General features: G+C 68.3%; 46 protein-coding genes and 1 riboswitch (2 of these 47 only partly in view). Of the genes, 29 read left to right on the top strand and 17 right to left on the bottom strand.

Features of this window, described 5'->3' with window-relative positions; genetic code table 11:
- Together metB and metX are read right to left on the bottom strand one after the other, a co-directional pair.
- A protein-coding gene (gene metB / locus ACQGNW_RS07845; protein ID WP_426662742.1) for a cystathionine gamma-synthase crosses the window boundary here: on the bottom strand, window positions 1–139 show its beginning. 1,073 nt of this gene lie to the left of the window's left edge; only the first 139 of its 1,212 coding nucleotides appear in the window; it begins with the start codon at window positions 137–139; the stop codon falls past the left edge of the window.
- A gap of 30 nt (window positions 140–169) precedes the next feature.
- Complete coding sequence (gene metX / locus ACQGNW_RS07840) at window positions 170–1,192, bottom strand: homoserine O-succinyltransferase MetX (protein WP_426662577.1); 1,023 nt, start codon at window positions 1,190–1,192, stop codon at window positions 170–172.
- A 79-nt stretch (window positions 1,193–1,271) separates the two neighbouring features.
- Window positions 1,272–1,384: riboswitch (SAM riboswitch) on the bottom strand.
- A 141-nt stretch (window positions 1,385–1,525) separates the two neighbouring features.
- Here metX and ACQGNW_RS07835 point away from each other — a divergent pair.
- The 12 genes from ACQGNW_RS07835 (at window position 1,526) to ACQGNW_RS07780 (ending at window position 15,601) form a co-directional block, all read left to right on the top strand.
- A complete protein-coding gene (locus ACQGNW_RS07835; RefSeq protein WP_426662576.1) occupies window positions 1,526–2,161 on the top strand; it encodes a peroxiredoxin in 636 nt (211 codons plus the stop codon).
- A gap of 124 nt (window positions 2,162–2,285) precedes the next feature.
- Window positions 2,286–3,359 carry a cysteine synthase A gene (locus tag ACQGNW_RS07830; protein ID WP_426662575.1) on the top strand — a complete coding sequence of 358 codons (1,074 nt, stop codon included), beginning with the start codon at window positions 2,286–2,288 and terminating at the stop codon, window positions 3,357–3,359.
- 64 nt (window positions 3,360–3,423) lie between these two features.
- Entirely contained in the window at window positions 3,424–4,143 is a 720-nt protein-coding gene (locus tag ACQGNW_RS07825; RefSeq protein ID WP_426662574.1) for a 2OG-Fe dioxygenase family protein, read from the top strand.
- Window positions 4,144–4,180: 37 nt separating this feature from the next.
- Window positions 4,181–4,999, top strand: coding sequence for a creatininase family protein (locus ACQGNW_RS07820; protein WP_426662573.1), 819 nt, complete (start codon window positions 4,181–4,183; stop codon window positions 4,997–4,999).
- A 47-nt stretch (window positions 5,000–5,046) separates the two neighbouring features.
- Window positions 5,047–6,216, top strand: coding sequence for a YncE family protein (locus ACQGNW_RS07815; RefSeq protein ID WP_426662572.1), 1,170 nt, complete (start codon window positions 5,047–5,049; stop codon window positions 6,214–6,216).
- Between the two features lie 26 nt (window positions 6,217–6,242).
- Complete coding sequence (locus ACQGNW_RS07810) at window positions 6,243–6,755, top strand: SRPBCC family protein (RefSeq protein ID WP_426662571.1); 513 nt, start codon at window positions 6,243–6,245, stop codon at window positions 6,753–6,755.
- 69 nt (window positions 6,756–6,824) lie between these two features.
- Complete coding sequence (locus ACQGNW_RS07805; protein WP_426662570.1) at window positions 6,825–8,426, top strand: peptide chain release factor 3; 1,602 nt, start codon at window positions 6,825–6,827, stop codon at window positions 8,424–8,426.
- An 84-nt stretch (window positions 8,427–8,510) separates the two neighbouring features.
- Complete coding sequence (locus tag ACQGNW_RS07800; RefSeq protein ID WP_426662569.1) at window positions 8,511–9,410, top strand: CPBP family intramembrane glutamic endopeptidase; 900 nt, start codon at window positions 8,511–8,513, stop codon at window positions 9,408–9,410.
- Between the two features lie 120 nt (window positions 9,411–9,530).
- Entirely contained in the window at window positions 9,531–13,163 is a 3,633-nt protein-coding gene (locus ACQGNW_RS07795; protein ID WP_426662568.1) for a response regulator, read from the top strand.
- A 7-nt stretch (window positions 13,164–13,170) separates the two neighbouring features.
- On the top strand, window positions 13,171–14,031 hold the full coding sequence (locus ACQGNW_RS07790; protein WP_426662567.1) for a CheR family methyltransferase: 861 nt from the start codon (window positions 13,171–13,173) through the stop codon (window positions 14,029–14,031).
- The gene (locus ACQGNW_RS07785; protein ID WP_426662566.1) at window positions 14,028–14,597 is read left to right on the top strand and encodes a chemotaxis protein CheB; all 570 of its coding nucleotides are present in this window, start codon (window positions 14,028–14,030) and stop codon (window positions 14,595–14,597) included. Before ACQGNW_RS07790 ends, ACQGNW_RS07785 begins: the two co-directional genes overlap by 4 nt.
- Entirely contained in the window at window positions 14,594–15,601 is a 1,008-nt protein-coding gene (locus ACQGNW_RS07780) for a diguanylate cyclase domain-containing protein (protein ID WP_426662565.1), read from the top strand. The genes ACQGNW_RS07785 and ACQGNW_RS07780 overlap by 4 nt, the downstream gene beginning before the upstream one ends.
- 4 nt (window positions 15,602–15,605) lie before the next feature.
- Here the strand turns inward: ACQGNW_RS07780 and ACQGNW_RS07775 are convergent, their stop codons facing one another.
- The 3 genes from ACQGNW_RS07775 to ACQGNW_RS07765 all read right to left on the bottom strand — a co-directional run bounded on the left by ACQGNW_RS07775 (window position 15,606) and on the right by ACQGNW_RS07765 (window position 19,509).
- A complete protein-coding gene (locus tag ACQGNW_RS07775; protein ID WP_426662564.1) occupies window positions 15,606–16,076 on the bottom strand; it encodes a hotdog fold domain-containing protein in 471 nt (156 codons plus the stop codon).
- A gap of 72 nt (window positions 16,077–16,148) precedes the next feature.
- Window positions 16,149–18,623: an acyl-CoA dehydrogenase gene (locus ACQGNW_RS07770; RefSeq protein WP_426662563.1), complete on the bottom strand. Its 2,475-nt coding sequence runs from the start codon at window positions 18,621–18,623 to the stop codon at window positions 16,149–16,151.
- Window positions 18,624–18,642: 19 nt separating this feature from the next.
- Window positions 18,643–19,509, bottom strand: a complete 867-nt coding sequence (locus ACQGNW_RS07765; RefSeq protein ID WP_426662562.1) for an alpha/beta fold hydrolase — start codon at window positions 19,507–19,509, stop codon at window positions 18,643–18,645.
- Window positions 19,510–19,654: 145 nt separating this feature from the next.
- On the opposite strand from ACQGNW_RS07765, the gene ACQGNW_RS07760 reads away from it, so the two are divergent.
- The 5 genes from ACQGNW_RS07760 to ACQGNW_RS07740 all read left to right on the top strand — a co-directional run bounded on the left by ACQGNW_RS07760 (window position 19,655) and on the right by ACQGNW_RS07740 (window position 24,227).
- Window positions 19,655–20,233 carry a TetR/AcrR family transcriptional regulator gene (locus tag ACQGNW_RS07760; protein WP_426662561.1) on the top strand — a complete coding sequence of 193 codons (579 nt, stop codon included), beginning with the start codon at window positions 19,655–19,657 and terminating at the stop codon, window positions 20,231–20,233.
- 210 nt (window positions 20,234–20,443) lie between these two features.
- Window positions 20,444–22,216, top strand: a complete 1,773-nt coding sequence (locus ACQGNW_RS07755) for a phosphoenolpyruvate carboxykinase (GTP) (RefSeq protein ID WP_426662560.1) — start codon at window positions 20,444–20,446, stop codon at window positions 22,214–22,216.
- Window positions 22,217–22,326: 110 nt separating this feature from the next.
- A complete protein-coding gene (locus tag ACQGNW_RS07750) occupies window positions 22,327–22,875 on the top strand; it encodes an RNA polymerase sigma factor (protein ID WP_426662741.1) in 549 nt (182 codons plus the stop codon).
- Window positions 22,872–23,306: a hypothetical protein gene (locus ACQGNW_RS07745; protein WP_426662559.1), complete on the top strand. Its 435-nt coding sequence runs from the start codon at window positions 22,872–22,874 to the stop codon at window positions 23,304–23,306. The genes ACQGNW_RS07750 and ACQGNW_RS07745 overlap by 4 nt, the downstream gene beginning before the upstream one ends.
- 18 nt (window positions 23,307–23,324) lie before the next feature.
- Window positions 23,325–24,227, top strand: a complete 903-nt coding sequence (locus ACQGNW_RS07740) for a DUF4097 family beta strand repeat-containing protein (protein WP_426662558.1) — start codon at window positions 23,325–23,327, stop codon at window positions 24,225–24,227.
- A gap of 289 nt (window positions 24,228–24,516) precedes the next feature.
- On the opposite strand, the gene ACQGNW_RS07735 is transcribed toward ACQGNW_RS07740, so the two are convergent.
- Window positions 24,517–27,570 (bottom strand): TonB-dependent receptor, encoded by a 3,054-nt coding sequence (locus ACQGNW_RS07735; RefSeq protein WP_426662557.1) that lies wholly within the window; start codon window positions 27,568–27,570, stop codon window positions 24,517–24,519.
- Between the two features lie 261 nt (window positions 27,571–27,831).
- Here ACQGNW_RS07735 and ACQGNW_RS07730 point away from each other — a divergent pair, with 261 nt between their 5' ends.
- Complete coding sequence (locus tag ACQGNW_RS07730) at window positions 27,832–29,580, top strand: tetratricopeptide repeat-containing sulfotransferase family protein (protein WP_426662556.1); 1,749 nt, start codon at window positions 27,832–27,834, stop codon at window positions 29,578–29,580.
- Window positions 29,581–29,620: 40 nt separating this feature from the next.
- Here the strand turns inward: ACQGNW_RS07730 and ACQGNW_RS07725 are convergent, their stop codons facing one another.
- Entirely contained in the window at window positions 29,621–30,532 is a 912-nt protein-coding gene (locus ACQGNW_RS07725) for a hypothetical protein (protein ID WP_426662555.1), read from the bottom strand.
- A 234-nt stretch (window positions 30,533–30,766) separates the two neighbouring features.
- Between ACQGNW_RS07725 and ACQGNW_RS07720 the strand changes: the two genes are divergently transcribed.
- A complete protein-coding gene (locus tag ACQGNW_RS07720; RefSeq protein ID WP_426662554.1) occupies window positions 30,767–33,661 on the top strand; it encodes a bifunctional diguanylate cyclase/phosphodiesterase in 2,895 nt (964 codons plus the stop codon).
- A 100-nt stretch (window positions 33,662–33,761) separates the two neighbouring features.
- Here the strand turns inward: ACQGNW_RS07720 and hslO are convergent, their stop codons facing one another.
- Window positions 33,762–34,661 (bottom strand): Hsp33 family molecular chaperone HslO, encoded by a 900-nt coding sequence (gene hslO, locus ACQGNW_RS07715; RefSeq protein WP_426662553.1) that lies wholly within the window; start codon window positions 34,659–34,661, stop codon window positions 33,762–33,764.
- A 99-nt stretch (window positions 34,662–34,760) separates the two neighbouring features.
- Between hslO and mtgA the strand changes: the two genes are divergently transcribed.
- Both mtgA and ACQGNW_RS07705 read left to right on the top strand, forming a co-directional pair.
- Window positions 34,761–35,471: a monofunctional biosynthetic peptidoglycan transglycosylase gene (gene mtgA / locus ACQGNW_RS07710; RefSeq protein WP_426662552.1), complete on the top strand. Its 711-nt coding sequence runs from the start codon at window positions 34,761–34,763 to the stop codon at window positions 35,469–35,471.
- 220 nt (window positions 35,472–35,691) lie between these two features.
- Window positions 35,692–36,120, top strand: coding sequence for a CBS domain-containing protein (locus ACQGNW_RS07705; RefSeq protein WP_426662551.1), 429 nt, complete (start codon window positions 35,692–35,694; stop codon window positions 36,118–36,120).
- A gap of 4 nt (window positions 36,121–36,124) precedes the next feature.
- Here the strand turns inward: ACQGNW_RS07705 and ACQGNW_RS07700 are convergent, their stop codons facing one another.
- Window positions 36,125–37,438 carry an NTP/NDP exchange transporter gene (locus ACQGNW_RS07700; RefSeq protein WP_426662550.1) on the bottom strand — a complete coding sequence of 438 codons (1,314 nt, stop codon included), beginning with the start codon at window positions 37,436–37,438 and terminating at the stop codon, window positions 36,125–36,127.
- Between the two features lie 233 nt (window positions 37,439–37,671).
- On the opposite strand from ACQGNW_RS07700, the gene ACQGNW_RS07695 reads away from it, so the two are divergent.
- Window positions 37,672–38,970: a serine hydrolase domain-containing protein gene (locus ACQGNW_RS07695; RefSeq protein WP_426662549.1), complete on the top strand. Its 1,299-nt coding sequence runs from the start codon at window positions 37,672–37,674 to the stop codon at window positions 38,968–38,970.
- A 157-nt stretch (window positions 38,971–39,127) separates the two neighbouring features.
- On the opposite strand, the gene ACQGNW_RS07690 is transcribed toward ACQGNW_RS07695, so the two are convergent.
- The 8 genes from ACQGNW_RS07690 to ACQGNW_RS07655 form a co-directional block, all read right to left on the bottom strand.
- Window positions 39,128–40,141: an energy transducer TonB gene (locus ACQGNW_RS07690; protein WP_426662548.1), complete on the bottom strand. Its 1,014-nt coding sequence runs from the start codon at window positions 40,139–40,141 to the stop codon at window positions 39,128–39,130.
- A gap of 389 nt (window positions 40,142–40,530) precedes the next feature.
- Window positions 40,531–41,058, bottom strand: coding sequence for a met regulon transcriptional regulator MetJ (gene metJ / locus ACQGNW_RS07685; protein WP_426662547.1), 528 nt, complete (start codon window positions 41,056–41,058; stop codon window positions 40,531–40,533).
- A gap of 626 nt (window positions 41,059–41,684) precedes the next feature.
- Window positions 41,685–42,080 (bottom strand): glycine cleavage system protein GcvH, encoded by a 396-nt coding sequence (gene gcvH / locus ACQGNW_RS07680; RefSeq protein WP_426662546.1) that lies wholly within the window; start codon window positions 42,078–42,080, stop codon window positions 41,685–41,687.
- 157 nt (window positions 42,081–42,237) lie between these two features.
- Complete coding sequence (gene gcvT / locus ACQGNW_RS07675; RefSeq protein ID WP_426662544.1) at window positions 42,238–43,338, bottom strand: glycine cleavage system aminomethyltransferase GcvT; 1,101 nt, start codon at window positions 43,336–43,338, stop codon at window positions 42,238–42,240.
- Window positions 43,339–43,412: 74 nt separating this feature from the next.
- Complete coding sequence (locus ACQGNW_RS07670) at window positions 43,413–44,051, bottom strand: alpha-ketoglutarate-dependent dioxygenase AlkB family protein (protein WP_426662543.1); 639 nt, start codon at window positions 44,049–44,051, stop codon at window positions 43,413–43,415.
- Window positions 44,035–45,918, bottom strand: a complete 1,884-nt coding sequence (gene cysC / locus ACQGNW_RS07665) for an adenylyl-sulfate kinase (protein WP_426662542.1) — start codon at window positions 45,916–45,918, stop codon at window positions 44,035–44,037. Before cysC ends, ACQGNW_RS07670 begins: the two co-directional genes overlap by 17 nt.
- Window positions 45,918–46,835, bottom strand: coding sequence for a sulfate adenylyltransferase subunit CysD (gene cysD / locus ACQGNW_RS07660; protein ID WP_426662541.1), 918 nt, complete (start codon window positions 46,833–46,835; stop codon window positions 45,918–45,920). The genes cysC and cysD overlap by 1 nt, the downstream gene beginning before the upstream one ends.
- A 141-nt stretch (window positions 46,836–46,976) precedes the next feature.
- Entirely contained in the window at window positions 46,977–48,374 is a 1,398-nt protein-coding gene (locus ACQGNW_RS07655) for an amidase (RefSeq protein ID WP_426662540.1), read from the bottom strand.
- Window positions 48,375–48,866: 492 nt separating this feature from the next.
- Between ACQGNW_RS07655 and ACQGNW_RS07650 the strand changes: the two genes are divergently transcribed.
- The 7 genes from ACQGNW_RS07650 to ACQGNW_RS07620 all read left to right on the top strand — a co-directional run.
- Window positions 48,867–50,477 (top strand): electron transfer flavoprotein-ubiquinone oxidoreductase, encoded by a 1,611-nt coding sequence (locus ACQGNW_RS07650; protein ID WP_426662539.1) that lies wholly within the window; start codon window positions 48,867–48,869, stop codon window positions 50,475–50,477.
- Between the two features lie 49 nt (window positions 50,478–50,526).
- Entirely contained in the window at window positions 50,527–52,620 is a 2,094-nt protein-coding gene (locus tag ACQGNW_RS07645) for a glycosyltransferase (protein ID WP_426662740.1), read from the top strand.
- A 127-nt stretch (window positions 52,621–52,747) separates the two neighbouring features.
- On the top strand, window positions 52,748–53,494 hold the full coding sequence (locus ACQGNW_RS07640; protein WP_426662538.1) for an electron transfer flavoprotein subunit beta/FixA family protein: 747 nt from the start codon (window positions 52,748–52,750) through the stop codon (window positions 53,492–53,494).
- 109 nt (window positions 53,495–53,603) lie between these two features.
- Window positions 53,604–54,545 (top strand): electron transfer flavoprotein subunit alpha/FixB family protein, encoded by a 942-nt coding sequence (locus ACQGNW_RS07635; RefSeq protein ID WP_426662537.1) that lies wholly within the window; start codon window positions 53,604–53,606, stop codon window positions 54,543–54,545.
- Between the two features lie 15 nt (window positions 54,546–54,560).
- On the top strand, window positions 54,561–55,910 hold the full coding sequence (locus ACQGNW_RS07630; protein ID WP_426662536.1) for a phosphohexomutase domain-containing protein: 1,350 nt from the start codon (window positions 54,561–54,563) through the stop codon (window positions 55,908–55,910).
- 26 nt (window positions 55,911–55,936) lie between these two features.
- On the top strand, window positions 55,937–56,725 hold the full coding sequence (locus tag ACQGNW_RS07625; RefSeq protein ID WP_426662535.1) for a hypothetical protein: 789 nt from the start codon (window positions 55,937–55,939) through the stop codon (window positions 56,723–56,725).
- Window positions 56,726–57,102: 377 nt separating this feature from the next.
- Window positions 57,103–57,406, top strand: the 5' portion of a protein-coding gene (locus tag ACQGNW_RS07620; RefSeq protein WP_426662534.1) for an NAD-dependent epimerase/dehydratase family protein. The gene runs 449 nt beyond the window's last position; the window shows 304 of its 753 coding nt (coding positions 1–304); the start codon lies at window positions 57,103–57,105; its stop codon lies off the right edge, out of view.

Here is a 57,406-nt window from a genome sequence, read left to right as displayed (position 1 = left end):
AACCCTCGAAGCTGTAGTTGGTCGAGAGATGCAGCGGCGGCACCACCGCGCCATGCTGGGTGTCGCTCTCGATGCCAGCGCGCACCGCGCGGGTCCAGGGGGCCGTGTTCTCGCTCATGGGGTTCTCCCGAAATCCGATGTGTCGCGGTGAATGTCGTTGTGGTGATGCTCAGCGCAGGGCTTCGCGCAGCAGCGGCGCGAGCTGTTCCGGTTCCTTGAGGAAGGCGTCGTGGCCGTAGGGCGACTCCACCACCTCCAGCGTGGCCGGGCCGCGCAGGCGGCGCTGCAGCTCGCAGAGGTCGGCCAGAGGCACCAGGCGATCCGAGGGAAAACCGATCAGGGTGGTCGGCAACGGCACCTGTTCGGGCGCCACGTCGTGCAGGTCGATGGATTCGGACAGCGCGAGGAAGCGCTCGGCGTCGAAGCGCTCCACGAAGCGGCGGCCCTGGTGTTCCAGATAGTCCTCGACCGGAAAGTGGAAGCGGTCGCCGCGCCACTCCGGTTCGCCGGCGAAGCGGCGGCCGAACTCGGCGCTGCCGCGGTAGGTGGTCATCGCCAGCTGGCGGGCCAGCGCCAGCGCCTCGTCCAGCTGCCCGCTCTGCCGGCCCAGCCGCACGATGCCGCGCTGCACGCTGCGCTGCGCGGTGGACAGCGGATGCGCGCGGTGCGCCCCGCACAGCAGCACCAGCCGCTCCGCCCGTTGCGGATGCCGCGCGGCGAAGGCCAGCGCCACCATCGCGCCGTAGGAAGAACCCACGAAGGCATGCGCCCGGGCGATGCCCAACGCATCCAGCAGCGCGGCCAGCGCATCGGCCTGGTCTTCGCTGGAAATGGTGGTGGCGCCGAGTTCGGCCGGGGTGAGCCAGTCGATCGCCAGCACGCGGAAACCGCCGAGGTCGATCGCCGCACCCTCGGCCACCAGTTCCTGCCACCAGCCCGGCTCCGCATCGGCCGGCGCGGTGACGTCGCGGTTCGCCGAGATGCCGCCCTGCACGATCACGGTGGGTGCGTCCGGCGCGCCGCGCCACAGGTAGCGCACGTCGACCTCGCGCGGGCTGCTGCCGTACTTCGGGATGAGGGTGAGCCGCCGCGCGCTGCGCTGCTCGCCGAGCCCGACGCGCGTGCGCAGCGCGGTCGGAAAATCGACCACCTCGGCGGTACAGACGGCGCGGGTTTCGGGCAGCTGGCTCATGCGTCTCTCCGTTCGGCATCGCCTGCGGATGCCGGAGAGGAGCCCCGCGCACTACGGCACGAGTGCCGCCTGCGCAAGCCGCCCATCTGCCGGGGCGCCGAGGCGCCGCCGCAGGAGTTGGCACCGTCGCGGAACATTCCGCAGGTTGCCCCGGCTTCAAAGGGCCTGTCCCTCAGCCGGTCTCGATGAGTGCGGGAAATATTGCCGGTGCCCCGCCAGCCTGTCAATAGACGTCTAAACGTCTGGACGTGCATATGCATATTCGTGATATGTATTTGCCGCCCCTGCAGGGCCCGGCGCAGGCTGGGCGAACCGTTCGCAAAGGAGCACCCGATGAGCCTGCAGCTTGGCGACACCGCCCCCGATTTCACCCTCGACTCCACCGCCGGCGCGGTGCGCTTCCACGACTACGCCGGTTCGCACTGGGTGGTGTTCTTCTCGCATCCGAAGGACTACACCCCGGTGTGCACCACCGAGCTGGGCGCGTTCGCCAGCCGCAAGGCGGAGTTCGATGCGCGCAACACGAAGCTGATCGGCCTGTCGGTGGATTCGGTGGCCGATCATCGGGGCTGGGCGAAGGACGTGGCCGACGTGGGCGGGGCGGAGATCAACTATCCGCTGCTGGCCGACCCGGACCTCGAGGTGGCGAAGCTCTACGGCATGTTCCACCCCAAGGCCGACCCCAAGGTCACCGTGCGCTCGGTATTCGTGATCGACCCGCAGAAGAAGGTGCGGCTGATCCTCACCTATCCGCCGAGCGCCGGCCGCAACGTCGACGAGGTGCTGCGCGTGCTGGACTCGCTGCAGCTCACCGACGGCCGCAAACTCACCACACCGGTGGACTGGCAGCCCGGCGACGACGTGATCATCGCGCCGTCGGTGTCCGACGAGGATGCGCGCAAGCTGTATCCCGACGGCTGGCGCACGCTGAAGCCCTACCTGCGCTTCGTGCCTGCGCCGGCGGCGTGAACGCCCACTCCGCGGGAGCGCACCTGGACGCGAATGCCATCGGCCTCGGCCGAACCCCAAGGCATCGCGTACCGGATGCGCTCCTGCGGCCGGCATGTCCCGATCCGCGAATGAGTTCCCGACCATGAGCATCCGAGCCGATCTTTCCGCCAGCGTGGGCCGCACCCCGCTGATCCGCCTGCGCCACGCCAGCGAGCTCACCGGCTGCGAGATCCTGGCCAAGGCGGAACTGCTCAACCCCGGCGGCTCGATCAAGGACCGCACCGCACTGGGCCTGGTGCTGGACGCGGAACGGCGCGGCGGACTCCCGCCGGGCGCCACCATTGTGGAAGGCACGGCGGGCAACACCGGCATCGGCCTCGCGCTGGTCGGCGCCAGCCGCGGCTACCGCACGGTGATCTTCATGCCGGAGACGCAGAGCGCGGAGAAGATCGCCGCGCTGCGCGTCACCGGCGCCGAGGTGCGGCTGGTGCCCGTCGTGCCCTACAAGGACCCCAACCACTACGCCCACCACGCGCGCCGCCACGCCGAGGCGCTGAATGCCGCGCACCCGGGCAGCGCGTGGTTCGCCGACCAGTTCGACAACACCGCGAACCGCGACTGGCACGCCGCCACCACCGGGGTGGAGATCTGGGAGCAGACCGGCGGCCAGGTGGACGGCTTCGTCTGCGCCGCCGGCACCGGCGGCACGCTCGCCGGCGTGGGCCACGCGCTGAAGGCGCGCAAGCCGCAGGTGCGCATCGCGCTGGCCGATCCGGCGGGCTCCGCGCTGGCCAGCTACGTGCGCACCGGCGAGCTGGCCGCCAGCGGCAACTCGATCAGCGAGGGCATCGGCTCCAGCCGCGTCACCGCAAACTTCGACGGCGCGCCGATCGACCTCGCCTGGTCGATCCCCGACGAGGAGTCCGTGCCGTTGCTGCACCGCCTGCTGCGCGAGGAAGGCTGGTGCGTGGGCGGCTCCAGCGGCGTGAACATCGCCGGCGCGATCCGCCTCGCCCGCGCGCTCGGTCCCGGCCGCACCATCGTCACCGTGCTCGCCGACGCTGGCACGCGCTACCAGGCCAAACTGTTCAATCCCGCCTTCCTGCGTGAGAAGCGGATCCCCGTGCCTGCATGGCTGGAGCAGGCGTTTCCGCCCGAAAGCCCCGCAAGGCTGCAGGCGGGCATCGCACATCGCGCGTTCGCCAAGGCGCTCTGACCCGCCCGCGCGCCGCCCTCGGCAGGCCAGTGCCGCTTCATGCGCTTCCTGCTAGCGTGCGCGCATGAACGTCCCCACCTCCCTCGAACTGCGCGACGCCCTGCGTCGCGACGGCTTCGCCTTCGTCACCGCCGAGGCCATGCGCGGCCTGCTCGACGCCGCCACGCTGGCCGACTGGCCCGCGTTCGCCGCGAGCTGGAACGAACTCGGCGACGACGCCTACCTCGCCGCGCGCGGCCGTCGTCGCCGGCGGCGGCATGCGGTGTTCGCCGCCGACGCCACCGGCACGATCCGCCGCGAACCGCACCAGCCGCATTACCAGAGCGTGGCCTACAACGCCCTGCAGGGCGGCATCGAGCGCTGGTTCGAGCCGGTCGAGCCGGCGATTGCCGAAGGCGCCAGCCTGCGACGCATCCTCGCGTTCTGCCGCGAGAGCTTCGGCGCACTGGCGCCGCAGGTGCGGCAATGGCGCATCGAGGTGCACCAGTTCCGCATCGAGGCGCGCGCCGGCGAAGCCGGCGAACCCACGCCCGAAGGCGTGCACCGCGACGGCGTGGACTACGTGCTGGTGCTGCTGGTCGAACGCGAGAACATCGAGCGCGGCACCACCACCATCCACGCACCCGACGGCCGCGAGCTGGGTCACTTCACGCTCGCGCGCGCGTTCGACGCCGCCCTGGTCGACGACCGTCGCGTGTTCCACGGCGTCACCCCGGTGGTGCCGAAGGAGCCGTCGCGGCCCGCGCACCGCGACGTGCTGGTGGTGACGTTCAAGGCGGCCTGAAGCCGCCCGCCGTCCTCCCTGCCTCCAAGGAATCCCCATGCCCTCCCGGCTGCTGAAACCCGCCTTCGCGCTCGCCGCGCTGCTTGCCGCCGCACCGGCCGGCCTCGCGCAGACACCCGCCACCGTGCAGCTGCAGGACCTCACCTGGACCGAGCTGCGCGCGCAGCTCCACGCAGGCAGGACCACCGTGATCATCCCCATCGGCGGCACCGAGCAGAGCGGCCCGTACATCGCGGTGGGCAAGCACAACCGGCGTGCCACGGTGCTGGCCGAACGCATCGCCGAGAAGCTGGGCAACGCGCTGGTCGCGCCAACCGTCGCCTACGTTCCCGAAGGCGGCTACGCGCCGCCGACCTCGCACATGCGCTTCCCGGGCACCATCACCATCCCCGACGCCACGTTCGAGCAGCTGCTGGCGTCGGCCGCGAACAGCTTCGCCGTGCACGGCTTCCGCAACATCGTCTTCCTCGGTGACCACGGCGGCTACCAGAAGGACCTGCAGCGCGTGGTGGCCCGGCTCAACCGGCAATGGGCCGGCGGGCCGGCGCGCGCCTTCGCGCCGGCCGAATACTACGAGGCGAGTTCCGCCGGCTACGCGAAGATCCTGCACGCGCACGGCATCCGCGACGACGAGATCGGCACCCACGCCGGGCTGGCCGACACCTCGCTGCAGCTGGCCGTGGCGCCGCAGATGGTGCGGCTGGAGCGCCTGCGCCAGGCCCCGAAGCCCGGCGCGGCGGACGGCGTGTACGGCGGCGACCCGCGCCGTTCCAGCGCGGCGCTGGGCCAGCTCGGCGTCGATGCGATCGTGTCGCGCACCGTCGCGGCGATCCGCCGCGACACGGCTGGGCGATAATGCGCCGCCCGCGTTTCCGTACATCCCCCCACATCCAGCGAACCGTCATGTCCCCAGCATCCCTCCGCCTGCCGCGCCTGGCCCTGCTCGCAGGCGCCGCCCTGGCCGGCCTCTGCGCCGCCCCGCTCGCCGCCGCGTCGTCGGTCCGCACCGTCCCCGGCATGCCGCCGGTGGTGAATCCCGCCAACCTGTACAGCGAGGCCGGCGCCGGCCATCTCGCCGCCGCCGTAGCCGGCGACCCGGCGCGCATCTACGTGCCGAACCTGCGCGGCGACAGCGTCTCCGTGATCGACCCGGCCACCTACAAGGTGGTCGACACGTTCAAGGTGGGGCAAAGCCCGCAGCACGTCGTGCCCTCGTGGGACCTGAGGACCCTGTGGGTCACCAACAACGCCGAAGGCCACACCGACGGCAGTCTCACCCCGATCGACCCGAGGACCGGCAAGCCGGGGGCCGCGATCGCGGTGGACGATCCGTACAACATGTATTTCACCCCCGACGGCAGGCAGGCCATCGTGGTGGCGGAGACGCATGCGCGGCTGGATTTCCGCGACCCGCACACGATGGCGCTGGAATCCAGCCTCCAGGTACCCGGCTGCAAGGGCATCAACCACGCCGACTTCTCCATCGACGGCCGCTACGCGATCTTCACCTGCGAGTTCGACGGCCGGCTGGCGAAGATCGACATGGTCCACCGCAAGGTGCTGGGCTACCTGCAGCTGGACAGGCACGGCATGCCGCAGGACATCCGCGTCTCGCCCGACGGCAAGGTGTTCTACGTCGCCGACATGATGGCCGACGGCGTGTTCCTGGTCGACGGCGCCAGCTTCGCCAGGGTCGGCTTCATCCGGACCGGCGTCGGCACCCACGGCCTGTACCCGAGCCGCGACGCCACGAAGCTCTACGTCGCCAACCGCGGCTCGAACAAGATCCACGGCCCGCGCCACGGCAAGGGCAGCGTGTCGGTGATCGACTTCGCCACCCGCAAGGTGGTGGCCAACTGGCCGATCCCCGGCGGCGGCAGCCCGGACATGGGCAACGTCAGCGCGGACGGCAGGACGCTGTGGCTCTCCGGCCGCTTCGACGACGTGGTCTACGCCATCGACACCGCCACCGGCAAGGTGCGCAAGATCAGGGTCGGCGCCGAGCCGCACGGCCTGGCGGTGTGGCCGCAGCCGGGCCGCTATTCGCTGGGCCATACCGGCATCATGCGCTGACCGCCCCGCTCCGACAAAGCCGCGTCATGTCCCGGACGTTCGAACAACGCGTGCTTATCCGTGCAGGCGTCGCCGATACCTGGGAAATCCTGACCCGGATCGATGCCATGAGGGCATGGATGGGCGGGGACGATTTCAGCGTAGAGATCGAAACTTCCTGGGTGCCAGGCAGCTCGTTCACGGTCAGCGGCTTCCACCACGCGCCGTTCGAGAACACCGGGGAGGTACTGGAATTTGTTCCACCGGAGCGGCTTGCCTACACGCACCGGAGCTCGCTGTCGCGATTGCCTGACCACCCGGACAGCTACACCACGCTCCGTTTCAGCCTGCAAAGCGCGGGCGGGTGGACATCGCTCGTCCTGTGGGCAAGCGGTTTCCCGACCGAATCGGTTTTCCGGCACCTGCATTTCTACTGGAACGGCACCCTGGATGTGCTGAAACGGCATGTGGAACGGTCCCAGACCGGCCGCGGTGCTCCGGGCCCAGACCTTCCGCCCCCTCCCCGTTGCCCCGGCGGCAGCCGGGATGATGCGGCCTGACCCGCCGGCGACCCGAGCAACCCGGGCTACAATGACGGGTTCGATCATCGATTACTCCTGCATACGTCCATGTCCACCCACCTCGCCGAAACCAGCCGCCGCCGCACCTTTGCCATCGTCAGCCACCCCGACGCGGGCAAGACCACGCTGACGGAAAAGCTGCTGCTGTTCGGCGGCGCGATCCAGATGGCCGGCAGCGTGAAGGGCCGCAAGGCCGCGCGCCACGCGACCTCCGACTGGATGGCGCTGGAAAAGGAGCGCGGCATCTCGGTGACGTCCTCGGTGATGCAGTTCCCGTACGAGGGCAAGATCGTCAACCTGCTCGACACCCCGGGCCACGCGGACTTCTCCGAGGACACCTACCGCGTGCTGACCGCGGTGGACTCGGCGCTGATGGTGATCGACTGCGCCAAGGGCGTGGAGGAGCGCACGATCAAGCTGATGGAGGTGTGCCGCCTGCGCGACACGCCAATCATGACCTTCATCAACAAGCTCGACCGCGAAGGCCGCTCGCCGATCGAACTGCTGGACGAGGTCGAATCGGTGCTGGGCATCGCCTGCACGCCGGTGACCTGGCCGATCGGCATGGGCAAGCGCCTCAAGGGCGTGTATCACCTGCTGCTGGACGAGGTGCACGTCTTTGAGCCGGGCAAGAACTTCACCCGCCAGGACTCGACCATCTTCAAGGGACTGGACGCACCCGGACTCGAGGCGGCGGTGGGCGCAGAGATGCTCGCCGAGCTGCGCGAGGAACTGGAGCTGGTGCAGGGCGCCTCCAACCCGTTCGACCTGGAGCAGTACCTGGCCGGCAAGCTGACGCCGGTGTTCTTCGGCTCGGCGGTGAACAACTTCGGCGTGCAGCTGCTCTTGGACTTCTTCGTCGAGCATGCGCCCTCGCCGCGCCCGCGCGCCACCACCACGCGCGAAGTGCAGCCGGAGGAGGAGAAGCTCACCGGCTTCGTGTTCAAGATCCAGGCGAACATGGACCCGGCCCATCGCGACCGCGTGGCCTTCATGCGCGTCTGCTCGGGCACCTATACCGCTGGCATGAAGATGCTGCAGACGCGCACCGGCAAGGAGGTGCGCATCGCCAACGCGCTCACCTTCATGGCCTCCGACCGCGAGATCGTGGAGACCGCCTACCCCGGCGACGTGATCGGCCTGCACAACCACGGCACGATCTCCATCGGCGACACCTTCAGCGAAGGCGAACCGATCCACTTCACCGGCATCCCGAACTTCGCGCCGGAGCTGTTCCGTCGCGCGCGCCTGCGCGATCCGCTGAAGATGAAGGCGCTGCAGAAGGGCCTGGCGCAGTTGTCCGAGGAGGGCGCCACGCAGTTCTTCCGCCCGCTGATGTCGAACGACCTGATCCTGGGCGCGGTGGGCGTGCTGCAGTTCGACGTGGTGGCCTACCGCCTCAAGGACGAATACGGCGTGGACGCCGCGTTCGAGCCGGTGACCGTGGCCACCGCGCGCTGGGTGCACTGCGACGACGAGAAGAAGCTCGCCGAGTTCCGCGAGAAGAACGCGATGAACCTCGCCATCGACGCCGCCGGCGAGCTGGTCTACTTGGCGCCGTCGCGGGTCAACCTGCAGCTGGCGCAGGAGCGCTCGCCGGCGGTGCGCTTCTCCGCCACGCGCGAGCATGCGACGTCCGTGGAGGTGTAAGCCGGCGGCGCGTGGCGGAAGTCACGCAGACGCGATGCCGCGCGCCCGCTAGGCTTGGCGGCACTTCACCAGGGGATTGCACGCATGAATGGCACGCTGTCGCTCGCCTACGCCACGCCGGCCACGGCACCGCCATGGAAACGTTGGCTGGTGTGCTCGCCGCTGGCGCGCATCGCGATCTTCATCGTGCTGTTCATGGCGTTGAACCGGTCGAGCTCGGCGCTCGTCCACCTGCTCATGCACGGCATGGCCAAGACGCCGCTGGGCTCGTCGCTGGCCTACCTCGTGGCCGTGCTGCTGCCGGCGATCGTCACCTACCTGTTCCTGGTTCGCGTCGTCGAAGGCCGCAAGCCGGAAGAACTGGCGCCGCGACGCTGGCGCGATGCGCTTGGCGGCGTGCTGGCGGGCAGCCTGCTGTTCAGCATCGTGGTGGGCGTGCTCTGGCTGCTGGGCAGCTATCACGTCACCGGCTTCAATCCCCACGCCGACTGGCTCCCGGCCCTGCTCGTCGCCGGCATCGGCGCCGGCATCGCCGAGGAAATCGTGTTCCGCGGCGTGCTGTTCCGCGTTGCCGAGGAAGGCCTGGGCACCTGGGCGGCGCTGCTGCTCTCGGCGCTGTTCTTCGGCTTCGCCCATGCCAAGAATCCCGGCGCCACCGCGTGGAGTTCGTCGGCTATCGCGATCGAGGCCGGGCTGCTGTTCGGCCTGCTCTTCCACGTCACCCGTTCGCTGCCGGTCTGCATGGGCCTGCACGCGGCCTGGAACTTCTGCCAGGGCACGGTCTACGGCATCCCGGTCTCGGGTCTGAAGGCCGATGGCTGGCTGGTGTCCACCCGCACCGGCCCGGACTGGCTCAGCGGCGGTACGTTCGGCGCCGAGGCCTCGGTGGTGGCGCTGGCGCTGTGCACGCTGTGCTCGGCGGCCCTGCTGGCGCTGGCCGTGCGGCGGCGCTCGCTGGTGCCCCCGGGCTGGCGGCGACGCTGACGCCCGCGGCGCCCGGCTATGGCCGGGCGCGCGCAGCGGTTACCCTGTTGCGCATCAGCGGCCCCGCACACGACAGGGACGTGCGGCGACCGGTCCTTCGACACGCCCGGCGACACGACCATGTCCGCGACGATCCGCACGATGCCACGCAAGTACCCCTGGCTGGCGAACCAGCCGATCCAGCGCAAGATCCTGCTGGCGATCGCGCTGCTGCTCGGCATGTCGCTGACCGCCAATCTGCTCATGCTGTACTCGCTGCGGCAGCAGGAGGCGGCCAGGCACTGGTACATGCATACCTACGCGGTACTGCAGCAGGTCGACGAAGTACGCCATGCGGCCAGGGCCGCCCAGGTCGGCATCCGCGGCTACCTGCTGAACCAGCACGGCGATCAGCTGGCGACGTACACCGCCAGCGCGCAGGAGCTCGATGAACACGCGCGCCGGCTGCGCGCGCTGACCGCCGACAACCCGCTGCAGCAGGTGCGCATCGACCAGCTCGGCAACCTGGTGGCGCAATGGCGCCAGGAAGTGGATGCGGAAGTGGTGGCGCCATCCGCGCATCTGGGCACACTGGACCCGTCGCAGCAGGAGGCGGAACGGCGTCGCATCCAGTCCAGCTACATGGAACGCCGTTCCGTCCGCGCCGCCGACATCCTCGCCCTGCTCGACCGGATGAGCGCCACCGAGCAGGAGCTGCTGTCCGACCGGACCTCGCGCATGGACAGCCTGATGACGCGCATCCGCGTGGTCGATGCGGCATTCGCACTGCTCATGCTGCTGCTGGGCTTCCTGGTGATTTCGCTGTGCTACCGCCTGGTTACCCGGCCACTGCGGCGCATCACCGACCAGATGAACCGGCTTGCGGCACACGACCACGACGTCGAGATCCGCCAAGTGGAGCGTCGCGACGAGATCGGCGAGATCGCCCGCGCGCTGCAGGTGTTCAAGGAGATGGCGATCGAGGCGCACGACAACGCCCGCCTGAAGGGCCAGGTCGCGGCGATCTCGCGGCAGCTGCAGGAAGCCACCACCCATCGCGCGTTCGGCGAGCGCCTGACCGGCGAGCTGATGCCCTTGCTCAAGGCCGGCGTCGGCATGCTTTACCTGTACGACGAACCCAGCGGGCGGCTCGACCTGATCGGCAGCTACGGCCTGCGACTGGGCGCCGATCCCGCCGTGCACTACCTGCCGGGCGAAGGCCTGGTCGGCCAGTGCGCGCTGAGCCGCCAACCGATCGAGCTGGACCAGCTGCCGGACGACTACCTGCGCATCGACTCCGGCAGCGGCAGTGCGCTGCCGCGCCACCTGCTGGTCCTGCCCCTGCTGCTGCGCGACCGCCTGATCGGCGTGCTGGAGGTCGCCGGCTTCGAGGCCCCGACGGCGCTGCACCGGGAACTGCTGGACCAGCTGCTGCCGAAGGTGGCCCTGTCGCTGGACAACCTCAGCCGCGCCGTGCGCACCCAGGACCTGCTCGAACAGACCCAGGAGCAGGCCGACCAGCTGCGCGTCAGCAGCATCACCATGCGCCAGCAGCAGGAAGCCCTGCGCGAGTCGCACGACAAGCTGCAGGCGAAGACCCTGGAGCTGGAGGAACAGTCGCAGCGCCTGCTGGTTTCCGAGGAGGAGCTGCGCGTGCAGGCGGAGGAGCTGCAGTCCTCGAACGAGGAGCTGCGCCTGCAGAGCGAGACCCTGCACGAGCAGAAGCAGGCGCTCGAGGCGCTGCAGGCGGAAACCGCGGAGAAGGCGCGCGAACTGGCGCGCGCCAGCCAGTACAAGAGCGAGTTCCTCGCCAACATGTCGCACGAGCTGCGCACGCCGCTGAACAGCCTGCTGATCCTCTCGCGCAGCCTGGCCGAGAATGCGGGCGGCCGCCTGGACACCGAGGAAGTCGAGTCGGCGAAGATCATCCACGACGCGGGCAGCAGCCTGCTGCGGCTGATCAACGACATCCTCGACCTGTCCAAGATCGAGGCCGGCAAGATGGAGCTGGCGCTGGACGACTACGCGCTGGCGGACCTCGCCCGCAGCCTGCGCCGCAACTTCGACCACGTGGCCCGCGACAAGCGGCTGGACTTCGCCGTGCAGCTGGCCGAGGGACTGCCTGCGCGCATCCACACCGACCCCGGCAAGCTCGAACAGATCGTCAACAACCTGCTGGCGAACGCGTTCAAGTTCACCGCCTCCGGCTCCGTGCAGGTGCGCATCGACCGCCCGGCCGCCGACCTGCCGATGCGCGCGTCGCTGGCGGGTCAGCCGCTCGTGGCGATCAGCGTGGCCGACACCGGCATCGGCATCCCCACCGACAAGCAGGAAAAGGTGTTCGCCGCGTTCGAACAGGTCGACTCCAGCACCAGCCGGCACTACGGCGGCACCGGCCTGGGTCTCAGCATCTCGCGGCGCATGGCCGGGCTGCTCGGCGGCGACATCGTGCTGCGCAGCGAAAGCGGCCGCGGCAGCGAGTTCACCCTGCTGCTGCCCGAGCGCAGCGTGGCCGCCGCGCCGGCGGTCGCTCCGGAAACCTCGCCGGCAACATCCGCGCGGCCGCTGCCGAACCCGGCGCTGCTGCCGGGCAGCCTGCCCGACGACCGCGACCGCATCGCCCCCGGCGACGCGCCGATCCTGGTCGTCGAGGACGACCCCGCGTTCGCGCGCATCCTCGCCGACATGGTGCGCCAGAAGGGTCATCCCATGCTGCTCGCTACCGACGGCGAAAGCGGGCTGGAGCTGGCGCGCCGCTACCGCCCGCTGGGCATCCTGCTCGACGTGATGCTGCCGGGCATCGACGGCTGGACCGTAGCCGAACGGCTGCAGGCCGATCCGGCCACGCGCGCCATCCCGGTGCATTTCCTCTCCGCCGCCGACGATGTGGCGCACGGTCGCGAACTCGGCGCGGTGGGGTTCCTCACCAAGCCGGTCAGCCGCGAGCAGATCAACGCGGCGGTGGATCGCCTGCTGCACGCGGCCCGTGGCCGCACCCGCCGCCTGCTGGTGGTGGACGACGATGCCGCCGAGCGCAGTGCGCTGCGCAGCCTGCTGCGCCAGGACCGCGTCGAGATCGACGAGGCGGACTCCGCCGAGCAGGCGCTGGAACGGATCGCACAGGACGCCTACGACTGCATCGTGCTGGACCTCGGCCTGCCCGGCCTGTCTGGCATGGAGCTGCTGGAGCGCCTCGCCGCCGGCGGCAGCGTGCCGCCGGTGGTGATCTACTCCGGCCGCGACCTCAGCCGCGAGGAAAGCCTGCGCATCCGCCAGTACACCGACAGCATCGTGATCAAGGGCGCACGCTCGCCGGACCGGCTGCTGGACGAGGTAAGCCTGTTCCTGCACCGCATCCACCAGCAGCCGTCCGCCAGCGCGGCCGACGTCGCCGACGGGCTGCAGGGCCACCAGCTGCTGCTGGTGGACGACGACATGCGCAACCTGTTCGCGCTGTCGAAGGTGATGCGCGGCTGGGGCCTCAAGGTCAGCATGGCGCAGGATGCGCCGAGGGCGCTGCGCATGCTGGACGAGGACGCCGCGCTGGAACTGGTGCTGATGGACATCATGATGCCGGGCATGGACGGCTACGAGGCGATCCGGCAGATCCGCGCCCAGCCGCGCTTCGCGCAGCTGCCGATCATCGCGCTCACCGCCAAGGCGATGCGCGGCGACCGCGAGCAGTGCCTCGCCGCCGGCGCGAACGACTACCTTTCCAAGCCGGTCGACCTCGACAAGCTCAACTCGATGATCCGCGTCTGGCTGCGACGCTGAGGCGGCCATGGAGCGGGCGCCCGACGACATCGAACTGGAAGGCATCGAACTGGACCTGTTCGTCGAGGCGATGCGGCGACGCCACGGCTACGACTTCGGCCGCTACGCGCCGGCCTCGCTGCTGCGCCGCGTGCGCCAGCTGGCGGCGGACCTCGGCGGCGGCGCGATCAGCGCGCTCACCCATCGCCTGCTGCACGAGCCGGAGCTGCTGCCGCAACTGCTGGAAGGGCTGTCGGTGCCGGCCTCGGACATGTTCCGCGACCCGTCCGTATTCCGCGCGCTGCGCGAACAGGTGCTGCCGCTGCTCGCCTCGTACCCGCAAATCACCATCTGGCAGGCGGGCTGCGCACACGGCGAGGAGGTGTACTCGCTGGCGATCCTGCTGGAGGAGGCCGGGTTGTACGAGCGCAGCCAGATCTTCGCCACCGACCTCAGCACGCGCGCGCTGGAGCAGGCGCGCGAAGGCATCTACCCCCTGCGTTCGGCGCAGCAATGGTCGCGCAACTACCTGGCGGCCGGCGGCAGCCACTCGCTGGCCGGCTACTGCAGCGCGCGCTACGGCCTGCTCAAGCTCGACCGGCGACTGCGCCGCAACGTCACCTTCGCCCAGCACAACCTGGCGGCCGACGGAGTGTTCTGCGAGGCACAGCTGGTGCTGTGCCGCAACGTGCTGATCTATTTCGCCAACCCGCTGCAACAGCACTGCCTCGCGCTGTTCCGCGACTCGCTGGTGCGCGGCGGCTTCCTCTGCCTGGGACTGCGCGAGCGCCCGGATGCCGGCGAGGCGGCGGCCGACTTCGCGCCCGTCGACGCCAACCTGCGGATCTACCGGCGCATCGGTGCGGCGGCGACGGTGCTGCGGCCATGAAACGCCCGGCCGCGATCGTGCTGGGCTGTTCGGCCGGCGGCCCCGAGGCGTTGAAGGTGGTGCTGGGCGGCCTCGATCCACGCCTGCCGCAGGTGGTACTGGCGTGCTGCCACACCGGCTCCGAGACGGCGGAGCTGCTGTGCGAGCTGCTGGCGCGCGCCTCGCGACTGCCGGTGATCGAGGCGGCCGAGCGCGAACCGGCACGCGGCGGCGTGGTGCAGGTGGCTCCCGCCGGTTACCACCTGCTGGTGGAGCGCGACCTGCGCTTCACGCTGTCGGTAGACCCGCGCGTCAACATGTCGCGCCCCTCGATTGACGTGCTGTTCGCGTCCGCAGCCGCAGCATGGCGCCAGGCCCTGGTCGGCGTGGTGCTCAGCGGCGCGAACGCCGACGGCGCCGAGGGCCTGCGCGAGTTGCGCCGGCTGGGCGGCTGCGCCATCGTGCAGTCGCCGGACAGCGCGCTGGCGCCTGCGATGCCGCAGGCGGCGATCGACCGCGCCGGCGCCGACCACTGCGTACCGCTGGATGCGATCGCCCCCCTGCTCAACCAGCTGTGCCTGCCATGAACGACACGCGTCCGAAGCTCCTGATCGTCGACGACACCCGCGCGAACCTCGTCGCGATGCGCCGCCTGCTCGGCGACTGCGGCGCCGAACTGGTCGAGGCGACCAGCGGCAACGACGCGCTGGCGCTGTGCCTGGAACACGCGTTCGCGCTGATCCTGCTCGACGTGAACATGCCCGACATGGACGGCTTCGAGGTGGCCACCCTGCTCGGCGAGAGCGAGCATCTGCGCGACACGCCGATCATCTTCGTCACCGCCGCCTATGCCGACGACCTGAACCGCCTGAAGGGCTACCGCTCCGGTGCGGTGGACTACATCGCCAAGCCGGTCAACGACGTCATCCTGCGCTCGAAGGTGCGCGTGTTCCTCGACCTCTACAACGCGCGCATGCAGTTGCAGCAGGCGCTGGGCGACCTCTCCGAGCGCAACCGCCAGCTGCAGGAGGAGATCGCGGTGCGCCAGCGCGTCGAGGCCCAGGTGCGCCACCAGGCCACCCACGACATGCTGACCGGCCTGCCGAACCGCGCGCTGTTCCACGAGCGTCTGCGCGACGCCATCGCCCAACCCGCGGCACATGGCCATGGCTTTGCGCTGGCCATGCTCGACATCGACGGCTTCAAGGCGGTCAACGACACCCACGGCCACCCCGTCGGCGACACCCTGCTCAAGGCCATCGCCGACCGGCTGCGCGGGCGCGTGCGCGCCGGCGACACGGTGGCGCGGCTGGGCGGCGATGAATTCGCACTGCTCCTGGAGGACGCCACGGAGCTGCCGCTGCTGCTCGAACGCTGCCAGCAGCTGTGCGACACGCTGGCACTACCCTACCCGTTGTCCGGCCCGTCCGGCGAGGTGGTGGCCCAGGTCAGCGCCAGCATCGGCATCGCAGTGTGGCGACCGGACACCGCATCGGACGAGGCGCTGATCCAGGCCGCTGACCGCGCCCTCTACCAGGCCAAGCGGGCCGGCAAGAACCGCTGCATGCTGGAGATGGCGGCCGCGGCGTGAGCGCTCACGACTTGCGCAGCGGCGACAGCCACATCTCGATGCGCGCGCGGAACACCTCGGTGCCGTTGTCGTCGCGCACATCGACCGTCACCGGCCAAGCATAGCCGTCCGCGGACCCGGTCGCGGCGCGCTCCGGCGTGGCCCGCGCATGCATGCGGCCCTTCGCCTTGGCGAGGTATTCGACCGCCATGCCCTTCGGGATCCAGCGCATGCCGGCGGGAATCGTGGCGTCGGTCATCATGCCCGCGCAGAGTTCCGCGAGGTTGCACAGCGCGATCGCGTGCACCGTGCCGATGTGGTTGTGCACGCGGCGGCGGTCGCGGATCGCGATCTCGCAGCGCCCTGGTTCCAGCGCCACGAAGCGTGGCGCGATGGTGGCGAAATACGGTGCCCTGAGGCAGATCAGCCGGCCGTAGAGCCAGCGCCCGGCGGTCGACCCGGAAAGGCGATGCCACAGTTTCAGCGCGTTGCTCATGTTGCGCTCCCCGACAGGCGAACGAGGCGACAGGCACCCCGTTCACTCATGGCCCGTGGCCGTGGGCGCGGCTTACGCCGCGTCCGCAAGCTGCTTGCGGCGCTCGTCCGCGCGCGTCACCGCCGCACGCAGCTCGGCCGGATCGAAATCGTCCACCGAGATGAACTCGAACGCCGCTTCGTGCACGCGCCTGAGCAGGTCGTGCTCGGCCTGGCTGATCACGCCGGCCGCGAGCGCCTCGGCCAGCTGGCCATCGTAGTCGTGCGCCTTGAACTGGCCGGCCTTCAGCCCCTTCAGGAACTTCCGCTCCACCGGCTCGGCGGCGATCACGTCGGGCAGCAGCGCGTTCATGCGGCCCACCGTGTTGTTGGCCGTGGGGGTGAGGTAAACCCATTCGGTGAGGCGTGCGCGCGCCTCGTTCGGCGCGGTGAGCAGCGCAGCCACGCGACGGCCCAGGCGATCGGACGGCGGCACCTCGCGGCGGCCCAGCGGAAACACCAGCGCGCGCAGCAGCCAGGCCACCGGGCGCACCGGGAAGTTGCGGATCGCGCCGTCCAGCGCGTTCTGGGTCAGCCACATGCACTCGTGGAAGCCCCAGGCCAGGAACGGGCGGTCGGCCTCCGGCCGGCCGGTGTCCTCGTAGCGCTTGAGCATGCTGCTGGCGATGTAGAGGTAGCTCAGCACGTCGCCGAGGCGGGCGGAGAGCTTCTCCTTGAACTTCAGCTTGCCGCCCAGCACGCCCATGAAGGTGTCCGCGCACAGCGCCAGCGCGGCGGAGTAGCGGTTGAGCTTGCGGTAGTAGCGGCGCGTGTAGGCATCGCCCGCGGCCTCGCCCATGCGGCCGCCGGACAGGCCCATCGCGAAGCTGCGCACCGCGTTGGAGAGGCCGAAGCCGAGGTGGCCGAACAGCGCGTCGTCGAAGCTGCGCAGGCGCTCGCCGTAGTCGGCGATGGACAGCGCCTGCATTTCCTTCAGCACGTAGGGGTGGCAGCGGATCGCGCCCTGGCCGAAGATCATCAGGCTGCGCGTCATGATGTTCGCGCCTTCCACCGTGATCGCGATCGGCACGCTGGACCAGCCGCGCCCGGCATAGTTCTTCGGGCCCAGCTGCACCGCCTTGCCGCCGTGTACATCCATGGTGTCGCCGGCCACCACGCGTGCCCATTCGGTGGCGTGGTACTTGGCGATCGCCGAGGGCACCGCCGGCTTCTCGCCGCGATCCACCGCCGCTGCGGTGGCACGCGCCAGTGCGGTGGTGGCGTAAGTGAGGCCGCCGATGCGGCCCAGTGCCTCTTCCACGCCTTCGAAGCGGGCGATGGCCAGGCCGAACTGCTTGCGCATGCGCGCGTATGCGCCAGTGGCCGCGGCCGAACCGCGCATCGCGCCGGTGGCGTTGGAGGGCAGCGAGATCGCGCGGCCCACCGACAGGCATTCCACCAGCATGCGCCAGCCGTGGCCGGCCATGTGCGGACCGCCGATCAGCGTGCTGAGCGGTGCGAACACGTCCTTGCCGCGGATCGGTCCGTTCTGGAACGGGATGTTCAGCGGCAGATGGCGGCGACCGATCTCGAGCCCCGGCGTGGAGCGCGGCAGCAGCGCCAGCGTGATGCCGAGATCGTCCTTGTCGCCCAGCAGGTGCTCGGGGTCGTACATGCGAAAGGCCAGGCCGACCACGGTGGCGATCGGCGCCAGCGTGATGTAGCGCTTGTCGAAGGTGAGCTTCACGCCCAGCGTCTCGACGCCATCCACCATCTGCTTGCAGACGATGCCGTAATCGGGAATCGAGGTGGCGTCGGAGCCGGCATAGGGGCCGGTGAGCGCGAAGCAGGGAATCTCCTCGCCCACCGCCAGGCGCGGCAGGTAATGATTCTTCTGCTCGTCCGAGCCGTAGTGCAGCAGCAGCTCTGCCGGGCCAAGCGAGTTCGGCACCGCCACCGTGGACGCCACCGTGGCCGACATCGTCGACAGTTTCTGCAGCACCGCCGAATGCGCCAGCGCGGAGAACTGCAGGCCGCCGTACTGCTTCGGGATGATCATGCCGAAGAAGCGGTTCCTCTTGATGAAGTCCCAGATCTCCGGCGGCAGGTCGGCCAGCTCGTGGGTGATCTGCCAGTCGTCGATCATCGCGCAGAGCTCCTCCACCGGGCCGTCGAGGAAGGCCTGCTCCTCCACGCTCAGCTCGGGCCTGGGTTGCTTCAGCAGCTCGTGCCAGTCCGGCTTGCCGGAGAACAGTTCGCCCTCGAAGCCCACCGTGCCGGCCTCCAGCGCGGTCTGCTCGGTTTCCGACAGCTTTGGCGTAACCCTGGCGAACATCTTCAGCAGCGGCGCGGTGATCTGCCTGCGACGGAAGCCGTCCATCAGCAGCGGCACCGCGATACCCAGTTCGACGATCAGCAGGATGATCGTCGTCCAGTACGCGCCGGCGAGCAGGCCCACGACCAGCGTGGCCGCGGGCGCGGCGATCGCGAAGCTGCGCAGGCTGCTGCGGTGGTAGGCGCAGGCGCCGCTCGCGATGAGCGCCGCCAGCAGGGTCAGTATCACGGCCATCTCGACATCCTCGTTGCGGTCATGCCTGTTGCGATCGGGCGGTGCGCGCGCCCGAAGCGGGCGCACCGTCCAGTGACTGGATGAAACTTGCGATCTCGCGGGTGAACGCGTCGTTGGCGTCGCCGGCGACCATGTGCGTGGCCCCGGCCACGGCCACGTGCCGTGCGTGCGGCACCAGTTGCAGGAATTCGGCGACGGTGGCGTGCGAGACCACGTCGCTGTGTTCGCCCGAGAGCAGCAGCACCGGCACGTCCACCTGCACGGCGGCGGCGAACAGGCGCGGCTGATAGCGCTCGCTCTCGGCGACCAGGTCGCCGGCCAGCAGCGCCGGATCCCAGTGCCAGCGCAGGCGGCCGTCGGCGCCTTCGCGCAGCAGCGGTCGCAGCTGTTCCTCGCTCTTGCGGCCGGAACGATGCGGCAGGTAGGCGGCGATCTGCTCGGCGGCCTCGGCGTAACCGCCGAAGCCGTCCGGATGCGCCTGCATGAAGGCAAGGATGCGCTCCACGCCACGGGTCTCCCAGCGCGGCGTGATGTCCACCAGCACCAGCGCGCGGAACGGCGGCGGCCGCGTCTCGCCCGCTGCCGCCAGACCGAGCAGACCGCCCATCGAGGCGCCTACCAGGACTGGCGGCTTGGGTAGGCTGCGGGCCAGGTCGAGCAGATCGTCGGCAAATTGCTGCATGTGGTAGTCGCCGCCCGGCAGGCGCCCGCTCTCGCCGTGGCCGCGCGCGTCGTAACTGACGCAACGGCAACCCTGCGCCGCCAGCGCGGCCACCGTGCCTCCCCAGGCGCCGCGGGTCTGGCCGAACCCGTGGGCGAACAGCAGGGTCGACGTACCGGAAACGCCGCGCGTCTCCACGGCCAGGCGCAGGCCGTCGCCGGTCATGACGGACTCGGTTCGGCTGGCGGGCATCGATGGCGCAAGGTCATCCATACGGGTGAGTATGGATTGCCCGATCCAGCGTCGTCAACCCGGCCAGGCCGGCACCGCCGTGGATTACAAAGCCGGACGCAACCGCTACCATACGGTCATGGATTCCAGCCCCAAACCGGAACGCACCCGCCTCACCGCGGAAGATTGGGAAGTTGCCGCGCTGCAGCTGATCGCCGACCAGGGCGTGGGCGCGCTGGCCGTCGAGGCGCTGGCCCGCCAGCTGGGCGTCACCAAGGGCAGCTTCTACTGGCACTTCCGCACCCGCGAGGCGCTGCTGCAGGCCGCGCTGGAGCGCTGGGAGCAGTACGGCGAACGCGAGGTGCTGGGCCAGATCGAGCAGATCGCCGATCCGCGCCAGCGCCTGCCCGAACTGTTCCGCCGCGTGGCGCACGAGTTGCAGCCGCACCGCGTCTACGCTGCGCTGCTGAAGGCACTGGATCATCCGCTGGTGGTGCCGGTGATGGCCCGCGTGTCGCAGCGGCGCACCGAGTTCCTCAATACCGCCTACCGCGAGGCCGGCCTGCCGCCACGCGAGGCGCTGAACCGCGCGCGGCTCACCTACGCCGCCTACGTCGGCTTCCTGCAACTGAACTTCACCCTGGGCCTGCCGCGCATCAACCACGAGGAATTCGACGCCTACGTGGAACACATGATCGCCACCCTGATCCCGGCCTGACCCGCTTCCGCAAGAGCCTGCGGAACGGTGCCGCGGCGCCGTTTCCGCAGCCGCCCTCCCTCGACAGCCTTCCATCGCCATCGCCATCGCCATCGTCGGCGCGATGTCATGCGTCGCTCCCGGCGATTTTTGCTGCATGCGTCCTTGCAATGCCAGTATCCGCAAACTACGGTTCCTTCACTTTTTTTTCTCAAGACCAGTGAGGACACGATGGCAAGCACGTTGGAAGCGCTCGAACGCTGGGTCAGCGAGGTGGCGGCGCTGACCCGCCCTGCGAAGATCCACTGGTGCGACGGCTCGGAAGCCGAATACCGCGCCCTGGTGCAGCAGATGCTGGCCGACGGCACCCTGATCGAGCTGAACCAGCGGACCCATCCCGGCTGCTACCTGCACCGTTCGCATCCCTCCGATGTGGCGCGCGTGGAACACCTCACCCTGGTCTGCCATCCGGATCGCGAGGACACCGGTCCGAACAACCACTGGATGGATCCCGCCGAGGCGCACGCGAAGATGGACGCGCTGTTCGACGGCTGCATGGAAGGCCGCACCATGTACGTGATCCCGTACTGCATGGGCCCGATCGATTCGCCGCTGTCGCGCTGCGGCGTGGAGATCACCGACAGCCCGTACGTGGTCGCCAACATGCGCATCATGACCCGCATGGGCCGGGCCGCGCAGGAGCGCATCGAGCGCGAAGGCAAGTTCGTGAAAGGCCTGCACTCCACCGGCGAGCTCGATCCCGAACGCCGCTTCATCATGCACTTCCCGGCCGAGCGCACGATCAAGTCCTACGGCTCCGGCTACGGCGGCAACGCGCTGCTCGGCAAGAAGTGCCACGCGCTGCGCATCGCCTCCAACCAGGCCCGCGACGAGGGCTGGCTGGCCGAGCACATGCTGATCGTGGGCATCGAAAACCCCGCGGGCGAGACGCACTACATCGCCGCCGCCTTCCCCTCGGCCTGTGGCAAGACCAACCTCGCCATGCTGATCCCGCCGGAGGGCTACCGCCAGGACGGCTGGAGGGTGTGGACGGTAGGCGACGACATCTGCTGGATGCGTCCCGGCGCGGACGGCCGCCTGTACGCGATCAATCCCGAGGCGGGCTTCTTCGGCGTGGCGCCGGGCACCAGCGACAGCAGCAACCCGAACGCGCTGAAGACCATCGCGCGCGACACCATCTTTACCAACGTCGCGGTCACCGCCGACAACCAGCCGTGGTGGGAAGGCCTGTCCGGCACGCCGGTCACCGACTGGCAGGGCCGTCCGTACAACCCGGCCAACGGCCCCGCCGCACACCCGAACTCGCGCTTCACGGTGAGTGCGAAACAATGCCCGACCTGGTCCCCGATGTCGGAAGACGCGCAAGGCGTGCCGATCAGCGCGATCGTCTTCGGCGGCCGCCGCCCTTCGCTGCTGCCACTGGTGATGGAGGCGCGCGACTGGGCACACGGCGTGCTGATGGGTGCCGCGATGGGCTCGGAAACCACCGCCGCCGCCGCCGGCGCGGTCGGCGTGCTGCGCCGCGACCCGATGGCGATGAAGCCGTTCGCCGGTTATCACTACGGCGACTACTTCGCGCACTGGCTGTCGTTCGACCGGCCCGGCGCAAAGCTGCCGAAGATCTTCCACGTCAACTGGTTCCGCAAGGGCAAGGACGGCAAGTTCCTGTGGCCGGGCTACGGCGAGAACCTGCGCGTGCTGGAATGGATGATTGCCCGCGTGGAACGCAAGGTTCGTGGCGCAGTGACGCCGGTCGGCACCCTGCCCGCCGCCGGCGAACTGCGGCTCGACGGCCTCGCCGTCGACCCCGCCACGCTTGACGAGCTGCTGGCCGTCGACCACGCCGCGTGGCGGGCCGAGCTTGCCGCCATCGGCGACTACCTCGGCGGCTTCTCCCCGCGCCTGCCCGCGGCCCTGCGCGCGGAACAGCAGCGCGTGGCCGACGCACTCGAGGCAGCGCCGCGCAAGATGGCAACGGCCTGAGCGCATCGCATCGTCGCGGATCGACACCCCGCGACGATGCAAACCCTAGCGCTCCGCGCGGCATCGAAGCTGGCAAGATGATCGCCGCCTGTCCAGCCACCGACCGCACGATGCCGCCAGCTCCCGCTGCCGCCGACAACGACGCCGACGACGCCCGCGCCGCGGCGATCGGCGATCGCCAGGCGTTCCAGCGGCTGTACCGCCGGCATGTCGAGCGCATCCATGGTGCGGTATGCAGGCTGGCCGGCTACGATCATGCGCGCGCCGAGGACCTCACCCAGGAAGCCTTCGTGCGCGCCTGGCAGAAGCTGCCGGGCTTCCGCCACGAAAGCGCGTTCGGCACCTGGCTGTACCGGCTGGCGATCAACCTGGCACTGATGGAGATCCGTGCCCGTCGCGCCGACCCGGTCGGCTTCGTCGACGAGGAACAGCTGCCGGAGCCCGGCGAGACGCCGTTCTGCGCCGCCGAACGCGAGGAACTCGAGCGCGCGATCGGCAAGCTGCCGCCGCGGGCGCGTGCGGTGCTGGTGCTGCACGACGTCGAAGGCTGGCGGCACGAGGAAATCGGCGACGAACTCGACATGGCCGTCGGCACCTCCAAAGCGCAATTGCACCGCGCGCGGCGACTGCTGCGCCGGGCCTTGGGAGAAAGCTCATGAACGAATTCGAATGGCGCCGGCAGATGCGCGACCTGCGCCGGCCGATCGCGCCGGGGCGTGACCTGTGGAGCGCGATCGACGCGGCGCTGGTGGAGCGCGACGACAGCGCGACGGCGGCGCAGTCCGCGCGCCGGGCAACACGGCAGCCGTGGCTGGCCGCTGCCGCGCTGGCCGGCGCATTCCTGCTGGCCGGCGGCGTCGGCCTGCGCCTGCACCGCAGCACCGCCGTTGCGCCGGCATCGGCGAACGCTGCTCCCTGGAATCCGTCCGACCCGCGCCTCAGTGGCGCGGCGATCGAACTCGATGCGGCACAGCTCGAACTGCAGCAGGCGATGCTGCAGTCGCCCCATTCGTCCTCGCTGCAGCGACTGCTGGCGCACACCGTGCAGCAACAGACCCAACTGCGCCATCTCGACCACGAGGCCGGCTGACCGACGCCAGGAACGACCATGAAGATCCCACGCTATGCCCCACTGTTGCTGTGCCTGTGCGTCGGCCGGGCCCTGGCCGACACGCCGATCGACCTGCAGCACGCCGCCACGCCGACTGCGCACATCAGCATCAGCAATGTCGCGGGCGAGGTGCGCGTCACCGCCTGGGATCGCCCGGCGGTGCAGGTGGGCGGACAGCTCGGCGACGGCGCGAAGCCGCTGGCGATCACCGGCAGCGACGGCGACCTCTCGATCAAGGTGCAGGCCCGGGGCGGCGGCGGCTGGTTCGACTGGGGCAGCGACACCCGCATGGGGCCGACCATGCTGGATCTGCACGTGCCGCGCGGCGCCACGCTGGACGTGCACGTGGTCAGCGCGCCGCTGGTGATCGACGGCCTGGACGGCGGCGACATCACCGTCAACACGGTGAGCGGCCGCGCACGCATCAACGCGCGCACGCCCTCGCTCAGCGTCGACAGCGTCAGCGGCAACATCGAGCTGGCCGGGCATGCCGCGCAGGCCAACCTGCAGACCGTGAGCGGCGACATCCTCGCTCCGGTGCTGGGCGACCGCGCCAAGCTGCAGACCATCTCCGGCCATATCCAGGCCAGCGGCGGCCCGTGGCGCCAGTTCACGCTGAGCACGGTGTCGGGCGACGTGCAGCTCGCCGGCGGCCTCGCGCCGGGCGGCAAGCTGAGCGTCGACAGCATGAGCGGCAACGTGCAGCTGCAGCTCCCCCCCGGCACTTCCGCCGCCGTGCACGCGAGCAGCTTCAGCGGCGACCTGCGCAGCGACTTCGGCACCGCGCAGAAGTCCGAGCACGGCCCCGGCAGCAAGCTCGATGCGACGCTGGGTACCGGCAAGGGCTCGATCAACGTCGAAACCTTCAGCGGCGACCTGCGTATCCGCACGTCGAACTGAGCCCCGGGACGAGGTTCGGCGGTTGCCGCAGGAGCGGCATGACCAGCCGTTTTCCCGATTCGCGCGAAGCCGCCCCCCGGCGATGTCCAGAGCCTCCCTGCGGCCTGCTGCGCCTGGAATCTGATCGGCTTGCCGGACCTGCGGCGGCCGTGCACGGCTCTGCATGGAAAACCTGCAAGGGTCGCCGATGATCGAGTCGCGCGACAACCTCGAACCTCATCCGCACGCACCCGAAAAAAAGCCACCGGTCTTGCGACCGGTGGCTGGGTTGCATCAATGACGCGGCCTATCAGTAGTCGTAGGTCACCGACAGGCGCACGGTGCGCGGCGGCGTGGTGTACAGCGGCTGCCCGTAGTAGTTGTTGGTGTACAGCGTACCGGCTGGGCCGGCGTTCTTGTCGAACCCCGACTGATACGACGGGTCGACCTGCTGGACGTGCTGCTGGTTCAACGCGTTGAAGACATCCAGGTTGAAGCCCAGCTTGTTGTCCGCAAACGCCGGACGGTAATGCACGCCCAGGTTCAGCAACTCCGTCCACGGCGTGTGGCCGATCGAACCCGGCGTCACGCGCTTGCCATTGCACCAGTGGTAGTTGCCGGTGCCGGAGTTGTTGTAGCCGGTCGGGTCGTTGGCGCCGCCTGGCTCATACCCGTCGGGACCCTGGGTGTACGGACCGTAGTAGCCCAGGCACTCCTTCGGCATGCCGGACTGCACCAGCAGGGTGGCCGACAGCAGCCATTCCGGCGCGATCTGGTAGTCGCCGCGGAAGCGGATCTGGTGCTTGCGGACGTTGGAGAACTCGCCGTACTGGCCGTCCATCAGCTGCCAGCTGTCCCAGTCTTCCGTCTTGGAAACGTCGTCCTGGCCGAAATCGGAACGCACCTGGCCTTCCGTGTTGCCGAAGCCGCGGGTGAAGGTGTAATCCACGCGACCATACCACTTGCCGTCGAACGGATGCTCCAGGTACAGATTCAGCGAGCCGTACTTGCGCACGGCACCGCGGCTGAAGCCCCAGTCCTGCAGGGTCATCGGCACGATGACCTTGCTGCTGCCGTCGTCGGAGATCACCAGCATGTTGTTGGTCTTGCCGGGGTTGAACAGGCGGCAATACGAGGCGCCATACAGCGAATTGCTGTAGAGGCCCGGATCGAGGCCCATCTTGGTCATCTTGGTTGCAATCTGGCCCGGCGAGCACTCGTCGTCGATCGCAGCCTTCAGGTCGCGCCACATGGCCTTGGCACCGTATACCCAGTTGTCACCCAGCTTCTTGTCGAAGCCGACGATGAACTCGTCCACGTACTCCGGCTTCAGGTTGCGCGCGGCGACCTGCATCGGATCCTTGGCCGCACCGTTTTCGCCGTCAGGCGAGTGCCATGCCGTGCAGTCATGCGGATCCAGCGGGACACCGGTGGTTTCGTTCACCGCGCTGAAGGTGCAGTTCGATGTCAGGTAGGTCGAACGGTTCGCCGCACGCTCCGCCGCGTTGTTCGGCAGCGCCAGGTAGTAGCGGCCAGCGTTGCCGTAGACCTTGAACGAGGAGTCGCCGAACACGTCCCAGCTGGCGCCGATACGCGGTTCCCACTGGTTCTTTTCGTCGACGAACGCCTTGCCGAGATCGTTGTAGTTGGTGAAGCGGTCGTTGCGCAGGCCGATGCTCAGGTAGACGTTCTGGGACACCTGCCAGTTGTCCTGCAGGTACCAGGCCTTCTGCGACATGGTCATGCTGGTGGCCCAGCCGATCTGGCGCTTCTGTGCCGTGGTGGCGTTGATGTAGCGCCAGTAATAGTCCTGCCCGCTGAACGGGTTCGTGAAGCTCGGACCCTGGTCGGTGGCGCGGTAGTACATGTTGTCCATACCGGCCAGCAGGTCGTGGTCACCCAGCTTGTAGTCGAAGTCCACGCGCAGGCCACGGGTGGAGTTCTTGGCGCCCGGCGAGGTCCAGGTGGTGTTGGTCTGGTCGTTGTGCGGCTGGTAGCCATCCGGCTGCACGCCGAGGCTGCCCCTGGAGATGAACGGCAGCGGGCTGGTGTTGCCGTACACGACCGGATCCTGGAAGTGCGCCTTGCCCGCCACGATGCTCAGCGTGGCCGCGTCGGTGATGTAGCTGGTGAAGTGCCCGACGTAGATCTGGGCATTGTCCTTGGTGACGTCGCTCGGGGAGACGAACGCGCCGCGCTGCAGCGTGTCGTAGTCAAAGGCATAGGTGGAGCCTGCACCACGGCTGTTGTTGTCCCTCAGTGCGGTCAGTTCCAGGATGTTGCTGTCGGTGATGTTCCAGTCCAGCTTGCCGTAGAACTTGGTGTCCTTGTCGGTGTAGTCCTGCACCTTGCCGAAGTCGTTGTTCTGGACGTTCGTGCCCTTGTCCTTGGTGGTTTCGCCGGCCAGGAACAGGTACAGCTTGTCCTTGATCAGCGGACCGCCCACGTAGGCGGAGTAGATCGTTTCCCAATGGGTGTTGTTCTTGCGGTACTGGCGCAGCGAGCCGGGTGCATTCGGATCGGCCGCATTGGCGACCAGGCTGGTGGAGGCCGGCACCGGGGTATTGCCGTAACGATAGTTGGTCGGCGTGCCTTCGAGCGAGCGCGGCTGCCAGGACACCTGGCCACCGAAGTGCCACTCGTTGCTGCCGCGCTTGCCGACCTGGTTGATCACGCCGCCGTCGGAACGACCGTACTTGGCGTCGTAGCCGCCCGTCAGGGTTTCCTGCTGCTCGATGGCGCCGTAGGGCAACTGGAAGCCACCCAGGTTCTTGTAGGGCTCGCCGACGTTGTAGCCGTTAACGTAGTAGGCGTTCTCGGTCACGCTGGAGCCGCCGAACGACACCAGCGACTGGCCGGCCGGGCCCGTGAAGAAGCCGCTGCCCGAAGTGGTGTTGGGTGCCAGCAGGGCGATGGCCTCGGCGCTGTGCGCCACCGGCAGACGCTTCAGGTCGGCCGCGGTGATGACCGTGCTGGAGTTGACGTTGGTGACGTCGATGGCGGGCAGCGCGTTGGCCGTGACCGTCACCGAGGACAGCTGGGTGGCATTGCTGGCGGCCGTGGCGAAATCGACGCCTGCGGCACCGCCGCTCGAGACATAGGCGTTCTCGTGCGTGCTGACGACCGTACCGTTCTGCTTCAGGGTGACCGTGTAGGTGCCCACTGGCAGGTGGTCGACGCGGTAGCGGCCCGAGCTGTCGACCGGCACCTCACGCGTGAAACCGGACGCGTTGCTGACCGTCACGGTCTCGCCCGCCGCAGCCGGCGCCTGACCGAAGATGCTGCCGACGGTGCTTTGCGCGATCGCCACCCCGCTGAAGCTCAGGCCCATGGCGATCGCCAAGGCGGTCGGACGCCAACGCATGGCGCCAGCATGGGTTCGGTTGCGAATACTCATCGTGTTTCTCCCCAAATGGATGTCCAAAACGGACGCTTGATGCATTTCAGGTACATCGAACTGGCGGATCGCGGCAGCCCCCTTGGCTTCGCAAGCATGATGCTGCGGAACTACATCAATTCCTGCGATGGACGACCCGTCCCGTCGTAAAAGTATGTCGCTGGAACAGCCCGGTCAACAAAAATTTCATGTTTGCAGGCGAACATTTTCGCAAGAATTTGTAAGCGCATGTTCCTGCAGGAAAATATCTGCGCACCGGTCCGCATGATCCCGGGGAGGCCCGGCGCCCGATGTCCACCGCGCCTTCGCGCGCCGCAAGGCAAGCCGGCCCGCCGCCATGGACGACGGATTGAGCTGATCCGGGGGCGGAACTACCATCCGGCGATGAACTCCACAGCACCCATGGCCACCACGGCCAAGCCTCACTTCCAGGGTCAAGCGGACGACGACGCCCGGCTGGCCATTACCCAGCAGGCCCTGGAGTCGCGGCTGACTCAGGCGCCCCACGACACCGCGGCGCTGATCGAGCTGGCAGAGGTGCTGTTCCGGCGCGGCCGCATCCGCGCCTCCAGCCGACCGCTCCTGCAGGCCGCAAGCCGGCTTCCGCGCAACGCGCCGCTGATCGTGTCCCTGACGCAACGGCTCGTCGCCAGCGGCGAGATCGTCGCCGCGCGCGCGTGCCTCGACCTCCTGGAACAGGCTCCCGAGCCGCCCGCCGAGCTGCTGGCTACCCAGGCCCATCTCCGCTTCACGATCGGCGATATCGCCAAGGCACGCGAACTGATGGAACGGGCCCTGCGCGCCGGCGCTGATTCGCCCGGCGAACTGCACATGTGCGCCCTGCTGCAGCAGTTCAGCGGCCGGATCGACCAGGCCCAGGAGCTGCTGGAGCGCTGCCTGATGCGGTGGCCACGGTTCGGCGATGCCGTCACGGTGCTGGTCAACCTGCGCAGGCAGCGTCCCGAATCCCACCGACTGGACTGGATCGAGGAACAATTGCGGCAGCTTCCGCGCGAACCTGCGGACACCGACCGCGAATTCGTGAGGGCGGAATTCGAATACGCACGCTTCAAGACACTCGACGACCTGGGGCGCCATGAAGAAGCATGGAACGCGCTGTCGCGCTGCAATGCGACCATGCATGCGCTGAACCCCTACGACGCCGAGGCCGAGGAAGCGGTCACCTCGGCCCTGACCGGCTTGCCGACTCTCCCGGCGCGCGCCCCGTCCGCCGGCCGGCCGTCGGGCCCCGTGCCCATCTTCATCGTGGGCATGCCCCGCTCGGGCACGACACTGCTGGACCGGATCCTCTCCTGCCACTCGCAAGTCGCTTCGGCAGGGGAAATCATCGACTTCTGGCGCCAACTCCACTGGGTCGCGGACGTCGTGCCCGCCCGGTCCAGCGGCTTGCTGCAAATCGTCCGGCGCAGCGATCGCATCGATTACCGCGAACTTGGCGAACGCTACCTGAGGCAGACCCAGTGGCGGGCGCAGGGCAAGGCCTATTACCTCGACAAGCTACCCGCGAACATCCAGATGGTCGCCTTCATCCGACGTGCGCTGCCGCATGCGCCCATCCTGCACCTGGTGCGCGATCCGATGGATACGTGCTTCTCCAACTACAAGGCGATGTTCGGCAACATTTCCCCGTACAGCTACGACCTCGAGGCGCTCGCCCACTACCACGGGCAATACGCTCGGCTGGCGCGGCACTGGCACACCGCGTTGCCGGGATCGATGCTCGACGTGCCGTACGATGGACTGGTGCAGGACACCGAAGCCACGGTGCGCCGCGTCCTGGCCCACTGCGGGCTGGCCGTCGAAGAAGTCTGCTTCAAGCCCGAGCGCAATACCGCCCCGGTCGCCACGCCCAGCAGCGCACAGGTGCGCGAATCGATCCACACGAGAGGACTTGGCCAGTGGCGCAATTACGCGCGGCAGCTGGAACCGCTCCGCCTGGCGCTGGAGGCACAGTAGGCGCCCCGAGCCACCCTGCCCTGCACGAGCAAGTCGCGGATCAGAGATCCTGGTGGTATTGCACGTAGGGCGTGCGCGACTGGTCCGGCTCGGGCCCCATCGGCGTGTTCGCCGGCGCGCCCGAGGACCACAGGTTCTGCGCGCCGACGCTCAGCGAGCCCTGCCACGGCAAGCGCCAGGTCACGCCGAGGTCGATGCTGTTCCAGCGTCGATCGGGGGCGTAGCCGTTACCCGGCACGCCAGCCAGCGGCTGCATGGTGCGACCGATGATGGTGCCGCTGACCGGGCCATGGTCGACGCCGAAGCTGACCGCCTTCTGGTCCAGCGTGCTGATGCCCAGCAGGTTGCCCGGCAGCAGATGGATGCGGCCGACGCTGGCACCGACGTCGATGCCACTCTTGCTGCCCAGCGCCAGGCGCCCGCGCGCATTGAGCTGGGAGCTGCTGTCGAAAGCGGAAAGGCCGTCGACGCCCGGGACGACGCCCGGCAACACACGCGGCAAGCTGGGATTGTTCGGCGTGCTGTTGGTACCGACACTCACCCCGAGGCTGTAGCGCCCGTCGTTATAGGTGGCGCCCACTTCGCTGCCGACCACGCGCATCGGGCTGTTGACCCAGGAATGCTGGTTGACATCGGCGTGCGCCTGCCAGTTCGGCGACAGGCCATATTGCAGGCCCGCACTCATCACGCCGGAAGCGTCGACAGCCTGGAAGGACAACGGCGTGTCGCGCTGCGCCAGAACGCCGCTGCGGTTGTCCGCCTTGAGCACGAACAGGCGGCCGTCCGTGCCACGCCACAACGGCACCTCCAGCCCCGGCTGCATCCCGGCAGCCTGCGCCGACGGCTGCTTCAGCAGCTGCACGGCCTGCTCGCCGCTGGCGTTGCCCACACTCTGCCCGGCCGCCGCGAACGGCAGCAGGCACAGCAGCAATGGCGCAAGCAGGCGACGCATGGGTGGACAGGTCCGATTCGGTGGATGTCAGCCGGTATTGGCGATTGAAGTATAGCTCATTTTACATTTACCTAACACCGGTACAAGGCTTCGGTACAGCCATCGATGCCGTCCTGTGACCGGCTTCTCGACAGACCGGCCCGCGCCCCGCCGGGTTCCTGCTGGCGGCGCCAGCATCCGCAGGATATAAGGGGCGTCACGCCGCCTCCCGACCGCCGGGCAGACTCTTCCCCCATGAATGCAGCTTCCACCCCGCGCCCCACGCCTTTGCCGCCATCGGCAGGCGACCAGGCGGGCCTGCCGGCGGCGATCGAGCAGCTGCTCAAGGCCCACGACAGCGCAAGCGTGCTGGAAATCTGCGAACGCATCCTGGAGGAATTCGGGATCGCCGGCCGCTTGCACTGGCGCCCGCAGGAAGCTGCGCCCCCCGAGCCCGCCGGCTGGCACCTCGACCTGGCGGAAGACAACCAGCGCCAGCATGTGCTCACGCTGAGCCGCGACGAACCGGTGGACGAGGCCGCCCGCGACAGGCTTGCCTGGCTGGGCCGGCTTGCCGATACCCGCCTGCGCCAGTTGGCCGAATCCAGCCGCCTCTATGAGGCGATCTCGCGGCTGGCACTGGCCGAACGCCTGCAGCGCGCGCTCTATGCGATCGCGGAGCAGGCCAGCGCCGAACACGACATGCCCGCGCTGATGCGCTCGCTGCACACCATCGTCAGCAGCCTGATGTACGCGGAGAACTTCTACATCGCGCTGTACGAACCCGCCAGCGACAGCGTGCGCTTCCCTTACTACGTCGACACCCTCGATACCGATCCGCCTTCCCCCCAGAGCAGCGTGCCGCTGCACGAACTGCTGCACGGCATCACCTGGAACCTGTTGCGCCACGGCCGGCCGCTGTTCGGCGCCGCCGACGAACTGGCGCAGGAGCTTGGCGGGCAATTCCGGCTGCACGGTCCACGCTGCGAACATTGCATAGGCGTGCCGCTGTTCCGTGCGGGGCAGATCGTCGGCTGCATCGTGGTGCAGAGCTACCGCGCCAACGTGCGCTATACCCGGCATGACCTCGACCTGCTGAGCTACGTGGCGCAGCACGTGCAGACGGCGATCGAGCGGCGCAGCGCCCACGTGGAGCTGGAGCGCCGCGTCGCCGACCGCACCACCGCGCTGCGCGAGGCCAACCGGGTGCTGCGCCAGCAGGTGCTGCAGCGCCAGCGCGGCGAGCGGCTGCAGGCGGCGCTGTTCCGCATCGCCGAGCTGGCCAGCACCACCGACAGCCTCGAGGACTTCTACCCCGCCGTGCACCGCGTGATCGGCGGCCTGCTGTACGCGCGCAACTTCTACATCGCGCTCAGCGACGAGGAGAACGAGCTGATCACGTTCCCCTATTCGGTGGACGAGGTGGACAGCGAGCGCCCGCCGCGCAGCCACGGCAGCGGCGCCACCGAATACGTGCAGCGCACCGGCCGGCCGCTGCTGGCCGATGCGGCGACGATCGACCGCCTGTTCGCCAGCGGCGAGATCACCCGCTTCGGCACGCGTTCGGTGTGCTGGCTCGGCGTGCCGCTGATCTGGGGCGACAAGGTACGCGGCGTGCTCGCCGTGCAGAGTTACTCGCCCGAGCACACTTACACCGAACGCGACCAGGAACTGCTCACTTTCGTCAGCTACCACGTCGCCAACGCGCTGCAGCGCAAGCACGCCGACGCCACACTCAAGCAGGCCTACGCCAGCCTCGAACGCCGCGTGGTGGAGCGCACCCGTGCGCTGGGCCTGGCCAATCGCGACCTGCGCGAGCAGATCGCCGAGCGCGAGCGCATCGAGCGCCGGCTGAAGTACGAGACCCTGCACGACTCGCTCACCGGCCTGCCCAACCGCACCCTGCTGCTGCAGCGGCTGGAGCAGTCGATGCAGCGCTATCAGGCGCACCCGCACGAGCCGTTCGCCGTGCTGTTCATCGATCTCGACCGCTTCAAGGTGATCAACGATTCGGTCGGCCACCTGGTCGGCGACGACCTGCTGTTCCAGGTCGGCGGCCGTATCCGCGCCTGCCTGAAGACCCGCGACGTGGTGGCCCGGCTGGGCGGCGACGAGTTCGCCGTGCTGCTGGAGCACGTGCCCGACGCCGCCGCTGCGCAGCGCATCGCCGAGCATGTGCTGAACGAACTGCAGACACCGTTCCGGCTGGGCGCGCGCGAAATCTTCACCTCCGCCTCGATCGGCATCACGATGGCGGCCCCGCACTACCGCCAGCCCGAGGAGCTGCTGCGCGACGCCGACTCGGCGATGTACCACGCCAAGGACGGCGGCCGCCACCGCGCCTCGCTGTTCGACGACCGCCTGCGCCGCGAGGCGCTGTCGCTGCTGCGCATGGAAAGCGACCTGCGCCACGCGTTGACCCGTCGCGAGTTCGTGCCGTTCTACCAGCCGATCGTGTCGCTGGCCGACGGTCGCATCGCCGGCTACGAGGCGCTGCTGCGCTGGAACCACCCCGAGCGGGGCCTGTTGCTGCCCCAGGATTTCCTGCTGATCGCCGAGGAAACCGGCTGCGCCGAGGCGATCGACTGGCTGATCTTCGAGCAGGCCTGCGCCCAGGCCACGCAGCTGGTCGGCGGCAAGGGCACCATCAGCATCAACGTTTCCGGCCTGCATTTCCGCTACGCCGACTTCGACGCCCGCCTGCTGGCGCTGCTGGAAAAGCATCGCGTGCCGCCGTCCAGCATCCGCATCGAGGTGATCGAACGCACCCTGCTGGACAACCCCAACCAGGTGCAGCAGATGCTGCAGAACCTGCGCCACCAGGGCGTGGGCATCGCGCTCGACGATTTCGGCACCGGCTACTCGTCGCTGAGCTACCTGCACCAGTACCCCTTCGACACGCTGAAGATCGATCGCTCCTTCGTCACCGAACTCGGCGACGACCGCCAGGGCCAGGGCATGGCGGTGATCCGCGCGATCCAGGTACTGGCCGATTCGCTGGGCATGCAGGTGATCGCCGAAGGCATCGAGCAGGCCCCGCAGCGGCAGGCGCTGCTCGACGTGGGTTGCCGCTACGGCCAGGGTTTCCTGTTCGCCCAGCCGCAGACCGCCGAGTACTGGCTGCGCCCGGAACACCGCCTGCCGTGGTAACGGCCCGGTTCCATGTCTCCACGCAGCCCGCGTTGCATTGCCGCGGCCGCCACGCGGAGGTCCGGAACAGGCCCCTGGTGCCGGCCGCCGAAGCCCGGCGCTACTGCGTCGTGCCGGGGCCGCTCGCGCCGCCCGCATCCCGCAGCAGGAGCTCCGCGTCGACCCGGTCGAACGCATAGCGCTGCGCGCAGAATTCGCAGCTCACCTCGATCCGGCCGTCCTGCGCGTCCAGCGTCGCCTCGACCTCGTCGCGGCCCAGCGAGCGCAGCATCGCCGCCACCCGCTCGCGCGAACAGCTGCAGCCGAACGCCAGCGGCCGCGGCCCGAACAGGCGCACGGATTCCTCGTGGTACAGCCGGTAAAGCAACTGTTCCGGCGTGGTGGCCAGCATCTCTGCCGCACCCAGCGTGGCGGTGAGGTGCATCACCCGCGTCCACGCGTCCTCGTCCTGGGCCGCGCCGTGGCCGCCCTCGTCGGGCAGCTTCTGCAACATCAGGCCCACCGCGTGCTCGCCGTCGGCGGCCAGCACCAGGCGCGCAGGCAGCTGCTCGGACTGGGCGAAGTAGTTCTCCAGCACACCCGCCAGGCTTGCGGCGCGCAGCTCCACCAGCCCCTGGTAGCGCCGTCCGCGCTCCACGTTGCCGATGGTGATGGCCATCACCGCCTGCGGCAGCGCATCGAGCGACAACGGCTGCGGCAGCGGCGGCTCCCAGCGCGCCAGGCCGCGCAGGCGGCCCTGGTCGGTGCATTCGGCGAACAGCAGGCGCAAGGCGCCAGCGCTCTTCAGCTGCACCGACAGCTCGCCGTCGAGCTTGATGTTGGCGGTCAGCAGCGCGCTCGCCGCCAGCGCCTCGCCCAGCAGCCCGCGCACGTCGACCGGGTAATCGGCGCGGCCGGCCACCTCGCGCCATGCCGGCCCCAGCCGCACCAGCGCGCCGCGCACGCCGGCGCGTTCGAGCAGGAAGCGGTGCAGCACATCTTCGACCAGTACGGTTTCCACGCAATCACCTCGCAAGCCAATCCCGGCCAGATGGGGACGGTTGGCCCCTGTGCAATGGTCGGCGCCTATACTGCCGCGGATTGCCGCCATCCGCCTGCCATGTCCCGTCGTCCGTTCTTCCGCCGCCTGTCTCGCTGGGTCGCATTCGCCGCGCTGGCCTGGCTGGCACTCACCTGGCTGGCGGTGCTGATGCTGCGCTTCGTGCCGCCCGTCACTTCGGCGGTGATGCTGGAGCGGCACGTCGGCGCATGGGTGCACGGCGAGCGCGGCTTCCGCCTGCGCCAGCACTGGGTGCCATGGTCGCAGGTGTCGCCCTGGGCTCCGTTGGCGATGGTGGCCGGCGAGGACCAGAAGTTCCCGTACCACCACGGCTTCGACTTCGACTCCATCCACGAGGCGATCGACGCGGCCGACGACGGCGCACGCCTGCGCGGCGCCAGCACGATCAGCCAGCAGACCGCGAAGAACCTGTTCCTGTGGAACGGCCGCAGCTTCGTGCGCAAGGGGCTGGAGGCGTATTTCACGGTGCTGCTCGAACTGACCTGGCCGAAGCGGCGCATCCTCGAGGTGTACATGAACATCGCCGAGCTGGGCGACGGCATCTATGGCGTGGGCGCGGCCAGCGAGATCTATTTCCATGAACCGCCCTCGCGCCTCACGCCCGCGCAGGCGGCGCGGCTGGCCGCGGTGCTGCCCAGTCCGCGGCGCATGCATGCCGATCGCCCGAGCGCCTACGTACTGCGCCGCGCGGACTGGATCGAGCGCCAGATGCGCCAGCTCGGCGGGCCGTCCTACATCGGGAAGCGTTGAGCGTTGCGGTCGCCCGTGACCGCGGAAGTCAGGCGGGCGGCCATCGCTGGCCGCACTTCCGCTTGGCCTTTGCGACCGTCCGCGATCGCGAGAGTCGAACGGGAAGCCATCCCCGGCCGCCCTTTTCGAGATGGCGCTTCACGATCCCGCTACACCCGCCGCGAACGCCGGCGCTAGACTGATTCCGCCCCGTCCGCGGGCTCAACCGGAGGTCCTCGGCATGCGTCAGGTCAGGCATCTGCTGGAAGGCAAGGGTGGCCCCATCTACACCATCGCGCCGGACGCGCCCGTGCTGGAAGCGATCAAGCTGATGGCCGAACACCGCATCGGTGCGCTGCTGGTGATGCGCGGCGAGCAACTGCTGGGCGTGGTGTCCGAGCGCGACTACGCGCGCAAGGTGATCCTGCAGGGCCGCTCCTCGGCGCAGACCGCGGTGGCCGACATCATGCGCGGCGACCCGCTCACAGTGGGGCCGCAGACCGACGTGCTCGACTGCATGCGCCTGTGCACCGACAGCCGCGTGCGCCACCTGCCGGTGATCGAGGACGGCAAGGTGATCGGCATCATCTCGATCGGCGACCTGGTGAAGGCGGTGATCGATGCCCAGGCCGAACAGATCGAGCACCTGGAGCGCTACATCACCGGATGAAGCCTCAGGTCGTGCGCGACGCGGCGGCAGGCCCGGGCGGGAGCGGACGATCCTCCGGCAGCAGGTCCGGCGAATGCCCGGCCCGCTGCGCCACCCACACCGACGCGCTGGACACCATGGCGCCGATCAGGGCCATGCCGGCCACGCCGACGCCGAGCTTGCCCAATCCACTGACGCCACTGGTCACCAGCAGGTCGCCGAAGCGCCACACCGCGGTCTCGACGAAATTCTTGCCCTTGTAGCGCGTCTCGCGCGGCACGCGGGTGTACAGCGCGTCCACCGCCGGCTTGGTCATGCCGTAGGCGAAGCCGCGCGACATCACCATCATCACCGCCACCAGCGGGGTAACCGCCGCGCCCAGCATCGACAGCGTGGCGTGGCCACCCAGCATCACCATCAGCAGCAGCGCCACGTTCACCAGCGCCGGCAGCACCAGCCCCCAGCCGGCGCCGCGGCGGATCAGCAGCCAACGGGTCAGGGTGAGCTGCAGCATTGCGCCGAGGATGTTCACCGCCAGGTCCATGTGGGCGTAGAACGCGGTGCGCGCCGCACTGGTGACGAAGTGGGCCTTGGCATAGTCGGCCACCAGGGCGTAGGCCAGCGTGCCGATACCGTCGCCCAGCACCATCAGGATCGCCATGTAGCGCAGGAACGGCCGCGACCACAGCTCACGCACACCCGCCCACAGCGAACCGCCGATGGCATCTTCGCCATGCGTGCCGCCGGCGCTGTTGCGCACCGACAGCCGCAGCAGCAACACCAACGCCATGCCCAGCATCAGCGCAGACACCACCAGCAGCGGCGCCACGCCCAGCAGCCCCACCAGCAGGCTGGTCACCGCCGGCCCGAACACCGCGCCGGCCATGCCGCCCAGCGCGATGAGCGGGAATATGTGCCGCGCCCTCGCGCTGTCGAAGATGTCGGCCATGAAACTCCAGAACAGCGACACCACGAACAGGTTGAACACGCTGACCCAGACGAAGAACACCACCCCGAGCAGACGCGCGCCTATCTGCGCCTGGGCCAGGAACGCCGGCACGAAAGCAAGCAGGCAGGCGATGAAGAAACTGTAGCTCCAGCCCAGCAGGCGGCGGCGCGGGAAGCGCGCCACCATCGCGCCGAACACCGGGGTCAGCAGCAGCATCGCCACGAAGGTGGCGGCGTAGAACAGCGGCAGCTGCGACGACCCCACCGCGCCGCTCAACTGGTCGCGCACCGGCCGCACGATGTAATACGACGTGAGCACGAAGAAGAACGCCAGCGCGGACAGCGCGGGTTCGGCGCCCTCTCGGGTCGCGGCGGCACGGGTCGGATTCACGGGGACATCCAGCACGGGCAGGGCCCGGGGGGCTGCAAGGCTAGCACGCCCCGTGCAGTCGCTCCCTCACCGGCGATCCGCAGCCACGGCATCGCCGGCGGATCCGCGCACGCGCGGCCGCGTTGTCCCGTCGCGCAAAGTGCCGGAGAATCGGCGCGTGCGCGCGGCCAGGCATGTGCCTGCGGCGCGCTCCGTCCCCGGCGTTCAATGCGTCGACCAGCCTTTCGAAGAACATGCGGTTCCGACACCTGCCCATCGCCCTGGCGTGCACCCTCGGCCTGACCTGCACCAGCCTGCCCGCCGCAGCGGCGGACCGGACCGGCTCCCTGCCGCCCGCCGGCACGCACGCCGCCTCGGCGGAACTGCCGGAAGCGCGCATCGAGGCCACGCTCGCCGACTACCGGCGCTGGCTGGACGAACTCGACGCGCGCCACGGCGCCGCCGGTCTGGCCACGGCGGTGGTGGTCGACGACAAGGTGGTGTTCGAGCACACCCAGGGTTACGCCGATGCCGCCACCCGGGCGCCGGTGACGCCCACCACCGTGTTCCGGCTGGCCTCGCTCTCCAAGGCGTTCGCCACCGCGGTCACCGGCCTGCTGGTGGATGGCGGCAAGCTGCGCTGGGACATGAAGCTGGTCGATGTGCTGCCCTACTTCAAGCTCAAGGACATGCAGTCCGCCGACCAGGCCACCGTGGCCGACATCCTCGGCCAGCGGCTGGGCCTGCCGCACAACACCTACGACAACCTGCTCGAAGACGACGAGCCCTACCAGGAGCTGGTGCGCAAGCTGGACGAGGTCGACAACACCTGTGCCCCGGGCCAGTGCTACGGCTACCAGAACGTGGCGTTCAGCATGATCGGCGACGTGCTGTTCGCGCGCACCGGCAACTTCTTCGCCCGCCTCGTCGACCAGCGCCTGTTCCATCCGCTGGACATGCAGACCGCCAGCTACGGACGCTCCGGACTGGAATCCAGCCCGAGCTGGGCGCGCCCGCACCGCCCCGGTCCGAACCACAGCTGGATCCCGTTCGAACCCAACGAGATCTATTACCGCGTCGCGCCGGCGGCCGGTGTGAACGCCAGCATCCGCGACATGGAACAGTGGCTGATTGCGCAGATGGACGGCCGCCAGGACGTGCTGCCCGCCTCGCTGCTCGACGTGCTGCACGCACCCGCGGTCAGCACGCCGACCGAATTGCGCGCCACGCCGTGGCGGCGCGCGCGGCTCTCGGCCGCCTATTACGCGCTGGGCTGGCGCGTCTACACCTACGCCGGCGAAACGCTGATCTACCATGCCGGCGCAGTGGCCGGTTACCGCACCATGATCGGCTTCTTCCCGAAGTACCGCGCCGGCGTGGTCACCCTGTGGAATTCCGCCGGGGCGATGCCCAGCGGTCTGATGCCGATGGTGTTCGACAGCCTGCTCGGCCTGCCCCACGTGGACTGGGCCGGCGTGGAAAGCCCGGAACCGGCGAAGGCGGCGGCCAGGTTCCGGCCCGCACGCAAGGCGCGCCCGCATCGCCGCCACTGAGAGGCAGGTTTCCGGCCTCTCGGCCCGACCGAAAACTCCGTGGAGTGCGGATTCTTCACCGGCCCCGAAGCGCACCGTTGGCGACCCGGCCAGACGAAGACGGCGCATGCGATGCATGCGCCGTCTTCGTCTGCGTGAGCTGCGGTCCGATGACCGGTCAGCGCCCGGTGCTGAACTCGATCTTCTGCTGCTTGGTGCTCGCCACCGCGACACCGTCGCGCATCGCCGGCTTGAAGCGGTAGCGGCTCACCGCCTCCATGGCGGCGCGATCGAACAGGTGACGCGGCTGCGCATCGACCACGTGCACGTCCCTGGTGCGGCCTTCCGGCGTGACCGTGAAACCGACCACCACCCAGCCGCTCTGGCCCGCACGCAGGGCAGCGGTGGGATAGTTCGCCCTCACCGAATTGAGCAGCACGGCGTCGCTGGTCGGGACGCTGGCGACCGCGGTCGGAGCGGACGGCGTCTTCTCCGCCGCCGCGGCTTGCTGCTGGACCTGCTGTTTGGCCTTTGCCTGCTCGGCCGCCAGCTGCGCCTGCTGCTGTTCGGCCTGTTTCGCGGCCTGCTCCTTCTCGGCGGCGGCCTTTTGCGCGGCGAGCTGCGCGGCCTTCTGCTGGTCCTCCGCCTGCTGTTGCTGCTGGTTGGCCAGCTTGCGCTGGGCATCGAGCTTGGAGCGCAGGATGGTCAGCGTGTAGTTCGCCGGATCGGCTTTGGCCAGCAGGTCGATCTCGCGCTGCGCCTCGTTGAAGTCGCGCGAATTCACCGCCTGCTCGGCATCCGTGGCGGCATACGGGAAGGTCTCGCGCAGGGCGCTGGTCGCCACCGGGTTGCCCGGCTGCTTGGCAAGCACGCGCAGGTAGAACTCGAACGCGTTATTGCCCGCAGGCGCCAGCAGGCGCTGATCCTTCAGGGCCTTGCTGGCCTCGGCCAGCAACTGGTTGACGTCCATCGCCTGCACGTTGGCCGGCGCGGCCTCGGCGGGTGCCTTCGCCGCCGCCGACACCGCGGGCACGCCGCCGGAATCCAGGCGCATCTGTTGCTGGTAGGGGCGGATGATCAGCAGCCAAGCCGCGGCGGCAAGGGCAGCGACGATGGCGACGATGGCAACGGCAACGGGCCGGACGGCCCCGCGCACGCGACGGCGCGCGATGTGTGTATATCGGGTATCCATGGTCTCTCACCGAGTGTCGACAGATACCCGCGCTTTTTCCCCCTGTGCATCCAGGAGCGGCGAGTCCCCGGACTACGCCGCGGCGCGGATGTGCGAAAGGTAACCGCATTGCGCCGGGGGGGCAAATCGGGCGGACCTTCGTCGCAAGCTGTGATGCGCTCCGCGGCAACGGGGCGGGCGCCGTGATCCCGGGGCAACGCGCCAGGGCATGGCCGGCGCACAAAATTTCATGCGATCGTCCATGATCGCGAAGATCAAACGGGCGGCCATCCATGGCCGCACTTCTCAAAACGAAACGTCCCGGCAGGGCCGGGACGAAGTTTCCGAATCGATCTCCCCGCGCTGGGCACCGCGGGGAGACAAGTCGATGATGCTTGTTGTTGTGGTGCTTACTTCTTGGCGGTCTTGCTGGTCTTGGTGGCCTTCACCACCTTGGCGGCGGCAGGCTTCTTGGCAGCGGCCTTCTTCGCCGCCGGCTTCTTGGCGACCTTCTTCGCGGTGGTCTTCTTCGCGGCCGCCGGCTTCTTGGCGGCAGCCTTCTTCGCCGCCGGCTTGCGGACGGCCTTCTTCGCGGCAGCCTTCTTGACGGCCGGCTTCTTGGCGGCGGTCTTCTTGGCAGTGGTCTTCTTGGCGGCCTTCTTGGCAGCCGGTTTCTTTGCAGCGGATTTCTTGGCAGTGGCCATGGTTCGTCTCAGCTCCTCATCGGTTGGCAGTGGTTGCCCAGTAAAAGCATGGAGGAACGCCTCGACCAGCAAATCGCTGTTGGTGGCGTGCCTCAGATTCTTCACCTGACGTTCGGTGCGCAGGTCGGACAGCATACGCAATACATGGAGCGGAATCGAAACGGTGATCTTGCGTACCGCATTCGCTTTCTCACCGTGCTCAATGTAAGGCGTGATGTATTTCAGTGTCGCCATGTTGCCGTTCCCCGTGAACTTGGGCGAAAGCTATTCCGTAAGATTTCAGCTGTCAATGGATTTTGGTCGACAAATCAATCCGTTTCGCCAGGGGACGAGTTCCGTCCCCGCGGCCGACGCCGGAAACCGGATGCGCCGCCTGTTTTCGTTTGGATGTATAGACATCCAAACGTGCATTCCATCCAATTTCCGCGATGCCAATGAAAAGCGCCTGAAAAAAGGGGTTTTCCACTCGCAGCAACCGCGCCGCGACAAGTGGCGCGCGACGCGATCACCGCGCACGGGATAACGATCCGCCTGCCTCAGGGCAGCGCTTCCCGGAGATGAACGGGGCGCGACCGGATTCTTCGCGGGACGACCTCCACCCGGGCGTTCGGCACCCGGCACGGGCGCCTAACGCGCGCCTCCGGCAGCTCGCCGCGACCGGTGACGGCGGTGGGAATCCATCCGGCCCGACGATGCCGCCCGATGCCCGGTGACCACCATCGCGGGAAAGGCGAGCGCGTTGCCGCCGCGCATCGACGAAGCAAACAGCCGTCCATTTGCGGCACCGGCAAGACACGTGCCGGAAACGAAAACGGCCGCGCGAGGCGGCCGTTCTTCGACACGTCGGGAGACGGGGACGGTCAGTGGTCCTCGTTCTCCACCAGCTCCTCGTAGGCGCTGGCGTCGAGCAGCTGATCCAGCTCGGCGCGGTCGCTGATGCGCACGGCGAAGATCCAGCCGTCGCCGTAGGCGTCCTCGTTGATCGTCTCGGGCTTGTCGTTGAGCAGCTCGTTGACTTCCACCACTTCGCCGGACACCGGCGAGTAGATGTCCGAGGCGGCCTTCACCGACTCCACCACCGCGGCAGCATTGCCGGCGGTGACGCTGGATCCGATTTCCGGCAGCTCCACGTACACCAGGTCGCCCAGTTGCTCCTGGGCGTGATCGGAGATACCCACGCGCACCAGGCCGCCGTCCTCGACGCGGGCCCATTCGTGGGATTTGTTGAACTTCAGGTCGCCGGGAATCTCGCTCATGGTCGGGTCCAGTGTCGGGTGGGTGAACAGGGGGTCATTCTAGCCGCAGGGATGCCTGATGGAATCGACGTGATCCATGCCTGGATCACCCGCCCCGGTGGGCAGGCACCGGGGGCAGAGCCGGGAAAGCGCAGGGGGCGCCCTCCCGGCATCAGGCTCAGATGCCTTCGCAGGCCTTGCCGTCGCGCACGAACGGGTACTTCACCAGGCGCACCGGCAGTTCGCGGCCACGGATGTCGACGCGCACCGCACCCGGTTCGCCGGCCGGGATGCGCGCGAACGCCACCGCCTTCTCCAGCGTGGGCGCGAAGCTGCCGGAGAGGATCTCGCCCTCGCCGTTCGCGGTGCGCACCTTCTGGCCATGGCGCAGCACGCCCTTCTCGTCCAGCACCAGACCGACCATCACGCGCGGCACGCCGGCGGCCTTCTGCGCCTCCAGCACCTTGCGGCCGATGAAGTCGCGGCCTTCGTCCAGCGCGATGGTCCAGCCGAGGTTGGCCTCCCAGGGCGAAACGGTCTCGTCCATGTCCTGGCCGTAGAGGTTCATGCCGGCTTCCAGACGCAGCGTGTCGCGCGCGCCCAGGCCGCAGGGCTTCACGCCCGCGGCGGCCAAGGCCTCCCACAGTGCCACGGCATGCTCGGCCGGCACGATGATCTCGAAGCCGTCCTCGCCGGTGTACCCGGTGCGCGCCACGAACAGCGGCATGCCGTGCGGCCCCTGCGCCGCGGCGGCGGCGAACTTGCCGAGCTTCTCGATGCGCGCACGGTCCACCTCGTGCAACAGGCCGATCACCCGGGCGCGGGCGCTCGGTCCCTGCACCGCGATCATCGCGAACTCGGGACGCTCCTTCACCTCGACGCCGAAGGCCTGCGCCTGCTGCCCGATCCAGGCCAGGTCCTTGGCGCGGGTGGCGGCGTTCACCACCAGGCGGTAGAACTCCTCGCCGAGGAAGTACACGATCAGGTCGTCAATCACGCCGCCCTGCTCGTTCAGCATGCACGAGTACAGCGCCTTGCCGTGCACCTTGAGCTTGTCGACGCTGTTCGCCAGCAGGTGGCGCAGGAAATCCTTCACCCGCGCGCCATGCAGGTCGATCACGGTCATGTGCGAGACGTCGAACATGCCGGCATCACGGCGTACCGCGTGGTGCTCCTCGATCTGCGAACCGTAGTTGATCGGCATGTCCCAGCCGCCGAAATCGACCATGCGCGCGCCCAGCGCGCGGTGGGTGGCGTTGAGTACGGTCTTCTCGGTCATCGCAGGGCAGCCTTGGGGACGGAATGGACGCCCATTATCCCCTGCCCGCCAGCGGCTGGCCACGCTGCAGGGCGTCAAGCCGGCGGCGTATCGACCAGGCGGAAGGTGAGGTTGATCCGCGCCTGGGCCAGTTGCCGCACGCGCGGCAATTCGTGTTGGCACAACCGCTGGGTATCGCCGGCCATGCGCAGCAGGCTGCCGTGCGGCAGCACCAGATCGAGCCGGTCGCCCGGCTGCGGCGATTCGCCGCGCGCTCGGCGGCGACGCAAGCGGAAGCGCCGCGCGGCGCCCAGGCTCAGCGAGGCGATCACCGGCCGCTCGCCCAGCTCCGGTTCGTCGTCGCTGTGCCAGCCCATCGCATCGTTGCCGTCGCGGTAGAGGTTGGCCAGCACGCTGTTGAAGCGCGCGCCGCAGGTCTGCTCGACGCGCCCGCGCAGCAACTGCAGCACGGCGGGCCAGGGCCGCGGCTCGAAGCGGCTGCGCGAGTAGGTGTAGATCGCGCCGGGATCGCCGATCCAGCAGCTCAGACGGGGTGAAGCGACTTCGCGGCCGAACAGGCGGATGCGATGGTTTTCCCAGGCGATGGCCGACGCAAGTTCGGCAAACAGAGGGTCGGCTTCGCCCGGCGCCAGCCACTGCGGCCACAGCGCCACGTCGGCACCCGGCAGCGCGAGGCGCTGCCAGCCGCCCGACGCGTCAGTCGCCGCGGCCATCGTCGTGGGCCGGCAGGCCGATGCGCTCCAGCAGTTGCGCGGTCAGCTGTTCGGCCAACTGCTCGGCGCGCAGGCCGGCGGTCTGCAGGTGCACCTCGGGCGATTCGGGTTGCTCGTACGGTGCGTCGATGCCGGTGAAGTTGCGGATCTCGCCGGCGCGCGCCTTGCGGTACAGGCCCTTGGGATCGCGCTGCTCGCATTCGGCCAGCGGCGTATCCACGAACACCTCGATGAACTCGCCGTCGTCGAACAGCTCGCGCACCGAGCGCCGCTCGCTGCGGTAGGGCGAGATCGCGCTGACCAGCACGATCAGGCCCGCGTCCACCATCAGGTGCGCCACCTCGCCGATGCGGCGGATGTTTTCCACGCGGTCCTCGGGGGTGAAGCCCAGGTCCTTGTTGATGCCGTGGCGCACGTTGTCGCCGTCCAGCAGGTAGGTGTGGTGGCCCAGCGCGTGCAGGCGCTTCTCCACCAGGTTCGCGATGGTGGACTTGCCGGCGCCGGACAGGCCGGTGAACCACAGGCACAGCGGCCTCTGCCCCATGCCGGCGCCGCGCACCGCCTTGTCCACGTCCACGTGCTGCCAGTGCACGTTGGCGGAGCGCGTCAGCGCGAAGTCGATCATGCCGCAGGCCACGGTGGCGTTGCTCTGGCGATCGATCAGGATGAAGCCGCCCAGCGTGCGGTTGGTGGCGTAGGGCTCGAACGCGATCGCCTCGTCCAGGCCTACCGTGCAGTAGCCCACCTCGTTGAGCGAGAGGTGGCGCGCGGCGAGCCTGGCCTGGGTGTTCACGTCCACCTTGTGCTTGATCGACATCACGCGCGCATTGACCGTGCGCATGCCGATCTTCAGCCAGTAGGTGCGATTGGGCAGCAGCGCGTTGTCGCCCAGCCACACCAGGTGGCAGGCGAACTGGTCGGCCACCGGCGCGGGGCGCAGCGCGTCGGCGATCACGTCGCCGCGGCTGGCGTCCAGCTCGCGGTCCAGGCACAGCGTCACCGCCTGCCCTTCGCCGGCGCTGTTGAGGTCGCCGTCGGCGGTGACGATGCGCGTGATGCGTGCGCGCTGCACGCCCGGCTGCACCACCACCTCGTCGCCCCTGGCCACGCGGCCGCCGCAGATCGTGCCGGCGTAACCGCGGAAGGTATGGTCGGGCCGGTTCACCCACTGCACCGGCATGCGGAAGTCGGCGGCGCGGGCGGGCGTGGCGTCGGCCGCCTCCAGCAGTTCCAGCAGGGTCGGCCCCTGGTACCACGGCAGGCGCGCGGAGCGCGCGCCCACGTTGTCGCCGCCCGGCGCGATCACCGGCAGGCAGTCGACCCTGGCGATGCCCAGCGTCTGCGCGAGCGCCTGGTAGGCCTCGGTGATCTCGCGGTAGACGCGCTCGTCGCAGCCCACCAGGTCCATCTTGTTGACCGCCAGCACCACCTGGCGGATGCCCAGCAGGCTGCAGATGTAGGAGTGCCGGCGGGTCTGCGGCAGCAGGCCCTTGCGTGCGTCCACCAGCACCACCGCCAGCTCGGCGTTGGAGGCGCCGGTGGCCATGTTGCGTGTGTACTGCTCGTGGCCCGGGCAGTCGGCCACGATGAAATGGCGGCGCGCGGTATGGAAGTAGCGGTAGGCCACGTCGATGGTGATGCCCTGCGCGCGCTCGGCGTCGAGGCCGTCGGTGAGCAGCGCGAAGTCCAGCGCGTCGCCGGCGTCGGCGTGCAGGCGCTGGCTGTCGCGCCGGAGCGCGGCGAGCTGGTCGTCCGGCACCATGCCGGCGTCGTACAGCAGGCGGCCGAGCAGCGTGCTCTTGCCGTCGTCCACGCTGCCGCAGGTGATGAAGCGCAGCAGGCCCTGGCCGGTGGTTGCGGCGTCCATCAGAAGTAACCCTCCTGCTTCTTGCGCTCCATCGAGGCAGTCGGGTCGTGGTCGATCACCCGGCCCTGGCGCTCGGAACTGCGCGAATCGGCCATCTCGTCGATGATCTCGTCCAGCGTGGTCGCCGTGGATTCGACCGCCCCGGTGAGCGGGTAGCAGCCCAGCGTGCGGAAACGCACCATGCGCGTCTCGACCCGCTCGCCGTCGCGCAGCACGAAGCGCTCGTCGTCCACCATGATCAGCGCGCCGTCGCGCGCCACCACCGGGCGCGGCCTGGCGAAGTACAGCGGCACCACCGGGATCGCCTCGCGGCGGATGTACTGCCACACGTCCATCTCGGTCCAGTTGGAGAGCGGGAACACGCGCACGCTCTCGCCCTTGCGGATCTGCGTGTTGTACGTGTGCCAGAACTCGGGGCGCTGGTGCCTGGGGTCCCAGCGGTGCTGCGCGTTGCGGAACGAGAATACGCGCTCCTTGGCGCGCGACTTCTCCTCGTCGCGGCGCGCGCCGCCGATCGCCGCGTCGAAGCCGTGCCGGTCCAGCGCCTGCTTCAGCGCCTGGGTCTTCATCACGTCGGTGTGCACGGTGGCGCCGTGGATGAGCGGCGAGATGCCCTGGCGCACGCCGTCCTGGTTGACGTGCACCAGCACCTCGACGTCGCCCGCGGCGGCCACCCGGTCGCGGAACGCGATCATCTCGCGGAACTTCCAGGTGGTGTCCACGTGCAGCAGCGGAAACGGCGGCCTGGCGGGATGGAAGGCCTTGCGCAGCAGGTGCAGCAGCACCGAGGAATCCTTGCCGATCGAATACAGCATCACCGGCCGGCGGAAGCTGGCCGCCACCTCGCGGAAGATGTGGATGCTCTCCGCCTCGAGTTCGTCGAGGTGGGAAGCCGCCTGCGCGATGTCTTTGCTCATGCCCGGAACCGTGACCGACCTGGTGCGTCCGCGCAAGCGCGGTGCTGGACCGCCGATGTTACGCGATCCCCGGTCCGTGCCCGAAATAACCGGGCAACGGCGTTCAGTCCACGCCCAGCATATGCGGCTGTTGGCCGCCCCTCAGACGATCGACGGGTAGGCCGGGTCGGCATCCAGCGTGGCCGAACACGCCGCGGCCAGTTCCAGCAGGCGCAGGTCCGAGCCGCGGGCGCCCACCAGCTGCAGGCCCACCGGCAGGCCGCTCGACAGCGTGCCCATCGGGATGCTCACCGCGGGGCAGCCGGCGAGGCTGGCGAAGCTGGTGAGGTCGGCCTGGCTGTCCGGCACCGGGCCGCCCAGCGGGAACGCGCCCTGCGGCGTGGTGGGCAGCACCAGCACGTCGATCTGCGCGAACAGCCGGCGCATCTTCAGCGTCGCCGCGTCGAGCACGCGGTCGGCCTTCGCGTAGTCGGCCGCGCTCTTGTGCTCGGCATAGGCCAGCAGTTCGCGGAAGCGCGGCGACACCGGGTGCGCGGTATCGGCCAGGTCCGCGGCGAAGGTGCCCAGCATCTCGGCTTCCATCAGCAGCAGGCCGGCGCGGCGCGTGCGCGCGAAATCCCAGTCGGCGAAGTCCACCGTGCGGCGCTCGCCGAGCGCGTGGGCGAGCTTCGCCACCGCCGCCCCGAACAGCGTCGCCACCTCGGGCTCCACGCCCACCGCGGCCAGGTCCGGCAGCAGGCCGCTGCGGAGCTTGCCCGGCTCCCAGTCCGGCAACGCGAACGCGACCCGGCGCCGGCGCGAGCGGGCGTCGTCGGCGTCGTAGCCCGCCAGCACCTGCAGCAGCACGGTGAGGTCGGCCACGCTGCGCGCGAGCAGGCCCACCGCATCGAGCCGCCGCGCCGCCGGCACCAGGCCACGCGCGGAGATCTCGCCGTGGGTGGGCTTGAGCGCGTACACGCCGCAATAGCTCGCGGGAATGCGGATCGAACCGAGGCTGTCCGAGCCCACCGCGGCCGCGGCCAGGCCCGCGGCCACCGCGGCCGCGGAGCCGCCGGAGGAACCGCCCGCGCTATGACCGTGCTTCCACGGATTGTGGGTGGGGCCGTAGTGCGGGTTGTCGGTGGCCGCCCCCAGCGCGCCCTCGTCCATGTTGGTCTTGCCGACCAGCACTGCGCCCGAGGCGCGCAGCCGCGCCACCACGTGTGCGTCGTCCACCGCCGGCTGTTCGCGCCCCGGCAGGCCGGCGCGGGTGGGCCAGCCGGCGATGTCGAGGTTGTCCTTGATCGCCACCGGGATGCCGTCGAGCCGGCCGATCACGCCGTCGCGGCGGCGGTGCCCGGCCGTGCGTGCCTGCTCCTGCAGCAAGACGGGGCTCAGGCCGACGTAGGCGTTCAGTTGCGGATTGATGCGCTCGATCGCCTCCTGGATCGCCTCGGCCAGCGCCTGCGGATTGGTGCGTCCGGTGGCCATCCAGTGCAGCAGCTGGCACACGGTGGCGCGGCGCAGGTCCAGGTCGGTGATCGGCGGCAGCGAGCTCATCGGCATTCCTTAAGAGCCTGTTTATGACCTCCACATGGTCCGCGCCGGGAGCTGTTTGCGCGCAGGCCAAGGAAGAACGAAGGAGTGGATGTCCGTCCACGACTGAGTGATGACGCAGGTATGCGGGCAAACAGACCCGGCCCTTCGGGTTGCCTTGCCGTGGCCGCCATGCGGCAGCGCGCGGCTTGACCTGCCAGCCAGACAGGCGCTGCGCCACGCACCACCACCTGACGACCACGGCAAGGCAACGCGGACCATGTGGAGATCATAAACAGGCTCTCAGATGCGCTCGTCCATGAACGCGAAGATCGAGAAGCGGCCATCCTTGGCCGCACTCTTCAATGGCGTGGGCGGATTATCGCCATCACACGTGACGCTTGCGCAAGCCCGCCCCGGGTTTGCCGCGCAGGACGCGAAATCGGACAATAGCGCATTCGACGTGCCGCGCCGGCCAACGCCGCGACGGTCCACATCAGCCTGCCGGAGTCCGCGATGAGCGAACGCGAAACCATGGAATACGACGTCGTCGTGGTCGGCGCCGGCCCGGCCGGGCTGTCGTTCGCGATCCGCCTGAAGCAACTCCTGCCTGACACCACGGTGTGCGTGATCGAGAAGGCGTCCACCATCGGCGCGCAGATCCTTTCCGGCGCGGTGATCGAGCCCCAGCCGCTCGACGCGCTGCTCCCTGGCTGGCGCGACAACCCGCCGCCGGTCTGCGTGCCTGCCGCCGAGGACGAATTCTGGCTGCTGAGCAAGACCGGCGGCCGCAGGCTCCCGGTGCCGCCGGGCATGCGGAACCACGGCAACTTCATCGTCTCGCTGGGCGCCATGTGCGCGTGGCTGGCGCCGCAGGCCGAGGCGCTGGGCGTGGACGTGTTCCCCGGCTTCGCCGCCGCCGACAACATCTACAACGAGGACGGCTCCGTCGCCGGCGTGCGCATCGGCGACATGGGCGTGGCGAAGGACGGCTCGCACAAGAGCGGCTACACCCAGGGCATCGACATCAAGGCCAGGGTCACCGTGCTCGCCGAGGGCGCACGCGGCAGCCTCACCAAGCAGCTGATCAAGCGCTTCCAGCTCGACAGGGACAGCGACCCGCAGGGCTACTCGATCGGCATCAAGGAGCTGTGGCAGGTGCCCGCCGGCCGCGTGGTGCCCGGCAAGATCGTGCACAGCGTCGGCTGGCCCGCCGACAACCGCACCTACGGCGGCAGCTTCCTCTATCACCTGGACAAGGACCGCGTCGCCCTGGGCTACGTCAGCGGGCTGGACTACAGCGACCCGTGCTACCAGCCGTGGGAAGCCTTCCAGCAGTGGAAGAGCCACCCGCACGTGAAGGGGCTGCTGGAAGGCGGCAGCATCCTTTCCGCCGGCGCGCGCGCCATCGTCACCGGCGGCTGGCAGTCGCTGCCGAAGTGCGAGATGCCCGGCGCGATCCTGATCGGCGACACCGCCGGCCTGCTCAACGTGCCCAAGATCAAGGGCACGCACCAGGCGATCCGCAGCGGCATGCTCGCCGCCGAGCACCTCGCCGGCAGCGGCCTGGATGCCGCCGGCTTCGACGCGAAGCTGCGCAGCTCCGCGGCGATGGCCGAACTGAAGAAGGTGCGCAACATCAAGCCCGGCTTCAAGAAGGGCCTGTGGTTCGGCATGTTCAACGCCGCCTGGGAAACCGCGCTCGGCGGCCGCTCGCCGTGGACGCTGAAGAACAAACCCGACTGGTCCAGCCTGCACAAGCTCGGCGAATGCGAGGAACCGAAGCGCGACTACGTGCAGCGCACCCTGCCGCCGCGCGACCGCCTGGCCGGCGTCTATTTCGCCGCCACCGAGCACGACGAGGACCAGCCCGTCCACCTCAAGGTGGCCGACACCGACATCTGCGCCACCCGCTGCGTCGAGGAATACGACAACCCCTGCACCCGCTTCTGCCCCGCCAACGTCTACGAAATGGTCGAAGACGCCTCCGCCCCCCACGGCAAGCGCCTGCAGATCAACGCCGCCAACTGCGTGCACTGCAAGACCTGCGACATCAAGGACCCGTACCAGATCATCACCTGGGTCACGCCGGAAGGCGGCTCGGGGCCGAATTACCAGAACCTGTGAGGCCCGATTCGTCCATCGCCCCTGCAGTCGAAGCCCTTTCCCCGTGACGATGCGTTGGCACCTGAAACGCCTGCACTTCCTGCTGCAGCGGCTTTCCGGCAGCGTGGCCCAACGCGGCTTGCGCGGCACGGCTTCGAGAATCACACAGGAATTCCGGCAGCGCCCGCTCGTGGATTCCGCGTGGCAACTGGAGCCGCTGGACGCCCAGTTCGCGCCGCTCGCCTTGCCTTGCACCGGACGGCCGCGGGTATCGGTAATCGTCCCCGTCCATGGCAAGCTGCCCTATACGCTCGCCTGCCTGCGCTCGATCGCACGCTATGGCGCACGGGCACCGTTCGAGGTGATAGTGGTGGACGACGCCTCGCCGGACGACAGCGCCGCCACCCTAGCGCAGGTCGATGGACTGCGCCTGCTGCGCAACGAACGTAACCTCGGCTTCATCGGCAGTTGCAACGCAGGGGCTGCAGCTGCCCGTGGGGACTTCCTGCTGTTCCTCAACAACGACACCCAGGTGATGCCAGGTTGGCTGGACCGCCTGCTCGATTGCTTCGCCGAAGAGGCCGGCTGCGGCCTGGCGGGCAGCCGGCTGGCCTACCCGGACGGCCGCCTGCAAGAAGCCGGCGGTATCGTCTACGCAGACGGCAGCGCCTGGAATTACGGCCGCTTCGAGGACCGCAACGATCCACTGTTCCTCTATCGGCGCGACGTGGACTATGTCTCCGGCGCCTCGCTGATGATCGATGCCGGGTTGTTCCGGCAGGTCGGCGGCTTCGATACGCGTTACGCGCCGGCGTATTGCGAGGACATGGACCTCGCGTTCGCCGTGCGCGCCGCCGGCCGGCGTGTGATCTACCAACCCGCCAGCCTGGTGGTGCACTGCGAGGGCGTCAGCTCAGGCCTGGACCCGTTTGCCGGCGTCAAGCAATACCAAGCCATCAACCGGACCAAGTTTGCCGAGAAGTGGCGGGGGGCCCTGCAGCAGCAGCCGACGCCGCGCACGCCGGTGACGCAAGCCATCCACCACAACGGCCGCCGCCATATTCTGATCGTCGACGCGCTGGCTCCGGATCCGGCGCGCGATTCCGGCTCGCTGCGCCTGATCAACATAATGCGGCTACTGCGCGAACTGGGCTGGCACGTCACCTTTATGGCCGACAACCGCCGTGCCGACGCACACGAGATCGCCCTGCTTGGCACCCTCGGCGTGCGGGTGTTGTGCAAACCCTGGACACCGCCCCTGGCGACCTGGCTGAAGCGTGAAGGCTCCTCGCTCGACGCGGTCATGCTGTGCCGCCACTACGTGGCCCACCCGCATCTGGAACTGGTGCGGCGGCTGGCGCCACGGGCCAGGATTCTGTTCGACACGGTAGATCTGCATTTCCTGCGCGAACGACGCGCCGGCGAGCATGCAGGCAACGCCGCCCTGTTGCGCCAAGCCGAAGCATCGAAGCGGCGCGAACTGGCACTGATACGTTCCTGCGATACCAGCTTCGTGGTCAGTCCGGCCGAATGCTCGCTGCTGGCCGCGGAGGTTCCGGATGCCCGGATCGAACTGCTCTCGAACGTGCATGAGGTCTTCGGCAGGCGGGCAGACTTCGCTTCGCGTTCCGGCCTAGTTTTCGTCGGGGGGTTCGGCCATCCGCCCAACATCGATGCCGTGCACTGGCTGGTAGAAGAAATCTACCCACTGATCCGGGCACAACGGGCGGACATCCCGTTGCACCTGATCGGCGATATTCCCGAAGCGCAGCGTGCCGCCCTCGCCAGACCCGGCGTGCACGTCCATGGCCGGGTACCCGAACTCGCGCCATGGATGGACGGCTGCCGCGTCGCACTTGCGCCACTGCGCTTTGGCGCAGGCGTGAAGGGCAAGATCAATATGGCGATGAGCTACGGCCTGCCCGTGGTGGCCACCACGCTCGCCGTGGAAGGCATGCAGCTGGATCACGGGCATGACGTACTGCTCGCCGACGATAGCCGTCGTTTCGCGGACGCCGTGCTTAGGCTCCATCACAACGAGGCACTCTGGCTGCAACTTTCCGAGGCAAGCCTGGATAATGTGCGGCGACACTTTTCCTTCGAGGCCGCGCGAGCAGCCTTACTTCGCGTACTGCCGCCTGGAGCAACCGCAACCAGCAATTGAGGACGCCATCGCGCCTGACCCTCAAGCGAAAAGGCTCGCCCATACGCGCCCGCACGGAACGACGACTCAGGTTAGAATCGGAGTTTCGCTGCGCCTGCCGGCGCCTGGCAACTCGAAGGAACCGCTGATGAAGATACTGGTCGGCTACAAGCGTGTCGTGGACTACAACGTACGCATCCAGGTCAAACCCGACGGTACCGGCGTGGTGACCGACGGCGTGAAGCTCTCCGCCAACCCGTTCGACGACATCGCCCTGGAAGAAGCCCTGCGCCTGCGCGAGAAGGGTCTGGCCGAGGAAGTGGTGGTGGTGGGCATCGGCCCGGCCGACCTTACCGCGCACCTGCGCAACGGCCTGGCGATGGGCGCGAACCGCGCCATCCATGTCACCACTGCCGACGCGGTGCAGCCTCTGACTGCCGCGCGCGCCTTCCTCAGGCTGGTCGAGAAGGAACAGCCGAGCCTGGTGATCCTGGGCAAGCAGGCCATCGACGACGACGCCAACCAGACCGGCCAGATGCTGGCCGCGCTGTGGGACCGCCCGCAGGCCACCTTCGCCAGCAAGGTCGAGATCGCCGACGGCAAGGCCACGGTGACTCGCGAAGTGGACGCCGGCCTCGAAACCATTGAGGTGGAGCTGCCCGCCGTCGTCACCAGCGACCTGCGCCTCAACGAGCCGCGCTTCATCAAGCTGCCCGACATCATGAAAGCCAAGAGCAAGCCGATCGACGTGGTCGAGCTGGCCTCGCTGGGCGTCGACAGCGGCGACCACCTCAAGACCACCCACTACGCCGCGCCGCCCAAGCGCAGCAAGGGCGTGATGGTGAAGGACGCGGCCGAGCTGGTCGCGGCGCTGAAGCAGAAGGGCCTGCTGTAACCCACGTATCGCCACAGGAGCGCCCTCCGTGCGCGATCGCCGTCCTCCGGCGGGAGGCACAGCTCGCGCACAAGGCGTGCTCCAACACAGGCATCAGGAGAGTCGTTCCATGAGCAAGATCCTCGTCATCGCCGAACACCTGGACGGCAAGCTGAACCCTTCCACCGCGCGCGCCGTGAGCGCAGCCGCCGCGGTGAAGCCCGAAGCCATCGACGTGCTGGTGCTGGCCCACAACGTCGGCAGCATTGCCGCCGAAGCTGCGAAGATCGACGGCGTGAGCCGCGTGCTCACCGTGGAGCGGGCCGAGAACGCGCATCCGCTGGCCGCCGTGCTGGCGCCGCAGATCGCCAAGGCCGCCGCCGGCTACAGCCACGTGTTCGCGCCCTCGACAACGTTCGGCAAGGACGTCATGCCGCGCGTGGCCGCGCTGCTCGGCGTGGCCCAGGTCAGCGACGTGATGAGCGTGGAAGGCCCGCACAGCTTCAAGCGGCCGATCTATGCCGGCAACGCCATCGTCACCGTCGAAGCCGAGCCTTCGCACAGCGTGGTCGCTACCATCCGCACCGCGTCGTGGCCAGCCGCCGCGACCGGCGCGAACAGCGCCCCAGTCGAGGCGCTTTCTCTCGATGTGGCGCTGCCCAGCCACACCCGCTACGTCGGTCTGCAATCGGGCAAGAGCGACCGCCCCGACCTGCAGAGCGCGAACAAGGTTGTCTCCGGCGGCCGCGGCGTGGGCTCCAAGGAGAACTTCGACATCATCTTCAAGCTGGCCGACAAGATCGGCGCCGCCGTGGGCGCCTCGCGCGCTGCCGTGGACGCCGGCTACGTACCCAGCGACCTGCAGGTGGGGCAGACCGGCAAGATCATCGCACCGGAACTGTACATGGCCATCGGCATCTCCGGCGCCATCCAGCACCTCACCGGCATCAAGGACGCCGGCACTATCGTGGCGATCAACAAGGATGGCGAGGCGCCGATCTTCGAAGTGGCCGACTTCGGCCTGGTGGGGGACCTGTTCAAGATCATTCCGGAGTTGGAGCAAGCACTGTAAGCAAAAGCCGCCAGCATGAATCTCAATAGTTTCAAGGCATACGACATCCGCGGCCGAGTTCCGGATGAATTGAACGAGAATCTCGCGCGCCGCATCGGCAACGCCACAGCGCAGCTGCTAGGGCGTGGCCCGATCGTGCTCGGGCGCGACGTACGCCTCAGCAGCACCGCCCTGCAGGAAGCACTGGCGGACGGCATCATCGCAAGCGGGCGCGACGTCATCGATATCGGCCTGTGTGGCACCGAAGAGGTTTACTTCCAGACGACAAACCAGGGCGCGGCGGGCGGCATCATGGTGACCGCCAGCCACAACCCGATAGATTACAATGGATTTAAGCTGGTCCGCGAACAATCGAGGCCCATCAGTGGCGATTCGGGCCTGTGTACCATCCGCGATGCTGTTGCAGCCGGCACGTTTGTGGAAGCGGGAGGACGCGGCAAGATCGTCCAGGACACCGACAAGCGTGCCTATATCGATCACCTGCTTGGCTATGTCGATCGTGCTTCGCTCAAGCCACTCAAGATCGTGGCAAACCCGGGCAATGGCGGCGCCGGGCTGGTGATCGATGCGCTAGCGCCCCACCTGCCCTTCGAGTTCGTGCGCATCCAACACGAACCGGATGGCCGCTTCCCGCATGGCATTCCCAATCCGCTCCTGCCAGAAAACCGCGAGGCGACAGCACAAGCGGTGCGCAACCATGGAGCCGACTTTGGAATTGCATGGGACGGTGACTTCGACCGCTGCTTCTTCTTCGACGCACAAGGGCGCTTCATCGAAGGCTATTACCTAGTTGGCCTGCTGGCCAAATCTTTGCTGGCTTCGCATCCAGGAGCCAAGATCATCCATGATCCACGCCTGACTTGGAACACCATCGCCATGGTCGAACAGGCCGGCGGTGAGCACGTTCAAAGTAAGACGGGCCATGCCTTCATCAAAGACCGTATGCGCACCGAGAACGCCGTCTATGGCGGCGAGATGAGTGCTCATCACTACTTTCGAGATTTCGCCTATTGCGATTCGGGCATGATTCCATGGCTCTTGGTTGCAAGCCTGGTTTCAGGCACAGGTCAACCGCTTGCGGCCATGATCGAAGACCGAATACAGGCATATCCATGCAGTGGCGAGATCAACTTCAAGGTGAAAGACGCCAAAGCGGCAATGGATCGGGTTCTGAGTCGGTATGCGCCACTCGACCCTATCTTGGATCACGCCGACGGTGTCAGCGCAGATTTCGGGCAATGGCGATTCAACCTGCGCTGCTCCAACACGGAACCTCTTCTCCGCCTCAACGTGGAGGCTCGTGGCGATGCCAGACTGGTGCAGCATCAGGTTTCCGAGATTACCGCGTTGATCACTGCCAACTGAATGTGTCATCACCATAATTTTCCGTGATGAACAGCAACCACGTCCTGATTCACTACCACATCTTCAAGAATGCCGGCAGCAGCGTGGATGCAAGCCTGCGGCACTCATTCGGTGACCGCTGGGGTACCTTCGAAGGCCGACATGCTCATGCCATCCTGTCAAGCGATCAGTTGGCTGCATTCATGGCCGTCAACACGCATCTGTCTGCAATATCCAGCCATCTTGCGCGCCCCCCGCTTCCCACTCCTTATTGCCTACCAGTAGTCTTCCTGCGCCATCCACTGTTGCGAGCCTACTCCGTCTATCAGTACACCCGGATGGATAGCTCGCAACCCTTTTCCGATGTCGCTCTGACACTGTCGTTTTCCGACTACATCAGATGGGCCCTCAGAAAAGAGAGCGGCAGCATCGTTATCCGTGACTACCAAGTGGTACACCTATCAGATGCGTCATGGCGAGGAGGCGACATCCTCAAAGCCGTGGCCACGCAGGCCGATCTGGAGCAAGCACGCGACCTGCTGTCGAACTGGGGGATGGCAGGCATTGTCGAAGAGTTCGAGCTGTCCACAGCTGTTTTCCAATCAAAGTACAGCAAGTACCTACCCGAGCTCGAATTTCTCCCTAAATGGGATAATGCTACCTCACGCGAGACCGCCTCCTTGTCTGATCGTTTGGACCAGCTAAGGCAAATGCTCGGGGACGGCCTATATGGTGACTTCATGGAGGCCAACAGTCTTGACTTAGACCTGCATGCACATGCCCAAGCGTTACTGCACAGCGAAGCGGATTCTATAGCTGCGCCATCCACAATGTAGATACCCACCAAAGCCCTACAGCTTGCGAGTCCATACGAGGGAGCAGTGGTTTCAATCATTGCTCGACCAAGTTTTCCTGAACAGCGGTGAGGATGCACCTTTTAGCAACGATGCAATCCGGCCGAGCTCCGCACGACCAAGCCGGGCGAAGCTGCTCCCGAGAAACCGATCTGCTGAACTGCTATCTTTCAATACTTGAATCCGCACGGGTTGTAGCGATGTCATTCATCCTAGACAGGATCTGGCCGTTTCTCGCCTAGAGCCAGCGGAATCACCGATGTCGTCGATCCTTCGAGCTACGCGTGAGCGGAACGCAGCCCCTACCGGAATAGATCTATCGTGATACCTACATACACCACTATGACAACCTGCCCCCCATGATCGTCGGCAAGGGACTTCTGGCCAAAGCCTTCGAGCAACACTTCGGAGACAATCGCGACGTAGTGATTTTTGCATCCGGCGTGTCCAACTCGCTTGAAACTCGCCTGAGTGAATTCGCTCGTGAAGAGCTACTGCTGCGCGAATTGCTCGACCCCAGCATCGGTCGCTTCGTGTATTTCGGCAGTTGCGGCGCAAAGGCTGACGAGTCAGAGCTCACGGCATACATGCGCCACAAGCTGGCTATGGAATCCTTAGTGCTTTCCGTTCCACATGGGTTGGTGCTTCGCCTTCCCCAGGTAG

The sequence above is a fragment of the Rhodanobacter aciditrophus genome, from assembly GCF_050026795.1.
GTDB lineage: Bacteria > Pseudomonadota > Gammaproteobacteria > Xanthomonadales > Rhodanobacteraceae > Rhodanobacter_A.
This window is presented reverse-complemented; position numbering and strand designations above follow the sequence as displayed.

What these genes read in the sequence shown, in the direction of transcription:
- gcvT (WP_426662544.1), bottom strand. Translation starts at nt 43,338, where the DNA reads ATGACCGAGAAGACCGTACTCAACGCCACCCACCGCGCGCTGGGCGCG.
- ACQGNW_RS07720 (WP_426662554.1), top strand. Translation starts at nt 30,767, where the DNA reads ATGAATGCAGCTTCCACCCCGCGCCCCACGCCTTTGCCGCCATCGGCA.
- cysD (WP_426662541.1), bottom strand. Translation starts at nt 46,835, where the DNA reads ATGAGCAAAGACATCGCGCAGGCGGCTTCCCACCTCGACGAACTCGAG.
- ACQGNW_RS07790 (WP_426662567.1), top strand. Translation starts at nt 13,171, where the DNA reads ATGGAGCGGGCGCCCGACGACATCGAACTGGAAGGCATCGAACTGGAC.
- ACQGNW_RS07835 (WP_426662576.1), top strand. Translation starts at nt 1,526, where the DNA reads ATGAGCCTGCAGCTTGGCGACACCGCCCCCGATTTCACCCTCGACTCC.
- ACQGNW_RS07785 (WP_426662566.1), top strand. Translation starts at nt 14,028, where the DNA reads ATGAAACGCCCGGCCGCGATCGTGCTGGGCTGTTCGGCCGGCGGCCCC.
- ACQGNW_RS07740 (WP_426662558.1), top strand. Translation starts at nt 23,325, where the DNA reads ATGAAGATCCCACGCTATGCCCCACTGTTGCTGTGCCTGTGCGTCGGC.
- ACQGNW_RS07810 (WP_426662571.1), top strand. Translation starts at nt 6,243, where the DNA reads ATGTCCCGGACGTTCGAACAACGCGTGCTTATCCGTGCAGGCGTCGCC.
- ACQGNW_RS07735 (WP_426662557.1), bottom strand. Translation starts at nt 27,570, where the DNA reads ATGCGTTGGCGTCCGACCGCCTTGGCGATCGCCATGGGCCTGAGCTTC.
- ACQGNW_RS07625 (WP_426662535.1), top strand. Translation starts at nt 55,937, where the DNA reads ATGAACAGCAACCACGTCCTGATTCACTACCACATCTTCAAGAATGCC.
- ACQGNW_RS07750 (WP_426662741.1), top strand. Translation starts at nt 22,327, where the DNA reads ATGCCGCCAGCTCCCGCTGCCGCCGACAACGACGCCGACGACGCCCGC.
- metX (WP_426662577.1), bottom strand. Translation starts at nt 1,192, where the DNA reads ATGAGCCAGCTGCCCGAAACCCGCGCCGTCTGTACCGCCGAGGTGGTC.
- ACQGNW_RS07770 (WP_426662563.1), bottom strand. Translation starts at nt 18,623, where the DNA reads ATGGCCGTGATACTGACCCTGCTGGCGGCGCTCATCGCGAGCGGCGCC.
- ACQGNW_RS07670 (WP_426662543.1), bottom strand. Translation starts at nt 44,051, where the DNA reads ATGGCCGCGGCGACTGACGCGTCGGGCGGCTGGCAGCGCCTCGCGCTG.
- ACQGNW_RS07730 (WP_426662556.1), top strand. Translation starts at nt 27,832, where the DNA reads ATGTTCCTGCAGGAAAATATCTGCGCACCGGTCCGCATGATCCCGGGG.
- ACQGNW_RS07780 (WP_426662565.1), top strand. Translation starts at nt 14,594, where the DNA reads ATGAACGACACGCGTCCGAAGCTCCTGATCGTCGACGACACCCGCGCG.
- ACQGNW_RS07820 (WP_426662573.1), top strand. Translation starts at nt 4,181, where the DNA reads ATGCCCTCCCGGCTGCTGAAACCCGCCTTCGCGCTCGCCGCGCTGCTT.
- ACQGNW_RS07655 (WP_426662540.1), bottom strand. Translation starts at nt 48,374, where the DNA reads ATGAGCTCGCTGCCGCCGATCACCGACCTGGACCTGCGCCGCGCCACC.
- ACQGNW_RS07635 (WP_426662537.1), top strand. Translation starts at nt 53,604, where the DNA reads ATGAGCAAGATCCTCGTCATCGCCGAACACCTGGACGGCAAGCTGAAC.
- ACQGNW_RS07690 (WP_426662548.1), bottom strand. Translation starts at nt 40,141, where the DNA reads ATGGATACCCGATATACACACATCGCGCGCCGTCGCGTGCGCGGGGCC.
- mtgA (WP_426662552.1), top strand. Translation starts at nt 34,761, where the DNA reads ATGTCCCGTCGTCCGTTCTTCCGCCGCCTGTCTCGCTGGGTCGCATTC.
- ACQGNW_RS07815 (WP_426662572.1), top strand. Translation starts at nt 5,047, where the DNA reads ATGTCCCCAGCATCCCTCCGCCTGCCGCGCCTGGCCCTGCTCGCAGGC.
- ACQGNW_RS07755 (WP_426662560.1), top strand. Translation starts at nt 20,444, where the DNA reads ATGGCAAGCACGTTGGAAGCGCTCGAACGCTGGGTCAGCGAGGTGGCG.
- ACQGNW_RS07765 (WP_426662562.1), bottom strand. Translation starts at nt 19,509, where the DNA reads ATGACCGGCGACGGCCTGCGCCTGGCCGTGGAGACGCGCGGCGTTTCC.
- ACQGNW_RS07800 (WP_426662569.1), top strand. Translation starts at nt 8,511, where the DNA reads ATGAATGGCACGCTGTCGCTCGCCTACGCCACGCCGGCCACGGCACCG.
- ACQGNW_RS07650 (WP_426662539.1), top strand. Translation starts at nt 48,867, where the DNA reads ATGAGCGAACGCGAAACCATGGAATACGACGTCGTCGTGGTCGGCGCC.
- cysC (WP_426662542.1), bottom strand. Translation starts at nt 45,918, where the DNA reads ATGGACGCCGCAACCACCGGCCAGGGCCTGCTGCGCTTCATCACCTGC.
- ACQGNW_RS07795 (WP_426662568.1), top strand. Translation starts at nt 9,531, where the DNA reads ATGTCCGCGACGATCCGCACGATGCCACGCAAGTACCCCTGGCTGGCG.
- ACQGNW_RS07705 (WP_426662551.1), top strand. Translation starts at nt 35,692, where the DNA reads ATGCGTCAGGTCAGGCATCTGCTGGAAGGCAAGGGTGGCCCCATCTAC.
- ACQGNW_RS07775 (WP_426662564.1), bottom strand. Translation starts at nt 16,076, where the DNA reads ATGAGCAACGCGCTGAAACTGTGGCATCGCCTTTCCGGGTCGACCGCC.
- metJ (WP_426662547.1), bottom strand. Translation starts at nt 41,058, where the DNA reads ATGGCGACACTGAAATACATCACGCCTTACATTGAGCACGGTGAGAAA.
- ACQGNW_RS07825 (WP_426662574.1), top strand. Translation starts at nt 3,424, where the DNA reads ATGAACGTCCCCACCTCCCTCGAACTGCGCGACGCCCTGCGTCGCGAC.
- ACQGNW_RS07640 (WP_426662538.1), top strand. Translation starts at nt 52,748, where the DNA reads ATGAAGATACTGGTCGGCTACAAGCGTGTCGTGGACTACAACGTACGC.
- ACQGNW_RS07645 (WP_426662740.1), top strand. Translation starts at nt 50,527, where the DNA reads ATGCGTTGGCACCTGAAACGCCTGCACTTCCTGCTGCAGCGGCTTTCC.
- ACQGNW_RS07630 (WP_426662536.1), top strand. Translation starts at nt 54,561, where the DNA reads ATGAATCTCAATAGTTTCAAGGCATACGACATCCGCGGCCGAGTTCCG.
- ACQGNW_RS07805 (WP_426662570.1), top strand. Translation starts at nt 6,825, where the DNA reads ATGTCCACCCACCTCGCCGAAACCAGCCGCCGCCGCACCTTTGCCATC.
- ACQGNW_RS07745 (WP_426662559.1), top strand. Translation starts at nt 22,872, where the DNA reads ATGAACGAATTCGAATGGCGCCGGCAGATGCGCGACCTGCGCCGGCCG.
- ACQGNW_RS07695 (WP_426662549.1), top strand. Translation starts at nt 37,672, where the DNA reads ATGCGGTTCCGACACCTGCCCATCGCCCTGGCGTGCACCCTCGGCCTG.
- ACQGNW_RS07830 (WP_426662575.1), top strand. Translation starts at nt 2,286, where the DNA reads ATGAGCATCCGAGCCGATCTTTCCGCCAGCGTGGGCCGCACCCCGCTG.
- ACQGNW_RS07725 (WP_426662555.1), bottom strand. Translation starts at nt 30,532, where the DNA reads ATGCGTCGCCTGCTTGCGCCATTGCTGCTGTGCCTGCTGCCGTTCGCG.
- ACQGNW_RS07760 (WP_426662561.1), top strand. Translation starts at nt 19,655, where the DNA reads ATGGATTCCAGCCCCAAACCGGAACGCACCCGCCTCACCGCGGAAGAT.
- gcvH (WP_426662546.1), bottom strand. Translation starts at nt 42,080, where the DNA reads ATGAGCGAGATTCCCGGCGACCTGAAGTTCAACAAATCCCACGAATGG.